We start from the raw sequence: 46213 nt of genomic DNA on the forward strand, positions 1-46213 counted from the left end.
CGCGCATTGAGCAGCTCGACCGCTTCGCTGGCATTGGCGGCAATGCCGAGCCCGAGCCAGTAGCGCAGCTGCGGATCGATTGTCGCCTGCGTCGCCGGTGTCAACCCGGCGTTCCAGTTGATCTGCGGGCGCAGGAACGGCTTGGTGTAATAGCCGAACAGCAAAGCGCGGTCCTCGTCGGCGGTAATGTTGGCGCCCGAGGTGTGCCAGACGCGGCCGTCCATCGCGACGATCGACCCGGCCTTGGCCTCGAACGGCTGCAGGCGCTGCAAAGCGTCGGCGGGCACATCGGCCTGAGTCTGCCAGTGCTGGCTGCCCGGTATGAACAGCGTTGCGCCGTTTTCGAAGCGCACGTCCGACAGGCACCAGATGATGTTGATCGACCACGGCGCCGTCCACGGCGCGGGCACCACCAGCGCCAGGTCCGAATGCAGCGACATCGACTTGGCGCCGGGCCGCGCGATGTTGGCGGTGAAGTTCGAAATCAGGAAATCGTCACCCAGCAGCGCCGTCACCAGATCGACCGCCACCGGATTGCAGATCAGCTCGCGGAAAATCGCGTCGCGTTCGAGCAGGAAGAACACGCGGATATTGTGCGCGTTGGGGTCAAGCTCGGGCATGTAAATCGGCAGCCCCTGCCGGGCGTTTTCGGCCGCCGCCACATGCAGCCGGTCGAGCGCCTCGCGGGTCCGCGCGGCATCGATGACATCGGGAACGACGCACCAGCCAACCGTCTTGAGCGCTTCGCGCGCGGCGGCGAGGTCGGCGCGCGCGGCGGGGGCCAAAGGCACGGCTGTCTGGGCGGTTGCCATCGGATTTCCCCTCGGTGACTTTCGCCTTCTGCTCGAGGCGTGCAGCGATGCTCAGGCCGTTCGCGCGTCGAGTCAACGATATTTGGGAATGGTTTCCAACTTTGTGTTAGCCACGATTCGGTGGCCGCCCCGCGCGCACACGACAACAGGATGGAGACTTTCGCATGAACGCCGCGCTGACCATGACCAAGATCGTCGTCGCCGATGTCGATGCCGAAGCCGCTTTCTACATGGCGGTATGCGGTTTCACGATCGCGCAGCGCATCGAGGACGAGCGCTTCTGCGAAATCATCCTGCAGTCGCCCGAAGCCGGTTCGGCGGCACTTATCGTCATCAACTACAAGGGCGCGCCGCCGGCGACGCCCGGCGAATGCATACTGGTCTTCGAAACCAGCGACATCGGTGCATTCGTGGCGCGTGCGGTCGCGGCCGGCGCTGCGGTCACCACGCCGACGCAGACCATCGCCGCGCTCGACCTGGCCTATGCCATGCTGTGCGACCCCGAAGGCCATGTCGTCGAAGCACTGCAGCGCGGCGGCGTCACGAAGTAGCTGACAGCGGCGCGGGCGCGCGCTAGCTCTGGGCATCATTGCCTTGGGGGTTTTGCCGATGTCTGCCAGTCGCCACCTTGTTGACCCGGAACTCTTCGGGTTGCTCGAAACCTTTCCGCAGCTGCAGCTGTCGGAGGCGATTCTACCGCTGATGCGCGCCGCGCCGCCGCGGTCGTTCAGCTTCGGCGACCAGGGCGCATCGGTGCTGTCGAGCCGGCGCAGCATCGCGGGCCCGGCGGGTGCGCCCGATGTCTCGGTGTCGGTCCACGTCCCCGCCACGGCAACCACCAACCGTGGCGCCATCCTGCATATCCACGGCGGCGGCTATATCGCCGGCAGTGCCGAAGCCAACGCACCGGCGCACCGCGTGCTCGCTGAAGCGCTCGATGTCGTTGTGGTGTCGGTCGACTACCGGCTGGCGCCCGAAACGCGCTTCCCCGGCGCCGTCGAGGATTGCTACGTGGCGCTCGGCTGGCTGGTGGCCAACGCCGGCGAATTCGGGGTCGATGCCGCCCGCATCGGCATCATGGGCGAAAGCGCCGGCGGCGGGCTGGCGGCCGGGCTGGCGCTGCTGGTGCGCGACCGCGGTGAGTTTGCGCTGGCGTTCCAGCACCTGATCTATCCGATGATCGACGACCGCACCTGCACGCATCCTGACCCGCACCCCTATGCGGGCGAATTCATCTGGACGCACCAGAGCAATATCTTCGGCTGGACGGCGCTGCTCGGGGCGGCGCCGGGCGGCGACGATGTGTCACCCTATGCGGCCGCCGCCCGCGCCACCGACCTGACGCGCCTGCCGCCGACGTATATTGCCACCGGCGCGCTCGACCTGTTCCTCGAAGAAAACCTCGACTATGCGCGCCGCCTGACCCGCGCCGGCGTGCCGGTCGAACTCCACGTCTATCCGGGCGCCTTCCACGCGTTCCAGTTCGCCACCGATTCGGCGCTGAGCAAAACGGCATGGCTCGACAGCCAGCGCGCGCTCGAACGCGCGCTCAAGCCATAACGCCGCAGCACACCGGTTCCACGCAAATTCAATTACATTGATGATGTAATCGAGTAGGAATGTGAGACGGCAATACCAGCCGGCAGTCGCATGGGAGCCATACGCGTGACGGAATCAACAAGTGCGGGCGTTTGGCCGGTGTTGCGCATCGGCGACGTGGCCCCCGATTTCGAAGCGCGCACAACGATGGGCCCGGTCAGCCTTTCGAGCTTCCGCGGCCGTTGGCTGCTGCTGTTTTCGCACCCCGCCGACTTCACGCCGGTGTGCACCAGCGAGTTCGTCGCGCTGGCGCGCGCCGCCGATCGCTTCGCCGCCTTGAACTGCGCGCTGCTCGCGGTGTCGGTCGACAGCCTGTACGCGCATCTGGCCTGGGTGCGCGCCATCCACGAAGCCTTTGGCGTCACAGTCAATTTTCCCATCGTCGAGGATACCTCGATGAACGTCGGCCGCGCCTTTGGCATGATCGCCGATGACGCCACCGACTCAGCGACAATGCGGTCGAGCTTCTTCATCGACCCCGACGGCATCATCCGCGCCAGCTGCTGCTATCCGCCGACCGTCGGCCGCTCGGTCGACGAGATGTTGCGCGTCATCGCGGCGCTGCAGCGCGTCGATGCCGACCATATCGTCACGCCCGCCGGCTGGCAGCCCGGCGATGACGTGCTGCTGCCGCCGAGTTCCAACCAGGCGGCGGTGCTGGCGATGCCCGACGATCCGGCGTGGTTCCACCGCCGCCGCCCCGACGGCGAAGCCCCGGGACACAGCTAATGGTCGCCACGTTCGAAGCCGAAGCCGAAGTGCTGCGCGTACTGGGCCACCCGACGCGGCTGGCGCTGCTGACGCTGATCGCTACCGCCGAGCAGTCGGTCGGTGCCATCGAAACGGCGTCGGGTATCAGTCAGCCGGGGCTGTCGCAGCAGCTCGCGTTGTTGCGCAAGGCCGGGCTGGTGGCAACGCGGCGCGCCGCCAAGCAGGTTTATTACCGCATCGATCCGGCGGGCTTTGCGGCCACGACCGGCCTGTTGCAGGCGTTTGCCGGGCCCGCAGCCCCGGCGGCCAAGGTGCCACGGCGACCGGTCGCGTCGGCCGCGATGTTCGCGAAGATCCTGTAGCTTCCGGCGCGGCGCCGCCTGCGACGCAAAAACCGGGTGACAAATGGCCCCCGGGGCGCAATTGGCTGTGCTGCACGGCGCTGCGGTGACAGCGGCGGCAGTTTGGGGAAGGATTTGGCATGGGCATGCTTGAAGGCAAAGTCGTCGCGGTCACCGGTGCCGGGCGCGGTGTCGGGCGCGAAATTGCCTTGCTGTGTGCGGCACACGGCGCCGCAGTCGTCGTCAACGATCCCGGCGTCGGCGGCGGCGGTGAAGGCGGCGATGCCGGCCCGGCGCAGGACACGGTCAACGACATCATCGCAGCGGGCGGTCGGGCGCACGCCAATCTCGCCAGCGTCGCCGATCCGGCCGGTGCCACCACCATCATCGAGGATGCCGTCCAGCGCTTCGGGCGCATCGACGCGGTGGTCAACAACGCCGGCATCCTGCGCGACACCATCTGGCACAAGATGAGCCACGAGGACTGGCGCGCGGTCATCGACGTGCATCTCAACGGCTGCTTCAACGTGTCGAAGGCGGCGACGCCGTACTTTCGCGAGCAGCAGTCGGGCAGCTTTATCCACTTCACCTCGACCAGCGGGCTGATCGGCAACATCGGCCAGGCCAATTATTCGGCGGCGAAACTCGGCATCGTCGGGCTGTCGCAGTCGATTGCGCTCGACATGGCACGCGCCGGGGTGCGCTCGAACTGCATCGCGCCGTTCGCGTGGAGCCGGATGACCGCGTCGATCCCGGCTGAAACGCCGGCGCAAAAGGCGCGGCTCGAAAAGTTCAAGGCGATGAGCGCCGACAAGATCGCACCGCTGGTGGTGTATCTGGCGTCGGATGCGTCGGCAGAGGTGACCAACCAGATCTTCTCGGTGCGCAAGAACGAGATCGTGCTGTTCAGCAAGCCGCGGCCGGTGCGCTCGATGACCAAGCTCGAAGGCTGGACGCCCGAATCGATTGCCGCCGAACTGATCCCGGCGTTTCAGCCGAGCTTTGCCCGCGCCGATGAAGTGTCGGCGCATGTTTTCGGCTATGACCCGATTTGAAACCGCACCACCGTCTTGCATTTTTGCGTTGAAATTTCGGGCGCAACCAGCCGAACTTAACCGCTGTCGCGCCGCATTTTGAGGGATGATTGCCATGGATAATGATGTTTTCGACCAGTTCATCGAACAGCTGCAGCGCTACGTCCGCGAACGGCTGATTCCGGCCGAAAAGGCCATCATCGAAGCCGATGCGATCCCCGACGATATCCTCGCCGAAATGCGCGACATGGGGCTGTTTGGCCTGACCATGCCCGAAGAATATGGCGGCGCCGGCATGAACATCGCGCAGTATGTCCGCACCATCCGCGAACTGAGCTACGCGATGCCGTGCTACCGCTCGATCACCTCGATCAACATCGGCATGGTGTGTTCGGCGCTCAAGCGCGGCGGCACCGACGCGCAAAAGGCCGAATGGCTGCCGCGGCTCGCCGCCGGCGAGATTGCATCGTTCGGCCTGACCGAGCCCGGCTCGGGGTCGGATTCCGCGGCGATGCAGACGTCCGCGGTCAAGTCGGGCAATGGCTGGGTCCTCAACGGTACCAAGCGCTACATCACCAATGCGCCGTTCGCCAATGTCGCGCTGATCATGGCGCGCACCAACAAGGAAGCGCTGCCCAAGAACGCGCATGTGTCGGCGTTCATCGTGCCGATGGACACGCCGGGCATCACCGTCGGCAAGTCCGACAAGAAGATGGGCCAGGCTGGCAGCCATATCGCCGACATCATCATGGAAGACGTCAAGCTGCCCGCCGACGCGCTTCTCGGTGCCGAGGGCGGCGGCTTCGTGATGGCGATGCAGAGCCTCGACAACGGCCGGCTTTCGGTCGGCGCGGCTGCCGCCGGCTACGCCCGCCGCGCGCTCGACAGCGCGCTGCGCTACGCCAATGAACGCAAAGCGTTCGGCGAACCGATCGCCAACTTCCAGCTGATCCAGCAGATGCTGGCGGAAAGCGAGATCGAGATCTACGCCGCCGAATGCATGCTCGAAGACGCCTGCCGCCGTGCTGACGCCGGCGAGAATGTGCTGCGCAAGGCCGCCGCGGCCAAGGTCTTTGCGACTGAAATGTGCGGGCGCGTCGTCGACCGCGTCGTGCAGATTTACGGCGGCGCCGGCTATCTGGCCGAATATGACGCCGAGCGCTTTTTCCGCGATGCCCGCATCTACCGCATCTACGAAGGCACGACGCAGATCCTGCAGCTGCAGATCGCCAAGCACATGCTGCGTGAGTGGGCTGCACAGGCGTGATCCGTGTATAACCTGCTCGACGGGCTGACCGTCATCGAGGCGTCGTCGTTCGTCGCGTCGCCAACGGCGGGGCTGTATTGCGCGCAGTTCGGCGCCGAGGTCATCCGTGTCGACCAGGTCGGCGGCGGCCCCGATTACCGGCGCTGGCCGGTCACCGAGGGCAATGATTCGCTCTATTGGGAGAACCTGAACCGCGCCAAGAAGTCGGTGGCGCTTGACCTGTCGAAGCCCGAAGGCCGCGAGTTGCTGCAGGCGCTGGTGCGCGCCACCGGCCAGTTCATCACCAACTTCCCGGCGGAGGGATTTCTGTCGCACGCCAAGCTGGCAGAGGGCCGCGCCGATCTGGTGACGGTGCGCGTCATGGGCTGGGCCGACGGTGCACCGGCGCTCGACTATACCGTCAACAATGCGGTGGGCTATCCGATGCTCACCGGGCCGGGGCCTGAACCCGTCAACCATGTGCTGCCGGCTTGGGACCTGCTCAGCGGCGCCTATGCGGCGTTCGCATTGCTCGCCGCCATCCGCCGCCGCGAGAAGACCGGCGAGGGCAGCGAGGTGCGGATTCCGCTGTCCGACGTCGCCATCGGCACCGTCGCCAATCTCGGTGGAATCGCCGAAGTGCTGCACAGCGGCGCCAACCGGCCACGGCTGGGGAACGCGGTCTACGGGCTTTTCGGGCGTGATTTCGTGACGCGCGACGGCGTGCGGACGATGATTGTCGTGGTGACGCACCGGCAATGGGCGAATTTGCTCGGCGCGCTCGGTCTGAACGACGCGGTTGCCGCCATCGAGGCGCAGCGCGGCGTCAGCTTTGCCAGCAACGACGGGCTGCGTTTCGACCACCGTGACGCGCTCTACCCGCTGTTCGAAGCCGCCATTGGCGCGCGCGACCATGCCGCACTTGCCGCAGCGCTCGACAGCGCGGGCATCGTCCATTCGGCGTACCGCACCATGCTCGACGCCGCGCACGACCCGCGCCTCGTCGGCAACAACCCGATGTTCACTGCGTTTGATGCCAACCCGTCGGGGTTCGCCTATCCCGCCGCTGGCGCCTTCGGCACGATACCACAGCTCGAGCGCACCCCCGTGCAAGCGGCACCGCGCAACGGCCAGCACAGCGAACAGATGCTCGCCGAAGTGCTCAAGCTTTCATCGGGCGAAATCGCCCGCCTCATCGACTCAGGAACGGTAGGAATTGCCTCATGACCCAACTTCGTCGCGCTGCCATCGTTGCGCCGATCCGCACTGCCGTCGGCAAGTTCGGCGGCGCCTTGTCGTCGCTCACCGCCGGTGAACTCGGCGGCATCGTGCTCAAGGCACTGATCGACCGCACCGGAGTCGATCCGGAGCGCGTCGACGACGTGGTGTTCGCGCAAGGCTATGGCAACGGCGAGGCGCCGTGCATCGCGCATTGGTCGTGGCTCGCGGCGGGGCTGCCGCTCGAGGTGCCGGGCTATCAGCTCGACCGGCGTTGCGGCTCGGGGCTGCAGGCCATCGTCAACGCCGCGATGATGGTCCAGACCGGCGTCAGCGACATCGTCGTGGCCGGCGGCGTCGAGAGCATGTCGAACGTCGAACATTACAGCATCGATGTCCGCAAGGGCGTGCGGATGGGCAACATGACGCTGCACGACCGGCTGACGCGCGGTCGCGTGATGAGCCAGCCGATCGAACGCTTCGGCGTCATTTCCGGCATGATCGAAACCGCCGAAAACCTCGCCAAGGACTATGGCATCAGCCGCGAAGCCTGCGACGCCTATGCCGTCCGCTCGCACCAGCGCGCCACCGCCGCCTGGGCCAACGGGCTGTTCGCCGACGAGCTGGTGCCGGTTAGCATCGCGCAGCGCAAGGGTCCGCCTACAGTCTTCGACCACGACGAAGGCTACCGTAGCGATGCGACGCTCGAATCGCTCGGCGCGCTGCGTCCGATCGAAGGCGGCGTGGTGACCGCGGGCAACGCCAGCCAGCAGAATGACGCGGGCGCAGCCTGCCTCGTCGTCGCCGAGGACAAGCTCGAAGAACTCGGTCTTGAACCCATCGCCTTCTTCCACAGCTGGGCGGCTGCCGGCTGCGAGCCGTCGCGCATGGGCATCGGCCCGGTGCCGGCGACGCAGCGGCTGTTCGCGCGCAACGGACTGACCTGGGGCGACATCGGGCTGATCGAGCTCAACGAGGCGTTCGCACCGCAGGTGCTCGCCTGCCTCAAGGGCTGGGGCTGGAGCGACGACGACAGCCGCCACGCCATCCTCAACGTCAACGGCTCGGGCATCTCGCTGGGCCATCCGATTGGCGCCACCGGCGGCCGCATCCTCGCCAATCTGACGCGCGAAATGCAGCGCCGCGACGTGCGCTACGGGCTGGAGACGATGTGCATCGGTGGCGGTCAGGGCATTGCGGCGGTGTTCGAACGCGCATGAACCTGCTGCCCTATCTGGCCGCCGCGCAGACCTACCGCGACGCGGCGAAGGCCGCGTTGACGGCGCGGCTTGCCGAGCGCGCCATCGACGCCGAACAACGCGCCGCGCACGGTTTTGCCTGGGTGGCGACAACCGTTGCAGCCCTCGAAGCCGTCGCCGGCTGGCTCGACAGCAACGCCGGCGGCATAGCGCTCGACCGGCAGGTCGCGACCCTGATTTTCGCCGAAAGCATCGGGCAACTGACCGGCGGGCTGCCGATGGGGCAGAACGAAATCTTCCGCCCCGCCGACCTCGGGCTCTCAGCCGCAGCCGCCGTTTTGGCAACTGCAGCTGACACTTTGCTTAGCGCAGACTTGGCCGTAGTGCGCGCGGCGGTTGCGGCGGCATTGGCCGACGGTCAGACCCCGAGCGAAAGCCTGCACGACGCCGAACTCGACGCCATCCGCGAACAATATCGCCGCTTCACCGACAGCGAAATCCTGCCGCACGCGCACAAATGGCATCTGGCGAACGACCTCATTCCCGATGCCACCGTTGCCGCGATGGCGGCGCTCGGCACCTTCGGCGTCTGCATCCCCGAAGAATATGGCGGGCTGGGGCTGTCGAAGCTCGTCATGTGCCTCGTCACCGAGGAACTGTCGCGCGGCTGGATCGGCGCCGGGTCGCTCGGCACGCGCTCGGAAATCGCCGGCGAGCTCATCACCACCGGCGGCACCGACGCGCAAAAGGCGTACTGGCTGCCGCGCATCGCCAGCGGCGAAGTGCTGCCGACCGCGGTGTTCACCGAACCCGACACCGGCTCCGATCTGGGTTCGCTGCAGACGCGCGCGCGCCTGGGCGATTCCGGCTGGGTCATCGACGGCGCCAAGACCTGGATCACCCACGCCAGCCGATCCGACATGATGACGATGCTGGTCCGCACCCTGCCCGATGCCAAGGGTTACGCCGGCCTGTCGATGCTGCTCGTCCCCAAACCGCGCGGCACCGCGGCCGATCCGTTCCCGGCAGACGGCATGACCGGCAGCGAAATCGAGGTGCTCGGCTACCGCGGCATGCGCGAATATGCGCTGCAGTTCGACGCAATGTCCGCCCCCGCCGACGCACTGCTCGGCGGCGAGGAGGGGCAGGGCTTCAAGCAGTTGATGCGGACCTTCGAAGGCGCCCGCATACAGACGGCCGCGCGCGCCGTCGGCGTCGCCAAGCGCGCGCTCGACCTCGGGCGCGAATACGCCGTCAACCGCAAGCAGTTCGGCAAGGCGATCATCGGTTTCCCGCGCGTCGCCGACAAGCTCGCGATGAGCCTCGCCGATTTCGTCATGACGCGCGAGCTGACCTATGCCGCCGCGCGCGCCAAGGATTCGGGCAAGCGCTGCGACATCGAAGCCGGCATGGCCAAGCTGCTCGCCGCCCGCGCCGCGTGGAGCAATGCCGATGCGGCGCTGCAGATCCACGGTGGCAACGGTTATGCGCTCGAATATGAAATCAGCCGCGTACTGTGCGACGCGCGCATCCTCAACATCTTCGAAGGCGCCGCCGAAATCCAGGCGCAGGTCATCGCGCGCGGGCTGGCGGGGGGGCGCAACTGATGGGCGACTGGGACACCTGGATTGGCCGCGAAGAGCGCCTCAGCGACCGCATCGACGCCGGGCTGGTGACGCGCTGGCTCGCGACGCTCGACCGCGACGCGCCTGCTGATGGCAGCGTGCCGCAGGGGCTGCACTGGTGCCTCGGCCTGCCCGATGCACCGACCGCACGGCTCGGCCCCGACGGCCACCCGCGCCGCGATGACAGCCCCGACAGCTTCATGCCGCCGGTGCCGCTGCCGCGCCGCATGTGGGCGTCGAGCAAAGTCGAATTTCTGGCACCGCTGCACATTGGCGAGGCGGTCACCCGCACCTCGCGCATCCTGTCGATTACCGAGAAATCGGGCGGTTCGGGCCAATTGGTGTTCGTCGATGTCGGCCATGAAACCGCCGGCGCCAGCGGCGTCGCGGTCCGTGAAACGCAAAGTATCGTCTATCGCGGTGCGGCTGCCCCGGAGGCGCCGCTGTCGCCACCCGCGCCCGGTGCCGGAAGCTTCGACCCGTCGGCATGGCACGCGCACCGCACGCTGACGCCGACCGAACCGCTGCTGTTCCGCTACTCCGCGCTGACCTTCAACAGCCACCGCATCCACTATGACCTGCCCTATGCGACCGACGAGGAACGCTACCGCGGGCTGGTCGTCCACGGCCCGCTGACCGCGACGCTATTACTCGACCTCGCGCGGCGTGGGTTGGGCGACAATGCGCTCGCCGGCTTCGCCTTCCGCGGGCTGTCACCGGCAATCTGCGGCGAAGCGCTGCATCTGGTGCTGCGCGGGCAGGGCGCCGACATCGAACTCGCGGCGTTTGCCGCCGATGGGCGCCAGATCATGGCGGGTTCGGCGCAAAGCGCTGCGTCATGAGCGAGGACCGCATGAACCGCTACTGGACGCTCGCCGGGGTGCCCTCGACACCGTGGCCGACCGAGGCGACTTATGTGGTCGCCGAAGCCGCGATGCCGGTTCCCGGCCCGAACCAGGCGCTGACGCGGACGATCTATGTGTCGCTCGACCCCTATCAATGGGGCTATCAGCGCCGCGGCGCGGTTGCCCCGGGCGACCCGTGCCATGCGCGCACCGTCAGCCAGGTGGTCGCCAGCAACATCGACGGCATCGTGCCCGGCGACTTCGTTTTCGGCACCAACGGCTGGGCCGAATATGGCCTGATGGGCGAAGGCGTCGCGCGGCCGGCCTATATGATCCCGCGCAAGCTCGACCCCGCGCAGGGCAAGATCAGCAATGCGCTCGACGTGCTCGGCATGCTCGGGCTGACCGCTTATGCCGGGCTGATGCTGCAATGCGCGCCGCGACCCGGCGAAACCGTCGTCGTATCGGCAGCCGCGGGCGGCGTCGGGCAGATTGTCGGGCAGCTGGCGAAACTCGCCGGGTGCCGCGTCGTCGGCATTGCCGGGCGTGACGCCAAATGCCGCTACGTTGTCGATGAACTCGGCTTTGACGCATGCGTGTCGCACCTGTCGCCCAGCTTCGCCGCGGACCTCAAATCGGCGTGCCCCGCCGGCATCGATGTCTATTTCGAAAACGTCGGCGGCGCGGTGTTCGCGGCGGTGCTGGCACTGTTCAACGCCGACGCGCGCATGACGATCTGCGGCATCATCGCGCATTACGGAGATGCGACCCCCGCCGACGCCATCGCCGCCGAACGGCGCGCTGCCGAAGCCCGCGGTGTCACCGTCCACAATCTGTTCGTCGGCGATTTTGTCGAAAGCTGGCACGACCGCTTCCTCGCCGATGTCGCGCCGCAGGTCGCCGCCGGCCGGATACGCTACCGCGAAGACATCCGCGACGGCTTCATGGCAATCCCGTCGAGCTTTGCCGAAATGCTCAAGGGCGATGCGTTCGGCAAGACGATGGTCCGCATTTCACCCGATCCGACGCTGCCAGTGTCATCAAGCTGACGCACTGCAATCGGCAATTGGCGGTTTAACCGAATCCTGTTTAGGGACGACCAAAATCACGTTACTTGGGCAGCAAATCACTATGTCGGAAAATCGCGTCCTGCCGCTCGCCGGTGTCCACAACTTCCGCGACTATGGCGGCTACGGTGTCGCCGGCGGTGGCCGCTTGCGGAAGGGCGTACTGTTCCGGTCGGGTCAGCATCTTGAAGCGACGCCGGACGACCTCGCCGCGGTCGACGCGCTGGGGATCGCCAACATCATCGACTTGCGCGGTGACAACGAACGCCTGCTCTACCCGTGCCGTCGCGGGCCGGGCTTTGCCGCAGCGGTGCTCTTCGCCCCCGGCGAAACCACCGGCGCCGGTTCCGCCCCGCATGTCGAGGCGGCGGCTTCGCAAGTTGAAGCGCCCGCCGCGTCACTCGCCAGCGGTGCCGCTGCGGAGGCGCGACTGCGCATGACCAACAGCTATGCCGTGATGCCGTTCCGTCCGGTGCTCGCCGGCAGCTTCAGCCATTATTTCGCGGCACTCGGTCGCGGCGAGGGCGCCAGCCTGGTGCACTGCCTGGCCGGCAAGGACCGCACCGGTCTCGCGGTGGCGCTGCTGCAGGCGCTGATGGGCGTGCATGCCGATGACATCATGGCAGATTATCTGCTCACCAACACTGCCGGCGACGTCGAACGCCGCATCGAAGCCGGTGGTCGCCTGGTGCGCGCGCATGCGTCGGTGCCGCTTGATGATGACGCGGTGCGCGTCGTGATGTCGGTCGAGCCCGCCTATCTCGACACCGCGTTTGCCGCGATTCGCGAACGCCACGGCAGCGTCGAGGCCTATGCCGAAGCCGCCTGCGGCGTCACGCCGGCGTTGCGCGAAGCGATTGCCGCGCAGCTGATCGAGGGCTGACGCGCAGCCGCGCCGACGGCGGTCGGCGTGATTTTCGGGGGGCTTTGGGGGTCTTCGCGAATGGTGCTGCCGCGGAGGATTGAACTCCGGACCTCAGCCTTACCAAGGATGCGCTCTACCACTGAGCTACGGCAGCACATTCGCGAGGCGCGGCTATGGAGGAGGGGTCACCGCCTTGTCAAGCCGCGTCGGGTCGTGGCAAGGCATTTTGCATGGCAAAACCGAGCAAACCCGCAACCGAGGCCGAGCGTCGCAATGCGCGGCTCGCTGAAGCGTTGCGCGCCAATCTGGCGCGGCGCAAGGCGCGCGCCCGTGCCGAAGGTGCCGCAGGCGACGAAGAGAATGAAGTTAACAATTAGTTAGCTGTAAACTTCGCGCAGAACCCTCAGGACCCGTAAAGACTGAACAAATTCGCCGCGTAGGTCGTTGCAATCAGGCGGGTGTGGCCAGCGCCTTTTTGATGGCATCCTGCAGTGCCGGCGACATTGGCGTCACCTTGTGGTTGAACGACTGCAGAAGCTGGCCATCACGGCCCACCAGGAATTTGTGGAAATTCCATTCGGGTTCGACCGACGGGCCCATCGTCTTGACCGCCCATTGGTAGAACGGCGCGGCATTCTTGCCGGTGACGACGCTGCGTTCGGTCATCGGGAAGCGGATGCCGAACTTCGATTCGCAGAATTCCTTGATCTTGGCGTTGCTGTCCGATTCCTGGTTGAAGTCGTTTGACGGGATGCCGATGACGACCAGCCCCTGCGCCGAGTAGGTCTCGTACAGCTTTTGCAGGCCTTCATATTGCGGGGTGAAGCCGCAGAAGCTCGCGGTATTGACCACCAGCAGCACCTTGCCCTTGAACTGCGCGAACGGCATCGGCTTGCCGTCGATGGTTTCCATGTTGAAGCCATAGGCATTGCCGGGCAGCGCCGCAGGGGCGGCGGCGACCGCGACAATTGCGGCGGCGGTCAGGGTCAGCAGCTTGTACATGCGGGTTCTCCAATAGCGTTGGCCAAAGCTGGCGCAATTGCCGCGGCAACGCAATGCGCGCCAGCGCCGCAGCCGGTCACAAAGGTGCCGTCATCGCGTTGAGCCACTTGGCCTGCACATCATCGAGCAGTGGGCCGACTTCGGCATTCACGCGCGCGTGATAGGCATCGACCCAGGCGCGTTCGTCGGCGGTCAGCAGCGCGACATCGATGAGGTTGCGGTCGATCGGCGCCAGCGTCAGCGTCTCGAACCCGTACATCGGCTTTTCGGCGCCGGGCACATCACGTTCGACGACCAGCACGAGGTTTTCGATGCGGATGCCGTATTCGCCGGTTTTGTAATAGCCCGGCTCGTCGGACAGGATCATGCCGGGCATCAGCGGTTCCTCGCCGCCGGTGCCGATGACGGTGGCGATGCGCTGCGGGCCTTCGTGGACCGACAGATAGCTGCCGACGCCGTGGCCGGTGCCGTGCGCGTAATCCAATCCGACTTCCCACAGCGGCAGCCGCGCCAGCACATCCAATTGCCCGCCGCGCGTGCCCTTGGGAAACACCGCGCGCGCCACCGCGATATGGCCCTTGAGCACGCGGGTGAAGCGGTCGCGCATTTCCGCCGTCGGCGTACCGACCGCCATCGTCCGCGTCACGTCGGTGGTGCCGTCTTTGTACTGGCCGCCCGAATCGAGCAGGAACAGACTGTTCATCGTGATCGGCAGATTCGTCGCTTCGGACACGCGGTAATGGACAATGGCGCCGTTGGGGCCGGCGCCCGAAATCGTGTCGAAACTCAGGTCTTCGAGCTGGTTGGTGGCGTCGCGGAACTGGCGCAGCTTGGCGGCCGCTTGCAATTCGTCGAGCTTGCCCTTGGGCGCCTCGCCATCGAACCAATGCAGGAAGCGCGTCAGCGCCGCGCCGTCGCGCAGGTGCGCCGCCTTGGTGCCGGCGATTTCGGTCGGGTTCTTGACCGCCTTGGGCAGCACGCACGGATCGCGGGTCTCGTGGATGCGCGCGCCGCCCGCTGCCAGCCGCTCGAAGATCGCCGCGACCGCGCTCGCCGGATCGGCGACCACGGTCTTGCTGCCGAGCGCCTCCAACGCATCGCCGAACGCGCTGCGGTCATGCGTGCGGACATCGCTGCCTAGATGCGCACGCACCGCGTCGGTCAGCTTGCCGGGCTCGACAAACAGGTCGGCGCTGGCATCGGCATGGACGATGGCGAACGCCAGCGCCACCGGCGTGCGCGCCACGTCGCGGCCGCGGATATTGAGCAGCCAGGCGATCGAATCGAGCGCGGTGATGACGACGGCATCGCTGTTCTGCGTCTTGAGCCACGCCGCGACCGCGGCACGCTTGTCGGCCGACGATTGCCCGGCGAGTGCAGCATCATGGACCTCGAGCGCCGCGCCCGACGGCGCCGGCCGTGTCGCCCAGACGCTGTCGATCGGGTTCTGCGGCTGTGCGACCAGCTCGGCACCGCGCGCCGCGAGTGCCTTGGCGGTCGCCGTCACCCAGCCCTTGGTGTGCAGCCACGGGTCATAGCCGATGCGGTCGCCGGCCTTGGCATTGACCGCGAGCCAATCGGTCGTCGGCGTTTCGGGGATGCTGATGTAATCGTACAGCGCGCCGTCGACCTGCGCGCGGACCTGCAGCGTGTAGCGGCCGTCGGTGAACATCGCCGCCTTGTCCGCCAGCACCACCGCCGCGCCCGCCGAGCCTTCAAAGCCGGTCAGCCACGCCAGCCGTTGCGCATATCCGCCGACATATTCGCTCATATGCTCGTCGGTGAGCGGAATGACGAAACCGGTGAGTTCGGTCGCGGCGAGCGTATCGCGCAGCGCAGCAAGACGGGCGGCATGGGTCGACATGGGGCAGGCTTCCGGGCAGGTTGAGAACCGTTCTTACGCCTTGCAGCGCCACCATGAAAGGACTTGCGATGCGCGATTCGACGAAGGCCGGCCCGATTGCCACCAAGGCGCGCCCGCGTGCCGTGAAGGCGGTGGCACGCTTCAAGCCCGGCGACCTGATCACCGCCGAAGCGCTCAACGGCATCATCGACGCGGTCAACGCACTCGCTGACCGCGTCGCGGCATTGGAGAAGCGCTGCGGCTGAGAGTCGACCTGACCGCACCGCGCCGGTAAACAGGACGCATGACCCAACCGCCCGTCGCTGAACGCCGCCCGCACACCGTCACCCACCACGGCGTCAGCATAGACGACCCCTGGGCATGGCTGCGTGACCCCGGCTATCCGACCGTGACCGATGCGTCGGTGCTCGCCTATCTCAACGCCGAAAACGACTGGTTCAACGCTTGGGCGAAACCCCGCCAGGCGCAGATCGATGCACTGACCGCCGAACTGCGCGGCCGTATCGTCGAGGATGACGCCAGCGTCCCGGCGCGCGACGGTGGCTATGACTATTGGTGGCGCTTCGAAACCGGCGGCCAATACCGGCTGTGGCTGCGACGCCCAGCCGGTGGCGGTGACGAACAACTCATTCTCAGCGAACCGGCGCTCGCCGAGGGTCACGACTATTTCCGCCTCGGCGGCCTGACGGTCAGCCCCGATGGCCGGCTGCTCGCCTACGCCACCGATTGCGACGGTTCCGAACGCTTCACGCTCAAGGTCTGCGACATTGCGACCGGTGCCGACATCGCGACGGTCGCCACCACCACCATCGGCTCGCCGGTCTGGGCGGCGGACTCATCGGCGCTGGCATGGACCGAAGTCGATGAGCGCTGGCGCCCGTGGCGCGTCCGGCTGCACCGGCTCGGGCAGGGCAGCGACGATGCCGTGCTGTTCGAAGAAGCCGACATCGGCTTCCGCGTCCACGTCAGCCGCAGCCAGGACCGGAGCCATTGGCTCATTGTTGTTTCCGATCATGTGACGAGCGAAGTCCACCTCGTCCCCGCCGCCGCGCCGCTGACCCCACCAAGTCTGGTGTCGGCGCGGCAGGCGGGCCGCGAATATGATGTCGATGTGCGTGGGGAAACGCTGTTCATCCGCGCCAACGACACCCACCCCAATTTCCGCATCGTCCGCGCCGCGCTCGACACGCCGGGCGATTGGCACGAAGTCATCGCCGCCAGCGACCGCCACTATATCCGCGGGCTGACAGCCTTCACCTCGTACCTTGCGATTTCCGAACGCGTCGAAGGCCTCGACCAGATCCGTCTGCATCTGAACGACGGTCGCGACCATTACGTCGCCCTTCCCGAAGCGAGCTACACCGCATCGCTGGGCACCAACGCCGAACCCGACGCGCCGGTGCTGCGCCTCGGCTACAGCTCGATGGTCACGCCGAATACGGTGTTCGATTATGACGTGGCCGCGCAGACGCTGTGCCCACGCAAGGTGCAGCAGGTGCCGTCGGGCTATGATGCCAGCCAGTATGAAACGCTGCGGCTGACCGCCACCGCACGCGACGGCACTGTGGTGCCGGTGTCGGTGGTGATGCGCCGCGACTTCCCGCGCGACGGCTCGGGCAAGCTGCACCTGTATGGCTACGGCGCCTACGGCATCGCGATTCCGCCGAACTTTTCGACCAGCCGCCTCAGCCTGCTCGACCGCGGTATCGCCTATGCCATCGCGCATGTCCGCGGCGGCGACGACCTCGGCTACCAATGGTATCTCGACGGCAAGCTCGCCAAGCGCACCAACAGCTTCACCGATTTCGTCGATTGCGCCCATGCATTGATCGCCGCCGGGCTGACGCGCGCCGGCAACATCTCGATCAGCGGCGGCTCTGCCGGCGGCGAGCTGATGGGCGCGGTGATGAACAGCGATCCCGAGCTGTGGTGCGGCGTCGTCGCGCATGTGCCATTTGTCGATGTGCTGGCGACGATGCTCGACGCCAGCCTGCCGCTGACGCCCGGCGAATGGCCCGAATGGGGCAACCCGATCGAGGACAAGGCGGCGTTCGACCTCATCGCCAGCTACAGCCCGTATGACAATGTGGCAGCCTGTGCCTATCCGCCGCTGCTGGTGACGGCGGGGCTCAACGACCCGCGCGTCACCTATTGGGAGCCGGCGAAATGGGTGGCGAAGCTGCGCGCCACCAAGACCGACAGCAATCTGTTGCTGCTCAAGACCAACATGGATGCCGGCCACGGCGGCAAGTCGGGGCGCTTCGACAGCCTCGGCGAGATCGCCGAAGAGTATCAGTTCCTGATCGAGGCGCACGATGCCGCCGCCCGCTGACCGCCCGTCATTCTCGCAGACCGTCGTCGCACAGCCCGCCGACATCGACGAGCTCGGCCATGTCAGCAACATCGTCTACGTCCGCTGGATCCAGGACATCGCCACCGCGCACTGGCGCGCCGTCGCCCGTCCCGAAGACATCGCCGCGTTCGTCTGGGTCGTAACGCGCCACGAGATCGACTACGCCCGCGCCACTTTGGAAGGCGAAACAGTAACGCTGACGACCTGGGTCGGCACGCCGCGCGGCGCGCGCTTCGACCGCTACGTCGAAATCACCGGCGCCGACGGCAAGCTGCGCGCCAGCGCCACCACGGTCTGGGCGCTCGTCGACGCCGCCACCCGCCGCGCACTGCGCGTGCCCGCCGAAGTCGCGGCGCCGTTTCTGACGGTTTGAGTGTAGGGCCTCCGGCGGGCAGGGGCTTGCCCCTGCACCCATATGCTGCCGGTGCCTCAGCCGCGACGCCCGAATTCGATGCACCCACCCAAACCTATGGGTGCAGGGGCAAGCCCCTGCCCGCCGGAGGCCCCTGAACTACTCTATGGCTTGGCCAAAGCCATCGTCAGCGTATCGGCAATCCGGTAGCCGCCGGCGGCCAGCCGCTGCTGCGCGACCAGCATCGATTTGGCGCGATAGGCGTCCGACACTGCGGGAGCGTTGAGCGCTACCGGCGTCGCGTGCAGGAAGGCGTCGGTATAGGCAACGTCGCGGGCGAGCGCGTAGCTTTCGTCCAGCCAGGCGCTGAACTGCTGCTGCGGCGTGCCGGTCGGTGCGGCGGGAATGGCGAGCGCGCGCGGCCAGCGCGTGGCCACTGGCACGGCCCAGGCGCTGGGTGTCGCTTCGGGGCCGCCGGGCATGTCGAACATGTCGTCCCAATAGGCGTGCAGGTCGATGGGCTTGCCGCCGGGGGTGCGGCGGACGTGGGCGAGCTGGCCGGCGCGGTCGGTCATCTTGTATTGCCATGACATCCAGTGCCCGGCGTGCAGCGGCTGCTGGATATCGCCGACGATGTGCATCAGCCAGCCGAGCGCCACGGCGCGGTCGGCGGGTGCGGCTTTGGGGTCACTGAACACCGCATAGTTGAGCGCGAAGGCGTCGCCGGCGTTGCCGTTGCGCCACGGCCAGATCGCCTTGGCGGGCGACACGACGCGCAGTTCGTAATGCCAATCGGGATGGTCCCATTTGCCGTCGGTGCCTTCGCCGACGCGGATATCGTCGGGCCAGCGCGCCAGCCATTCGAACTGCGTGCGGGAGCGGGCGCTGCCGGTCAGCCCGGCGGTCGCGGCATCGAGCCGCGCCTTGTCGGGGTGCGCGGCAATGATCGCTTCGATCTGCGGCAGCAGCTCGGGATGTTCGCGTACCAGCGTGTCAAAGGCGATGGCGCCGGTGGTCATGTGGCCGGGTTGCGACCACGCCAGCGCCGGCGCGGCGATCAGCAGCAGCGCTGCGGCAAGGAACGGACGCAGGTTCATGCTGCGCAACATAACCGCGCGAAGGGCATGCGCCAGCATTAGTTGCGCACTCCGAAAAACGACAGCAGATGCACACCCAGAAACAGCATCCCGACAAGGGCGACGAACATCATCGCGTGCCACGGAAGCAGCGCCAGCGTGCCATGCGGGGCACGGCGGCGGCGGGCGTCGCCCCAGCGCGCCAGCAGCATCAGAACGATCGCGACTGCAAACAGGGTGATGGTCGTATCGCGGTCCAAGGAAAGTCTCCGTGCAGCTGCGGCGCTCTGCCGCGACGCACTCCATTGCAATATCGCGCCGCGCATAGCATCTGTAGCGCCACCTGCAAGTCATTCGCAGCAACCCTTTCGAATCGAGGCTCCGCCATGACACGTTCGTATCTGACGCTCGCGCTTGCTGCGTTGATTGCCACGCCGGTTGTTGCCGCCCCGGCCGTCGATCCGGCGCTCACCGCCGCGATCAACGGCCCGCAGCGCTCGGCCGCCAACAAGGCGCGCGATGCCTATCGCCACCCGGCGGAAACGCTGACCTTCTTCGGCCTCAAGCCCAACCAGAATGTCGTCGAAATCTCGCCGTCGGCGGGCTGGTACACTGAAATCCTCGCGCCGTATCTGAAGGCCAAGGGCTCGTACACCGCCGCCGGCAGCGACCCCGCCGCCAGCGAACGCGCTGCCAAGGGCGTCGCGGCGTTCCAGGCCAAGCTGGCCGCCGACCCCGCCGCCTATGACAAGGTCAAGGTCGGCGTGTTCGCCAAGGGCGTCTATGACAAGGCGACGCCAGCGGGCAGCGCCGACATGGTGCTGACTTTCCGCAACGTCCACAACTGGTACATCGGCGGCTTCGCGCCCGAAGCCTTCAAGGCGTTCTACGCGATGCTCAAGCCCGGCGGCACGCTCGGCGTCGTCGAACATCACCTGCCCGAATCGATGCCCGACGCGATGCAGGAAAAGTCCGGCTACATGAAGCAGTCGACGGTGGTGAAACTCGCCGAAGCCGCCGGCTTCAAGCTCGTCGGCACGTCGAACATCAACGCCAACCCCAAGGACACCCACGACTATCCCAAGGGCGTGTGGACGCTGCCCCCCAACTATGCCGAAGGCGAAACCGACAAGGCGAAATACGCTGCGATCGGCGAATCGGACCGGATGACGCTGAAGTTCGTAAAGCCGAAGTAAGGGCGGGCAGAGGGTAGGGCCTCCGGCGGGCAGGCCTGAGGCCTGCACCCATTTGTTGCCCGTGCTGTATCAGCCCACGTCGGTTATTCGTCACAGGAATTAACCGGGTGCAGGCCTCAGGCCTGCCCGCCGGAGGCTCTTTTGCCTTCTGGTCTTGCTGCCCTACTTCTTCGCCAGCGCGTCGAGCTGCGCCTGCAGTGCCGCGAGTTGTGCCTTGACCGCCGCGAGTTCGGTCGCGTCGGGCTTGGCGTCGGTCTTGCCTTCGACCTTGCCGCCGCGGGCGGCGCGGCCGGTCAGCATGTCGGCGGCGGCCTGGAACATCGCCATGTTTTGCTTGGCGAGCGTTTCGAACGGCTTGAACGCCACGCCGCCGAAGGCGCCGGCGACGGCATCGCGGAACTGCGCCTGGTTCTTGGCGAAGGCTTCCATCGACGCTTCGAGGTAGTGCGGCACCATCGATTGCATCGAATCGCCGTACATCGAAATCAGCTGGCGCAGGAACGGCACCGGCAGCATCGTCTGGCCGCGGCCTTCCTCGTCCATTATGATTTGGGTCAGCACACTGCGGGTGATGTCTTCGCCGGTCTTGGCATCGACGACCTGGAAGTCCCGGCCTTCGCGCGTCATCGTGCCGAGGTGATCGAGCGTGATGTAGCTCGAGCTTTCGGTATTGTAGAGCCGCCGGTTGGCGTACTTCTTGATGATGACGGGCGCTGCGGCAGAAGCTTCGGTCTGGGCCATGGGCAAATCCAATCGAGTGCGAAATGCTGCAATAGCACAGCCGCTTGTTGCACTGCAACGCAGCCTTCACCGATGTTGCACGCCTGTGCGCTTTCAAAGCCGCGCGAAGGCGTTTAGCGTGTGCAGCATAGGAATCACCGGAGACTCGCCATGACCGACATCGTCATCACCGCCGCCAAGCGTACTGCCGTCGGCAGCTTCATGGGAGCGTTCGGCAGCGTGCCGGCGCATGAGCTCGGCGCGCAGGCAATCCGCGCCGCGCTGGCGCAGGCCGGCGTCGATCCCGCCGAGGTTTCGGAGGTTATACTGGGGCAGGTGCTCACCGCCGGACACGGCCAGAACCCGGCGCGCCAGGCTTCGATCGCCGCGGGCATCGCCGTCGAGACCCCGGCCTACGGCGTCAATCAGGTCTGCGGCAGCGGGCTGCGTGCGGTCGCACTGGGGGCGCAGGCGATTGCCAATGGCGACGCAAACATCATGGTCGTCGGCGGCCAGGAAAGCATGAGCCTGTCGATGCATGCGCAGGGTCTGCGCGCCGGCACCAAGATGGGCGCGCTCGAACTGATCGACACGATGATCAAGGACGGGCTGTGGGATGCCTTCAACGGCTATCACATGGGCATCACCGCCGAGAATGTTGCCGAACGCTACCAGATCGGTCGCGCCGCACAGGATGAATTCGCCGTCGGCTCGCAGCACAAGGCGAGCGCCGCGCGCGCCAGCGGCCGCTTCAAGGACGAAATCGCCCCCGTCACCGTCAAGGGCCGCAAGGGCGATACCGTCATTGACACCGACGAATATATCCGCGACGGCGCCACCATCGAAGCGATGGCGGGCCTCAAGCCGGCGTTCAAGAAGGACGGCAGCGTCACCGCCGCCAACGCCAGCGGCCTCAACGACGGCGCCGCGGTGCTGGTGCTGATGTCGGCGGCAGAGGCCGCCAAGCGCGGCGCCACCGTGCTCGGCCGCATCGCCAGCTTTGCCTCGGTCGGCGTCGATCCGTCGGTAATGGGCATCGGCCCGGTACCGTCATCGCGGCGCGCGCTCGAAAAGGCCGGCTGGTCGGTCGCCGATCTCGACTTGATCGAAGCCAATGAAGCATTCGCCGCGCAGGCGCTCGCAGTCGGGCAGGAACTCGGGCTCGATCCGGCGAAGCTCAACGTCAACGGCGGCGCCATCGCTATCGGTCACCCGATCGGCGCTTCGGGCGCACGCGTGCTGACGACGTTGCTGTACGAAATGGCCAAGCGCGACGCGCACAAGGGGCTGGCGACCTTGTGCATCGGTGGCGGCATGGGCATCGCCATGTGCATCGAACGCTAGGCGGCAGCCCGCCGCGATGCCGACGCTCGATCCGGCGCGACCAGCGGCCGCGCTCGAAGCCGGCGGTGATACCGCGCGGCTGCTGATTGCCGGGCGCCCGCCCGCCAAGCTTGCCGAGCCCGACGAAGTGCATTTCGAACGCATCGTCCGGTTGGCGTGGCCGGGGCAGGTCGGGCCGGTGACCGCCGATCCGACGCGCTTGCCGTTCGTCGAGGCGATGTTCGACCGCGTGCTGCTGACCAGTCAGCTACCGCGCGCCCGCGCCCGCACCGACCTGCGCGAGCTGTGGCGCATCATGGCGCCCGCCGCGCTGGCGCTACTCGCGATCAAGGCACGGCGCTGGTGGCAGCCGGTGGGCTGGACGCAGCCCGATCTGGCGCAGGCGCTCGACGACGCGATGTTCGTCACGCACGACTGGCGGGTTGCGACCTTGCCCAAACGCTGGCACCTCGTGCTGGTCGGCAAGGCTGACGGGCTGCGGCCGGCGGCGGTGCAGGCGACGACGGTGACAGCGCCTGTAGCCGCGACCAATCTCGGCCGCGCGGCGCATCAGGGGGAAGACGGGCAGTGAGCGTGGACTACGACAAACTGGCAAAGATGAGCAGCCTCGTGCCGTTTCCGGCCTATCTGGGGTTCGAGGTCAAGCGCAGCGACCGTGACTGCGTGGTCGTCGAAATCGTGCTGCGCCCCGAATATTGCACGATGGGCGGCACTGCGCACGGCGGCTTCCTGATGGCGCTTGCCGACTTCACCGGTGCGATCGGCGCGATGGAAGTGCTGCCTGAAGGCGCGACGAGCACCACCACCGTCGAGAGTAAAACCAACATGATCGGCGCGGCACCGGCCGGCGCACTGATGCGCGCCACCGCGACGCCGCTGCACATCGGCCGCCGTACCTCGGTATGGACGACGCGCATCGAAACCGACGCCGGCAAGCTGATCAGCGTGACGACGCAGACGCAGATGGTGATTTGACGCGGCGGCGGTTCACACCGAAATGTTGAGCGTCACCATATCGCCTTCGACCAGCTTTTGCGCCTTGCGCACCACGGCTTTGACCGGCAGCAGATAGCCCTGGACGTCCTTGCTGGGGAACACCGACGTCTGCCAGCGCGTGTCGCCGATGCTGACGTTCACATAGACCGAACCCCACGCCGCACTGCGCCCCGGCGAAGCGGCGCGAATGGCATCGGCAATGGCGCCGTCGATGGTGACAAAGTGCCAGGCGGTCGATGTCGGTGTGCCGTCCTTGGCCTTGCCGCGCCACAGCCATAACGGGCCGGTAAAGTCCCAGCTGCCACCCTCGGCTAGTGTGGCGCCAAGCTCTTCGCGCAGGAAGCGGATCAGTTCGGGATCGCTGGGCAGCTCGTTGGCGCTCATGGTGCCGCGCTTCAGCTCGGCGTCGGCAGCCGCTCGGCAAGGTCGATGCCCTGCGCGGCGAGCTCCTTGATCAGCGCCAGCGTCACGCCCTGCCGCGCATCCATGAATACCACATAGTCGGCGACATCGGTGTGGAAGACGATTTCGACTTCGCAGGCATCGAGCGTGACGCGGGTGATGTGTGCGCGCTCGAAGCGGCAATGCGGCCGGCCCTTGACCGCCGCTTCGGCCATGTCGGGCACCAGCGCGAGCTTGGCCGCGGGCGTATCGAGCGCGAGGTTGAGCGTCATCACGACGCGCCGCGCCTCGATGCGGCGCAGGTTCGAGATCTGCATGTCGAGCAGGTTCTTGTTCGACACCACGACCTGCTCGCCCGACAGCGCGCGGATGCGCGTGGTCTTGAGCCCGATCGCCTCGACCGTGCCGGTGACGGTGCCGAAGCTGATGGTGTCGCCGGCGCGGAATGGCCGGTCGAACAGGATCGACAGCGCCGCAAACAAATCGCTGAAAATGCCCTGTGCCGCCAGACCGATGGCGATACCGCCGACGCCGAGACCGGCGACCAGCGCGGTGACGTTGATGCCGAGATTGTCGAGCACCAGAATGATCGCCAGCGTCCACACCACGACGTTGACGAGGATGGTGATGATGCCCATCGCCGAGGCGAGTGCCTGCGCGTCCTCGTCATCCTCGGCGCCCTTGCGCTCGACCATCGCCAGGATCAATGCGCGCGCCCAGACGGCGGCCTGGAAGACCAGCGCGATGGTGAAGATGACGGTGATGACGCCGGCCACCGCTTCGGGCGGCGTGATGAAGCGGATGACGATGCGCGCGGCGAGTGCCGCCATGAAGAATGCCGAGGTCTGGTCGAGCAACCGCCGCGCGAAGCCGCGCCAACTGGTGACCTTCTCCTCGGTGCCGAGCAGGCGCGCCAGCAGCCAGCGCAAAACGTAAAAGATCGCGAAAAGCCCGAAGCCGGTGCCGAATGCGACGAGTGCGTTCATGCTGTCGGTGCGGAACCAGTGGTAGACGGTTTCCGACACGTCATGCAGCTGCTTGGGCAGGTCGTAAAGGTCGTCGGTCAGGCCTGAATCGGCAGGCTTGGCGGCGGGCTTGGGAACGGCAGGCACGGTCATATCCGACCTTCTAGCGCAGAAGAACGCGCGCGCCTATGCTGCAGCAAAGTGCGTCAGGGGAGGTCAAAAATGCCGCAAACCATCCGCGAATTGTCGCTGCGCAGCGACCGCCACACCAGCTTCTACCTCGAATGCGGCAACCCCGACGGGGTGCCGATGATCTTCGTCCACGGCTGGCCCGAGCTGTCGATTTCGTGGCGCCACCAGCTGCCGGTGTTCGCGGGGCTGGGCTTCCGCGCGGTGGCGCCCGACATGCGCGGCTATGGCCGTTCACGCGTGCATCCGCGCCACGAAGACTATGCGCTCGAAAACATCGTCACCGACATGATCGAACTGCTCGATGCGCTGGGTGCCGAGAAGGCGGTGTGGGTCGGGCATGACTGGGGGTCGCCGGTGGTGTGGGCGATCGCGCAGCAGCACCCCGACCGCTGCCACGGTGTCGCCAGCCTGTGCGCGCCGTATCTGCCCGAAGGCCTGTCGGTCGAATCGGCGCTGCCCTACGCCGACCGCAACCTCTATCCCGAAGACCGGTTTCCGGCGGCGCAATGGGACTATATGCTGTTCTACCGCGAGAATTTCGCCGCTGCGCACCGGGCGTTCGATGCCGATCCGCGCGCCTTTGTGCGGCTGGCGTTCCGCGCCGGTGATGCGGCGGTGGTGGGCCAGCCGGCAATGACCGCGATGGTGCGCGCGCAAGGCGGCTGGTTCGGGCCCGGCGCGCCGGCCCCGGCACTGCCGCGCGACGAAACCGTGCTGACGCAGGCCGACGAGGATGCCTATACCGAAGCGCTGACGCGCAACGGCTTTTTCGGCCCCGACAGCTGGTACATGAATGCGCCGGCCAACGCGGCGTATGCCGAACGTGCACGCGCCAATTGGCAGCTGAAGTTGCCGGTGCTGTTCGCCCACGCACGCTACGACAATGTCTGCGAGACTTTGGTGTCGCGGCTCGCCGAGCCGATGCGCGCGCATTGCACCAACCTGACCGAAACGATCGTCGATTCGGGGCACTGGATGGCGCAGGAGCAGCCGGTGGCGTTGAACGCCGCGCTGGCGAAATGGTGCGCTGCGCAGTTCGGCGGGTTGTTCTGAATGGACTACCAACTCCCTCGCCTCGGCGGGGAGAGGGAAGGGGACACCGAAATCGCGATTTCACTTGACTTAACGAACCGAATCGGTTAGTAGGTTCATCAAGGCGACGGGAAATGGGTGTTTCCCGTCCAACCTGTCCGGGCTCACGATCGCCACTTGCGTACCCGGACGTGTCGTTTCACCGCCGCGCTTTTCAGCCCCGCGCTCTGTCAGGTCGAGGACTTCAGCTCCAAGTGTTCCAAGGAGGGCACTTACGTCTGCACTAAATGCGTCCACAAAAACGCGTGAACTACAGCGTAATATACGCGTTCGGCCTTGGAAGCCGTCGCCCTCCGCTACCGGCTACCTCGACCAGCGACACAAAGCCTGCCTCTTCCCGGTAACCAAGCAACCCACCCAAGGAAGCCGTTACCGGGAAGAGGATTTCCCCCACCGTGGCGGCGGGGGAACAGATTGCGAGGACGATGGACCGGGGCGGGGATATCCGCTGGCCGGAAATTCGTCGTGCGTGCGAACCCACCCTCGGCCCCTCCCGTCGCGGGGAGGGGAGCAGAAAACAATCGGGTGCAGGCCTCAGGCCTGCCCGCCGGAGGCCCTTAGATGCCTTCCAGATACCCTGGCCAAGCCACCGTCACCGNATGCCTTCCAGATACCCTGGCCAAGCCACCGTCACCGGATTGCCGTTCATGGTCAGCGGCGTCCCCGCTTCGACAAACTCGAGCCGCAGATAGGCGATACCGTGGCTGTCGCGGTGGCTGCGCAGTTCACCGGCCTCGCGGTCGCCGGCGCGCACGATGCCGTCGCCGGGGTCGCCGGTGAAGGTGACCGGCAGCAGGCGTTTGCGCAGTTTGTCGCGGTGGTGCATTCGCGCGGTGTTTTCCTGGCCGACGTAGCAGCCCTTGGTGAAGCTGACGCCGTGGAGTTCGGCGGCATTGGTTTCCAGCCACATCATCTTGTCGAGCAGCAGGTCGGCACTATCGGGCACGCCGAGCGCCAGCCGGTGCGCGTCATAGTCGGCGAGCGTCGCGTTGACGGGGGCAGCTTCGGCAATCCAGCGCGCGCCCAGTGCGGCCAGCCGCGGGTCGGCGGCGGCGTCATGCGCGCCGTCCCACGCCGCGAATACCTTGAGATCGGTTGGCGTGACGCTCACGTCGCGGCGCAGCTTGTACATTGCCAGCTTGCGCGCCAGTCCCGGTGCGGCATCGGCGGCGACGTCGAGCCAGACGACATCGGCGCCGTCAAACAACAGCATGTCCGCCAGCGGCTTGCCCTGCGCGCTGAGCAGCGCTGCCCATAGTGGCGTTGCGGGGGAAAGCTGGTCGATATCGTTGGTCAGCATGTCCTGCAGAAACGCCCGCGCGTCGCCGCCGCGCAGTTCCAGCACGCTACGGTCGGTCAGTTGCGCGATGCGGGTCATATCAGAACGGGATCAGCCGCTTCTCGCGGGTGAAGTTGAGCCAGCCGGCGTTGACGCCGAGCCGCAGCCCGACGCCGAGCGAAATCGGCACCACGACGACATCGTCATGCACCAGATATTGCGCGCTCAGCCCGCCGACAGCCACCGCGCGGCCCGAGGCGGCGCCGAAGCGCCGGAACATGTCGTTGGTGTCGTGGAGGTGGTAGATCAGCATGAACACCTGTGCGCCGTCGGCACCGACATCGAGCCCGAACGACGGCCCGGTCCAGTGGACGGGCTGCTGGCCCTCGACTTTGTGGAACAGCGTGCCGTGTCCGTAGCTGGCGCCGAAGATGAACGCGCCACCGGCCTGGCGGCCGTCGATATACGCCGAAGGCTCGCCCATCTCGTCGAAGACCTTGGCGAGGATCTTGTTCATTTCGGGCGAGGCGCGCCCGAACGCGACTTCGCCGGCCTTGGCGATTTCCGCCTTGGTATAGGTTGTCGAGGTGGCGGCGAGATCGACCGTCTGCACCGGGGTCACCGCGGTCGCAGCCGCCGGCGCCGGGGCGGGCGCTGTCGCCGCGGTAGGCTCGGCGGCATGAGCCATGCCCGCACCAAACACGTTCAAAGCAAGCAAAAATGCACTCAACGCAACACGCATCGGCAGGTCCCCACGAAAGCAGGCCATCTGAAAATTAGACCACCCAGTGTAGCGCCGGCCTTCCCTTGCCCGCAACGCCCATGCTAACGGCAACGCGGATTTGGCTGACAAAGGGTTGCAAATGCGCGTCGCAATGATCGGGTCGGGTTACGTCGGACTGGTGTCGGGTGCCTGCTTCGCGGATTTCGGCCATGACGTGGTCTGCGTCGACAAGGACCTGTCGAAGATCGAACGGCTCAACCAGGGCATCATGCCGATCTTCGAACCCGGCCTCGCCGAGCTGGTAACCGGCAACGCCAAGGCGGGCCGGCTGCGCTTCACCTCGAACCTCGCCGAAGCCGTGGCTGACGCCGAAGTCGTGTTCATCGCGGTGGGTACGCCGTCGCGCCGCGGCGATGGCCACGCCGATTTGAGCTACGTCTTCGCCGCCGCTGCCGAAATCGCCCAGCATCTCAAGGGCTATACCGTCATCGTCACCAAATCGACGGTGCCGGTCGGCACCGGTGACGAGGTCGAGCGCATTGTCCGCGAAGCCAACCCCAAGGCGCAGTTCGCCGTGGTGTCGAACCCCGAATTCCTCCGCGAAGGCGCCGCCATCGAGGATTTCAAGCGCCCCGACCGCATCGTCATCGGCAGCGAGGACGAGGCCGCACGCGGCGTGATGTCCGAGCTGTATCGCCCGCTGTTCCTCAACCAGTCGCCGCTGCTGTTCACCGCGCGCCGCACCGCCGAGCTGATCAAATACGCCGCCAACGCCTTCCTCGCGACCAAGATCACCTTCATCAACGAAATCGCCGACCTGTGCGAAGCCGTCGGCGCCAACGTCCAGGACGTGTCGCGCGGTATCGGGCTCGACAACCGCATCGGCTCGAAGTTCCTGCACGCCGGCCCCGGCTACGGCGGCTCGTGCTTCCCCAAGGACACGCTGGCGCTGATCAAGACCGCGCAGGACTTCGGCGCGCCGATTCGCATTGTCGAGGCCGTCGCCGCGGTCAATGACCAGCGCAAGCGCGCGATGGCGAAGAAGGTCATCGCCGCCGCCGGTGGCTCGGTGCGCGGCAAGACTGTCGGCATCCTCGGCCTGACCTTCAAGCCCAACACCGACGACATGCGCGATTCGCCGTCGCTCGCCGTCATCCTGGCGCTGCAGGACGCCGGCGCGACGATCCGCGCCTATGACCCCGAAGGCGTCGAGCAGGCGAAGACCATGATCACCGGCATCGAGTACGCTGCGAACCCGTATGATGCGATCACCGGCGCCGATGTCGCGGTGCTGATCACCGAATGGGATGCGTTCCGCGCGCTCGACCTCGACCGCGTCCGCGACCTGATGGCGAGCCCGGTGATGGTCGACCTGCGCAACGTCTATAATCCCGCCGACATGGCCAAGCACGGCATCGCCTACAGCAGCATCGGGCGTTAAGCCTGCGCGCCCGATTGGGCGTTGCAGCGCTGCCGGTGCTTCGCTATACGCGGCGCTCGCGCGGAGTCGTGGGTGAGCGGCTGAAACCAGTAGTTTGCTAAACTGCCGATCTGGGTAACTGGATCCGAGGGTTCGAATCCCTCCGACTCCGCCACTTTTCTTCGTCGCCTAGCGCGGCACTTCCACCAGCAGTTCGAGATAGCGGTCATGGCGCGCCGGGTCCTTGACCGGCGCGGTGGTGACCAGCTTCAGGTCGGGCCAGCGGTCGGCGACGGCGTTGAGTGCCAGCTCGCCTTCGAAACGCACCAGTGTCGAGCCGATGCAGAAATGCCGCCCCATGCCGAACGACAGGAACGGCGCTGGCGATGCGCGGAAGATGTCGAAGCGGTCGGGGTCGGTGAAGGCTTCGGGATCGCGGTTGCCCGCGCCCAGCCCGACGCGCACCGTATCGCCGGCGCGCAGCTGCTTGCCGCGCAGCACCATGTCCTGCGTCACGCGGCGGTTGGTCGAGGTCGATTGCAGCGGGTGGTGGAAGCGCAGTATCTCGTCGATCGCCGGCCCGACGAGGCTGCGGTCGGCGACCAGCGCCCGCCATTGCTCGGGGTGCGCCAGCAGCAGATAGATGCCGCTCGAAATAAAGCGCTCGGTGGTGGTGCCGGCGGCGACGTATATGGTGCTGACCGCCGATGCCAGTTCGGCTTCGTTGAGCTTTCCATGTTCGTCCTCGGCGGCGATCAGGTCGCTGATCAAGTCGGCGCGCGGGTTGGCGCGGCGCTCGGCAATCAGCGTGCGGATATAGCGACCGATCCAGCGCGCTGCCTCGAGCCCCGCCGCCCAGCTTTCCTCGGAGCGCTTGGGCGCCATCAGCGCGTCGCTTGCCGCAAAGGCGTCGCGAAACTGCGCGCGGTCTTCAGGCGCAATGCCGATGATCTCGCTGGCGACGATGATCGGCACGTGGAACGCGAAATCGGTGACAAGGTCGAAGCGGCCCTTCGCGGCGGCGGCGTCGAGCAATTCGTCGATCAGCGCCACGACGCGTGCGCGCCGGTCCTCGATGCTGCGCCGGGCGAATGCCGAAACCACCAGGCTGCGGATGCGCGTGTGGTCGGGCGCGTCCATCTGGTTGAACGATTGCGACAGGTTGCGGCTCAGCCCGGCCTCGGTCTTCGACTGCGCGCCGCCGTCCTTGCGCGCCAACGGGTTGTCGCCGCCCCAACCTGCCGCGGCGCTTGAAAAGCGCGCTGCGTCCTTGAGCACCATCGCGCAGTCGTCATAGCGCGTCAGAAACCAGAAGCCGTGGCGTGACCAATGTACCGGGTCCTCGGCGCGCAGCCGCGCCAGCACCGCCACCGGATCATTGGCGAAGTCATAGTCGTACAGATCGATATCCAGCGCCGTTGCCAAGTGCATCCTCCCCGATGCGCGCCTGTTTGCCGCGCGCCGCCAATGTGGCGCGCACAGGCGTGATGTCAACGCATCGGCGGCTTGAATGGGGTGACAGCGGCAACGTCGCACAATAAGGAACGTCGCACAGCCAAGCGGCAGTCCGGGAGATACAGGTCATGCGCGACATTCATCACTTCATCGGCGGCGCCAGCGCGCCGGGGGCTTCGGGTAAGTGGAGCGACGTGTTCGATCCCAACACCGGGCTGGTGCAGGCGCGCGTCCAGCTCGCCACCGTCGCCGAAGTCGATGCCGCGGTTGCCAACGCCGCCGCCGCGCAGCCGGCCTGGGCCGCGACCAACCCGCAGCGTCGCGCCCGCGTCATGTTCGACTTCAAGCGGTTGATCGAGCGCGACATGAACAACCTCGCCGAGCTGTTGTCGTCGGAACACGGCAAGGTCATCGCCGATTCGAAGGGCGACATCCAGCGCGGGCTGGAAGTCATCGAATTCGCCTGCGGCATCCCGCACCTGCTCAAGGGCGACTATACCGGCGGCGCCGGCCCGGGCATCGACGTCTATTCGATGCGCCAGCCGCTCGGCGTCGTCGCTGGCATCACGCCGTTCAACTTCCCGGCGATGATCCCGATGTGGATGTTCGGCATGGCGATCGCGTGCGGCAACGCCTTTATCCTCAAACCCAGCGAGCGTGACCCGTCGGTGCCGGTCAAGCTCGGCGAGTTGATGATGGAAGCCGGGCTGCCGGCGGGCATCCTCAACGTCGTCCACGGCGACAAGGTCGCGGTCGACGCCATCCTCGATAACCCGACCGTCAATGCCGTCAGCTTCGTCGGCTCGTCGGACATCGCGCACTATGTCTACAAGCGCGGTGTTGCCGCGGGCAAACGCGTCCAGGCGATGGGCGGCGCCAAGAACCACGGCGTCGTGCTGCCCGATGCCGATCTCGATCAGGTCGTCGCCGATCTGGCCGGCGCCGCCTTCGGCTCGGCGGGCGAACGCTGCATGGCGCTGCCGGTGGTCGTGCCCGTCGGTGACAAGACCGCGCTGGCGCTGCGCGAAAAGCTGCTGCCGGCCATCGCCGAGCTGCGCATCGGCGTCTCGACCGACGCTGACGCGCACTATGGCCCTGTGGTCAGCGCCGCGCACAAGGCGCGCATCGAGGACTATATCACCATGGGCGTCAACGAAGGCGCCGAGCTTGTCGTCGACGGCCGCGGCTTCAGCCTGCAGGGTCATGAGAAGGGCTTCTTCGTCGGCCCGACGCTGTTCGACCATGTCAAGCCGAGCATGCAGTCGTACCAGGAGGAAATCTTCGGCCCGGTGCTGCAGATGGTCCGCGCCGACAGCTTCGCCCAAGCGCTGGCACTGCCGAGCGAGCATCAATACGGCAACGGCGTCGCCATCTTCACGCGCAACGGCGAGGCCGCACGCGAGTTCGCAGCGCAAGTCGAGGTCGGCATGGTCGGCATCAACGTGCCGATCCCGGTGCCGGTCGCCTATCACAGCTTTGGCGGCTGGAAGCGTTCGGCATTCGGCGACACCAACCAGTACGGCACCGACGGCGTGCGCTTCTACACCAAGGTCAAGACGGTCACCCAGCGCTGGCCGGCCGCCGGCACGCTCGCCGATAGCAGCTTCATCATCCCGACGATGAAGTAGGAGGAATACCCGATGTCGTATGAAACTTTGCTCGTCGAAACCCATGACCGCGTCACGCTGATCCGGCTCAACCGGCCGCAGGCATTGAATGCGCTCAACAGCCAGGTGATGAACGACCTGATTGCGGCACTCGGCGCGTTCGACGCAGATGACAGCCAGGGCTGCGCGGTCATCACCGGCAGCGAAAAGGCGTTCGCAGCAGGCGCCGACATCAAGGAAATGGCCGAGTTGACGTTTGCCGACACCTTCGGCGGCAATCTGTTTGCCGGCTATGACCGCGTCATTGCGACGCGCAAACCGGTGATTGCCGCGGTCAGTGGCTTCGCACTCGGCGGCGGCTGCGAGCTGGCAATGATGTGCGACTTCATCATCGCCGCCGACAGCGCCAAGTTCGGCCAGCCTGAAATCAAGCTCGGCGTCACGCCGGGCATGGGCGGCAGCCAGCGCATGGCGCGCGCCATCGGCAAGGCCAAGACGATGGAAATGTGCCTGACCGGCCGGATGATGGGCGCCGCCGAGGCCGAAGCTGCCGGGCTGGTGGCGCGCGTCGTGCCCGCCGCTGACCTGATTGCCGAAGCGCTCAAGTCGGCCGAAGCGGTCGCGTCGATGTCGCCACTCGCCACGCGCGCGGTCAAGGAAATGGTCAATGTCGCGTTCGAAACGCCGTTGGCGCAAGGCGTGCTGTTCGAACGCCGGCTGTTCGACGGCCTGTTCGGCTCCGAAGACCAGAAAGAAGGCATGGCGGCGTTCATCGCCAAGCGTGCCGCCGACTGGAAGGGGCGTTAAGCCATGAAGATCGGCTTCATCGGGCTCGGCAACATGGGCGGCGGCATGGCCGCCAACCTCGTCAAGGCCGGGCACAGCGTCAACGCGTTCGACCTGTCGCCAGAGGCCAATGCGCGGGCGCGTGACGCCGGTTGCAGCATTGCCGCCGACGCTGCCGTCGCAGTTGCCGGCGCTGACGCGGTGGTGACGATGCTGCCCGCCGGCACGCACGTCCGCAGCGTCTATGCGCAATCTGTGTTCGGCATGGCCGCCAAGGGCACGTTGCTGCTCGATTGCTCGACGATCGACGTCGCCAGCGCCAAGGCCGTGGCCGCCGACGCCGAAACCGCAGGGCTGGTGATGGTCGATGCGCCGGTGTCGGGCGGCATCGCGGCCGCGAACGCCGGCACGCTGACCTTCATGGTCGGCGGCAGCACCGAGGCGTTTGCACGTGCCGAAGTCGTGCTCGCCGCAATGGGCAAGGCGATCATCCATGCCGGCGGTGCCGGTGCGGGGCAGGCGGCGAAGATCTGCAACAACATGCTGCTCGGCGCCTCGATGGTGGCGACGGCGGAAGCTTTCGTGTTGGCGCAGAAGCTCGGGCTCGACGCGCAGACGTTCTTCGACATCAGCTCGAAAGCCAGCGGCCAATGCTGGTCGATGACGAGTTATTGCCCGGTGCCTGGGCCGGTGCCGACCGCGCCCTCGAATCGCGACTATGAAGGCGGCTTTGCCGCGGCGCTGATGCTCAAGGACCTGAAGCTTGCCGTCGAAGCCGCGCAGTCGGTCGGTGCCTCGGTGCCGATGGGCGCACAGGCCGAAGCGCTCTACCAGATGTTCACCGGCCTCGGCGGCGCACCGAAGGACTTCTCGGCGGTGATCAAGCTGCTGGACGGCAGCTGGCGCGGCTGAAATGACGGCCGACGCGCCGCACCTCAAGCTCAAGGCGCAGCTGCTGTGCGGCGATACGATCGCCATGGGACCGGGCAAGGCCGACTTGCTTGAGGCGGTGCGCGCCACCGGATCGATTTCGGCAGCCGGCCGCGCACTCGGCTTCAGCTACCGGCGCACCTGGCTGCTCGTCGACACGATGAACCGCGCCTGGCGCGAACCGCTGGTTGCCACCGCGCACGGCGGCGTCAAGGGCGGCGGCGCCGTGCTGACCCCGCTGGGCGAAAGCGTGCTCGGCCAATACCGCGCGCTTGAAGCGGCCATCGCCAAGGCGGCCGCCAAGCCGGCGGCGGCGCTGCTGGCCGGCATGCTGCCGGCACCGCGCGCTTAGCAACAGTCGAAATCCACGACGGTTACCCCAACGCGCTAGCGTCGTTTGACAATCGACGTATATACTCGAACATAGCGGATCGACGCGAATAGGGGTGTAAGATGGAATTTCGGATCGCAGGACGCTGGCTTTTGATGGGCGCATTGTCGGCGTTCGCGGCGGCGCCTGCCATCGCACAGCCCGCCAAAGGCCCGTTGGTGCTTGCCGCCGCCAGCTTGCAGGAATCGTTGACCGCTGCCGCAGATGCCTGGGCGGCCAAGGGCAACCCCCGCCCCGTGCTGTCGTTCGCCGCGAGTTCGGTGCTAGCGCGGCAGATCGACGCCGGTGCGCCCGCCGACTTGTTCATCTCCGCCGATGAGCAGTGGATGGACTATCTGGCGGGCAGGCAACTCATCGCCCCGGGCACGCGCACTAACTTTCTGACCAACACGCTGGTGTTGGTGGCGCCTACGTCGCAGCCGTTCAAACTGGCGATCACGCCGGGTTTTGCGCTCGCGGCGGCGCTCGGCAGCGGCCGGCTGGCGATGGCCGACCCTGACGCGGTCCCCGCGGGCAAGTACGGCAAGGCAGCACTGACCAGCCTCGGCGTCTGGAGCAGTGTCGAAAGCAAGGTCGTGCGCGCCGAGAATGTCCGCGCCGCACTGTTGCTGGTGGCGCGCGACGAGGCAGCGGCGGGCATTGTCTACGCCACCGATGCCCGCGCCACCACGGATGTCGTGGTGGTCGGCAGCTTTCCCGCCACCAGCCACGCGCCGATCGTCTATCCGCTCGCGCAGTTGGCGTCGTCACGCCATCGCGATGCTGCAGCGTTTCGCACCTTTCTGCTGTCGCCCGCGGGCCAGCAAGTCTTTGCGCGCTACGGTTTCGGCACGCAGTAATGCTGAGCGCGCCTGAAACCGAGGCGCTGCTGTTGTCGCTCAAAGTGTCGCTTTGGGCCGTGGCCGGCGCTTTGCCGCTGGCGTTCGCGCTGGCGTGGCTGCTGGCGCGCGGGCGCTTTGCCGGCAAGGCGTTGCTCGAAGGCCTGGTGACCTTGCCGCTGGTGTTGCCGCCGGTGGTGACCGGCTATCTGCTACTGCTGGCGTTCGGACGCCACGGCCCGGTCGGCGTCTGGCTCCAAAACTGGTTCGGGGTCAGCGTCATGTTCCGCTGGACCGGTGCCGCGATTGCCGCCGCAATCATGGCGCTGCCGCTGATGGTCGGCGCCATCCGCCTGTCGATCGAGGCCGTCGACCGGCGGCTTGAAGTCGCGGCGCGCACGCTTGGCGCGACGCGCTGGGGCGCCTTTGCCAGCGTCACGCTGCCGCTGGCGTTGCCTGGCATCATCGCCGCCGCGGTGCTCGGTTTCGCGCGCGCGTTGGGTGAATTCGGTGCGACGATCACCTTCGTGTCCAACATCCCCGGCGAAACGCAAACGCTGCCGATCGCCATCTACAGCGTCCTCCAGCAACCCGGTGGCGAGGCCGCCGCGGCGCGTCTGTCGGTGATCGCCGTGGTGCTATCGCTGGGCGCATTGCTGGTGTCGCAGTGGCTGACGCGGCGTACGCATGCCGCCCGAAGCCGGCATGATATGCAGCCATGAGCTTTGACATCGACATCAGCGCGCGGCTCGGCAGCTTCGACCTCGCCGCCATATTCGCCACCGGCCCCGGCCTGACCGCCTTGTTCGGCGCGTCGGGCATCGGCAAGACCAGCATCCTCGACATGGTAGCCGGCATTGCGCGACCTGACCGTGGCCGCATCGTCGTGGGCGAACGCGTGCTGTTCGACAGTGCCGCCGGCATCGACGTGCCGCCCGAGGCCCGTCACGCCGGCTACGTGTTTCAGGACGGCCGGCTGTTCATCCACCGCCGTGTCCGCGCCAATCTGCTCTACGGCTGGAAGCGCGCCGCAACCGTCGATCGCTGGATCGGCTTTGACGAGGTCGTGGCACTGCTCGGCATCGGGCATTTGCTTGACCGCTGGCCGGCGACCCTGTCGGGCGGTGAAGCGCAGCGCGTGGCGATTGGCCGGGCGCTGTTGTCTGGGGCCCGCTTCCTGCTGATGGACGAACCGCTGGCGTCGCTCGACGGCCCGCGCAAGCGCGAGATCATCGAGGTCATCGTGCGGCTGCGCGACGAGCTCAAACTGCCCATCCTGTATGTCAGCCATGACGAGGCCGAAGTCGCCGCGCTCGCCGCGCAGCGCATTGACCTCGATGCTGTCGCGCCGCGCCGCGAAGCCGCCGATGACGCAAGCTGGGTGGCAGTTGATGACTATTTCAACGCCCAGCTACTACCACCCGATTCTACACTCGAAGCCGCGCTTGCCGCCAATGCTGCTGCTGGGCTGCCAGCGCATGATGTGGCGCCGAACCAAGGCAAGCTGTTGGCGCTGCTGGTGCAGATGTCGGGGGCCAAGCGCATCCTTGAAATCGGCACGCTCGGCGGGGTCAGCACGATTTGGTTGGCACGCGCAGCAGGCGCGGACGGGCAGGTGGTGACGCTTGAAGCTGACGCGCACCATGCTGAGGTGGCGCGCGCCAATATCGCACGCGCCAGGTTGGCGGATCGTGTCGACCAGCGCGTTGGCCCAGCGCTGGATACGCTGCCAACGCTAGCCAGTGATGCGCCATTCGATCTGGTGTTCATCGATGCCGACAAGCCGAACAACCCAGCCTATCTGCGCTGGGCGTTGCAGCTGTCGCGCCCCGGCACCGTCATCATTGCCGACAATGTCGTGCGGGGTGGCGCGGTCATCGATGCTGTCAGTCCCGACGCGCGCGTCCACGGCGTGCGTGACATGCTGGCGATGATGGCGGCCGAGCCGCGGCTTGACGCGACGGCGCTGCAAACGGTGGGCAGCAAGGGCTGGGACGGCTTTGCAATTGCGATTGTGAAGGCGGTGCCGTCGGCATAGTCTGCGCGGCGGAGGTTCCGCACGTGGCGACGTCCCGGGGTTCGAAAGGTCAAGGCGAAACGGCCCCCGCTGCGGTGCGGGTGCCGCACACGCGGCGGTTGACGATCATCGCCAAGGATCCCGGCGTGCGGCTGGCTGATGGTGCGATGCTGTTCGCGCGCATCGAAATTCCCGCCGAGGAACTCGCGCCCGGCCCGACCGGCTACCGCGTCAAGGTCGTCGATTTCGATGCCACCTCCGGCCGCCTCTACAAGCCGCTACAGCACTATCAGGCGCCCGATGGCACTCTGGTCGATCCATTCCGCGCCGGGGACGGCGATGATGTCGGCGGACTTGCCGAGGCGCATCAGGCGCGGCTACTCGCCGACCCCAATTTTCACGCGCAGAACACCTATGCCATCGTCATGCGCATCCTCGCGCGCTTCGAATTCGCGCTCGGTCGCCGGGTCGAATGGGGGTTCAACGGCCACCAGCTGCATATCGCGCCGCATGCGTTCCTCGACGCCAATGCCTTTTATTCGAACGAGGATAGCGGCCTGCTGTTCGGTTATTTCAAGGGCAAGTCTGGCGCGATGGTGTTCACGTCGCTGAGCCACGACATCGTCGCGCATGAAACGACGCATGCGCTGCTCGACGGCCTGCGCGACCGCTTCACCGAGCCGTCATCGCCCGACCAGGCGGCGTTCCACGAAGCCTTCGCCGATATCGTCGCACTGCTGTCGGTGTTTGCGCTGCCCGAAGTCGTTGCGGCAATTCTCGGCGCGCCGCCACGCGGCAAGGACGACGGCGGCAAGATCCGCGGCATCGACCCCGCAAAGCTGACACTGGCCGCGTTGCAGAACTCGATCCTGGCCGGCATTGCCGCGCAGCTCGGGCTCGAACTCGATGGCTTGCGCGGCAACGCACTGCGCCAGTCGGTGCTGCTCGAACCCGATGCCGGCCTGCTCGCCCGCGACGAATTCGCCGAGCCGCACCGCCGCGGCGAGGTGCTGGTGGCGGCGATGATGCGCACCGCGCTGACGCTGTGGCGCAGCCGCGTCGAAACCTTGGGGACGTTCGAATTCGAGGGCAAGGGGGGCTATTACAATCTCGACCGCGTCATCGAAGAAGGCGCCAAGGTCGCCGACCATCTGCTAACGATGGCGATCCGTGCCGTCGACTATTGCCCGCCGACCGATATCGATTTCGGCGTCTATCTCGCGGCATTCCTGACCGCCGACGCCGAACTGATGCCCGACGACAATCGCTTCCGCTACCGCGAAACACTGCGCGCGACCTTCGCCAGCTACGGCATCACCACGCCCGGTGGCGGCCGCTGCGCTGATGACGGGAGCTGGCGCGCGTTCGATGCGGCGCTGCCGGTCAACTATGCGCGCAGCCATTTCGAATCGATGCTGCGCGACAAGGACGAGGTTTTCCGCTTCATCTGGGACAACCGTCGCGTGCTCGGCATCGGCACGCGCGCAACCATCAAGGTCGGTGCGGTGCGGCCTAGCATCCGTCAAAGCCCCGACGGCTTCTTCGTCCGCGAGACCGTGTGCACCTATGTCCAGATCGCCAACATCTTCGGGTCGGAGGTTAAATCGGTGCTCGGTGTCGACCGCCCGCCCGAACTTGAAACCACGCGCTCGATCACCGCATTCGGCGGCGGCACGATCATTTTCGATCAGTACGGCCGCATCAAATATCACATTGCGCACCAGCTCAACGATGGCCCGCGGCAAGCCAAGCGCCTCGCCAGCCTTGGTGAAATCGAAACCGCTGAGACCGCATTCGACCGCCGCAACCGCTTCGCGCTGCTCCACGCGGCGCGGGCCGGCGACTGACCATGGCCGCGCGGCGCCCCACCGAGGTGGTGATCTTCACCTATCAGGTCGGCTTTGGCGACTGTTTCCTGCTGCGCTTCGTCTATGCGTCGATGGCGCGCCACGTGCTGATCGACTTCGGTACCACCGGCCTGCCCGAAGCGGCCGAGTCCGACCAGATGCTGCGCATCGCCAACGACATCGCGGTCAAATGCGGCGGCGTGCTCGACATGGTCGTCGCGACGCATCGTCATGCCGACCACATCAGCGGCTTCGCCACCAAGGACGGGACGGCATCGGGCGACATCATCGCCGCACTCGCCAAGGCTGCCGTGGTGCTGCAGCCATGGACCGAGGCGCCCGATCTCGCTGTAGATGCCGAAGGGCCGCTGCCCGATGACCATCAGGGCTTTGCAGCACGCCGCGCTTCGCTCGCCGCGATGCAGGTATTTGCCGCGGAACTGGTCGCCGCGCTCGCCGCCAAGCCCCCGCGAGGCCTGTCGAAGGCGGCGCTCGATCAGCTCGCCTTCATTGGCCGCGACAACATCGCCAACCTCTCGGCGGTCGAGAATCTGATGGCGATGGGCAGGCAGCGCATCTACGCTTTTCACGGACTGGCGGTGGATTTGCGCAAGGTGCTGCCCGGTATCAAACTGCGTGTGCTTGGTCCGCCGACACTCAAGCAGACCGCGACCATCCGCAAGCAACGCTCCAGCGACGCCGATGAATTCTGGCAGATAGCACCACAGCGGCTGGCGACCGAGGCGGCACTCGGCGCCGGGCACGACGAGTTATTCCCCGGCCATCCCTATGACCGCACCACCCGCCTGCCGATGGAAGCGCGCTGGTTCGCCCGCCGTGTCGAGGCTGCAGCGGGCGACCAGAAGCTCGCGCTGGTGCGCGTGCTCGACAAGGCGATGAACAACACCAGCCTTATCTTATTGTTCGATGTGCGCGGCAAGAAGCTGCTCTTCCCCGGCGACGCACAGATCGAAAACTGGGCGTTCGCCCTGGCGCAACCCGAAATCACGGCGCTGCTCGCCGGCGTCGACCTCTACAAGGTCGGACACCACGGCAGCCGCAACGCCACGCCGAAAACGCTGTGGAACGGCTTCGCCAACCGCGGAGGTCGCACCAAAAAGGGGCGGATGACCACGTTGTTGTCGACGATGCCCGGCAAGCACGGCAGCGCCGACGAAGGCGCGCGCAGTGAGGTGCCGCGCACGACGTTGCTCAAGGCGCTGCTTGATGACACCGACTTGCATGCGACACACCTGCTCGACGCCGGCAAACTGTGCGACGAAGTACGGATCAGGCTGGTCTAAGCGCGCCAGCCAACCAGCGCGTTGCGATCGATGTCCGCTATACTGGTGACGCCGGTCAGCGCCATCGCCGCACGCATCTCCGCCTCGACCACTTTGAGCATATGCGCGACGCCGGCCTCGCCACCCGCCGCGAGCGCATAGGCCCAGGCGCGGCCGAGCAGCACGCCCTTGGCACCCAGCGCCAGCATGCGCACGACATCGAGCCCCGAGCGTATGCCGCCATCAGCGAGCACGGTCAGCCGGTCACCGACGGCATCGGCGATCGCCGGCAGCGCGCGTGCGGTCGACAGCACCCCGTCCAACTGCCGCCCGCCATGGTTCGACACCACGATGCCGTCGGCGCCCAGATCGGCGGCCTGCACCGCGTCGGGCACTTCGAGCAACCCCTTGATGATCAGTGGCCCGCGCCATTCTGCACGGATGAAATCGAGATCGGCCCAGGTGACGCGCGGGTCGAAGTTCTGCGCCATCCACGCGAAGAAGTCCTCAAGCCCGGTCTTGGCGCCCAGCACCGGCGCGACATTGCCAAGGTTATGCGGACGGCCGTGCAGACCGACATCCCATGCCCAGCGCGGCCGCGTCACGGCCTGCGTGGCACGGCGCAGCGCGCCGCCCAGCCCCGGCGCGCCCGCCAGCCCCGAACGATAGTCTCGGTAGCGCGCGCCCGGCACCGGCAAGTCGACGGTGAACACCAGCGCCGAACAACTCGCCTCGCGCGCCTGCACCAGCAGGTCGCGCATGAAGCTGCGGTCGCGAATCATGTAAAGCTGGAACCAGATTGGCTGCGCCACCGCCGCGGCGACTTCGGCGAGCGGACAAACCGACACCGTCGACAGGGTGAACGGAATGCCGGCGGCATGTGCGGCACGCGCGGCCTGCACCTCGCCGCGCCGGGCATTCATCCCAGCAAGCCCGACCGGCGCCAGCGCGATCGGCATGGCCTGATGCTGCCCGAACAATGTGGTCGACAGGTCGATTGCCGAGACGTCACGCAGCACGCGCTGGCGCAACGACACGGCTTCGAGGTCGGCGACGTTGCGGCGCAGCGTTACCTCGCCGTACGAGCCGCCGTCGATATAATCGAACAGGAAGCGCGGTAGCTTGCGGCGCGCAGCAACGCGATAGTCCGAAATCGATGGCGGTTTCATGCCGCAGTCTCCGTGCAACCCGCATTGCAGCGCGCGGCTGCCCCGTTGTCAGCGGACACTGACCGCGCCGGTTGCAAAGCGCAAGCATGCAACAACTGCGCTGCGCCGCGCGCGGCTTCGCCGTCCGCATCAAACATCTCATCCGAGCAATTGGTGCGCCAAGCACGACGGAGGTGAGACCTGTTATAACTGGGAAATCTCAGTCCCGCTCGGGCAGGCTGCCCCAACCCGAACGGTCGGTTAACGCATGGCCGGCAGTTAGACCGTCATACTGCTGTCTGGAATACGCTACTAATTTGCCGCGAGCTGCCAGGAAGCAACGCGCTCCATTCGCGACATTCGACGGCAGCCAAGTCGTTCCCGGAAGCGGTCAGTCAGCTTTCCGCGCAAATCCGAACCAAAATCCACATGGCTGTGGCACGCACTTAGTCAGTCATGCACGGTCGCCGTTGCGGGACAGGATTGCTGACGGGCATCTCGCAGGCCGTCCTATGGCTTGATAGCTTTCCGGGCTAACAATCTTGCCATGCTTGTCCGCATAAGAAAAATTGGACGCTGATTTTCATCATTTAAGAATACTCACGTAATTAGCTCCATTTTGGTTGAGTCTCCGCGGCGAAATGCGGCCGGTCGTTGAAACGGGGCTTGCGACCACAATTGGTTCAATATAGCCCTCATCGAGGGAGCGCATTTCTTATCCGATCGCTGGCGCTGTCTTCTTTGATTCATTGTTCAAAATATTACGTGTATTCGGTTCGCTTTCATAAAATTTGTGTGGAGTAACGTTAAATGATTCAATTGGCTCGACCTGCAACGAAGTTTCCGCTGTTCAAAGCAACAATACTGATTGGCAGCATGCTATCGTCGGTTGCGCCGGTGTACGCGGCCTGCACGCCTGCGGGCAGTGTAGTCGTTTGCGATACCTTGCCGCCCAATCCTGCAATCGACGGCGTCAGTGGAACGAATATTCACGTGCTATCCGGTGCGGTCGTCCGGCTGCTCGATCCATTTGCAGGCGCCGTTGTGCGCAGTGACACTGCGACCCTGACCGGTGGCGGTACGTTAACCAGCGACGCGGGCAGCACGATTTTCGACACGGCGATCGGCGGCAACGCTTTGCTCGACCGCGGGGGTTCGTCATCGTACGTTGCAGGAACAATCACCGCCACACACAATGATTCGCGTGCGGTTTTTCTGGGCGCCGGCAGTTACCTTGAAGTCCTGAGCGGTGGCCTGTTGTCGACGACTGGTAACGGCTACTCTCTGCCCCTGGGGAACGACAGCGCCGTCATTGGCGCGAGCGGCAGTTCGCGCATTGTCATCAATGGCACGGTGTCGAGCAGCGGCAACTTCGCCCCGGCGATTCGCCCCTCGGTGCGCAATCCGATTAGTGGCTCGCAGCAGTTTCACGCCGCGGACGTCACTGTCAACGCGGGCGGCCTCGTATCAACGAGTGGCACCAGCTCGGTGGCAATCCTGCTCGGCGACGGCTCGCAGCTGACGGTCGGCGGCACTGTCAGCGCGACGGGCGCAACGAGCGACGCAGTTCAGGTGCTAGCGACATCACAGACGCCGATGAGCATTTCCGTGCTCGCTGGCGGCACAATCAGTTCATCTGACGGCATGGCGATCAATGCATCAAATGCAGGCCCGCTCAACCTGAGATTGGGCGGCACGGTCAGCGGCAGCGCGGCCGGCAATATCGCGGTGCAATTGGGGAGCACCGGCCCGAACACGGTTACCCAGACCTCCGGCTCGAACGTTGTCGGTGCGATTGTCGGCGGCAGCAATGTCGACAGTGCAATCCTTGCCGGCGCAGGCATTCAGGTCGCGGCGCATTATGACAACTTTGAAGACTTGCATGCTGTTTCGGGCTATTGGGTCACGACAAATGCGAGCCTGTCGGCCGGAGCTTTCAATACGGTTTCCATCGATAGTGGCGCGACCATTGAAGTAGAAGATCCCAATGGCCAGGCAACATTGTCGACTCCGGTCATTACCAACAATGGCACGCTGTTTCTGCGATTATCCGCTGCCGCTGGTGTCAACAGCACTATGGCCAATACCACGATCGCCGGGACTGGCGGCGTTTACTTGACCGGCGGCGCAACAGTGGCGCTGAGCGCCGCAAACACCTATTCCGGCGGCACTCAGGTTGGGTTTGGCGCAGCCCTGCTCGACAGCAACACTTCGTTTGGCACGGGTCAGTTCACGCTTGACCCATTCGCAGGCTTGCTGGCCAGTGTCGACAACCTCGTCTTGGCCAATGATATTTACGCGGCACAGTTCGCGTTTGTTGATACGCAGGACTTCCGCCTCGATTTGAACGGTGCCATTTCCGGCGTATATCTCGACAAGCGCGGCATCGGCACATTGGCGCTTAACGGCAACAACAGTTTCCAGACCATCGAAGTCATCAGCGGCACGCTGGAAATCAGCAATGCCAGCGGCGCAGGTTCGTCAAATTTGCTGTTGGACAGTTCCACCACGCTGCGTGTTACCGCAGACAATATTGTAATCGACCATGTACCCGGCGGTGGCGTTTTCCTGATGGCCGCGAACGTCATCGATACCAACGGTTTCAATCTGACGATTGCCAGCAACATCACGTTTGGCGCCGACTTGAACAAGACCGGGTTCGGGCGTCTAGTACTGGGTGGCGACAATTCGTTTGACAGGCTCAGCGTCTCCGGCGGCGACGTCCAGGTCCTCCAGGACACTTCGCTCGGCTATGGCACCGCGCAGTTCGCTGCGGATACCGGACTTGTGGGTGGCTATGCGGATCTGGTGATCGCCAACGATCTGCAGGGCAACGACAGCTTCATCGAACTTAAATCAGGCAAGCTGACGCTGGCCGGGCAGATTTCAGGCTTCTCCGACATCTATGACACGGGCGTACCCGGCAACGCGCTCGTCCTGACTGGAGCAAATCCGCTTCTACAAACCGTCCGGGACAATGGTGCAACGATCGAAGTTCAGAACAATGAATCGTTGGGCGGCGTTGGGAGTCAACTCTTCTTCAAGGGTGTCCAAGGCGGCGGAACGTTGAGAGTGGGCGTAGACAATCTTGTCATTCCTACCGCCGTTGATGGATTTGTCTTTGGTGGTACCATCGACACGCAAGCGTTCAGCACCACAATTACCGGCGCGGTGACGGGGTCGCTGACAAAGACCGGCACGGGCACGCTCGCGCTGGCGGCGCCGACCGGTGCAAATGTCAATTTCGATGTCCTCGCAGGCACATTGTTAGTCAACGGCAATGTAGACGGTGGTGTCATCTATGTTGAGAACGGCGCAACGCTGGGCGGCACTGGAACCTATACGGGCGGTGTCGAGGTTTTGGACGGCGGTACGCTGGCACCCGGGCAATCGCCGGGGACGATAACGCTTGGCGCACTGACGCTGAACAGCGGTTCGGTCCTGAACTTCCAGCTCGGTGAAGCCAATGTCGCCGGCGGACCGAACAACGATCTCATCATCGTCACCGGCAATCTCAACCTCGATGGTTCGCTGATTGTTGCGGATTCAGGCTCGGGCCCCGGGTTCGGCGCCGGCGTCTATAATCTGATTCAGTATGGCGGGTTGCTCAGCGGCCCGGGACTAGCGGCAATCACCTTGCCGTCGGGGTTCAGCGGCACTGTGCAGACTTCGATCGCCAGCGAGGTCAATCTGATCGTCGCGCAGGCGGGCGTCCTGACGCAATATTGGGACGGTGCGAATACCATCGGCAACGGCGTGATTGATGGCGGCACCGGTACCTGGAGCGTCGCAGGAACCAACTGGACAACTGCAACGCCCAGCACCGTCAACTCGGCGTGGCAGGGCGACATTGCAGTGTTCGCAGGCACGGCCGGCACGGCCACGCTTGATGCACCGGCAGCGTTCAAGGGTCTGCAGTTCGCGACCACCGGCTACACGATCGCGGCGACGGGTACCGGCGGGCTGACCAACGCGAGCGGTGCGTTCGTCTATGCCAACACCGGCATCGCGGCGACTATCAACGCGGTAATCAGCGGCGCCGGCGCGCTCGACAAGCAGGGCGTGGGCACCGTGACCCTCAATGCTGCCAACACCTACACGGGCGGCACGACGATCACCGACGGTACGCTGGGTGTCGGCAACAACGCCGCACTGAGCACCGGCACGCTGACGATGAGCAACTCGGCAATCCTGCAGGCCGCAACCTCGGGCCTGGTGCTGACGAACAACATCATCATCTCGCCCGCCACCGGCGCTCGCGTTGACTCGGGTTCGGGCACGTTCACGCTCAACGGCAACATCTCGGGTGCGACCGGCTCGCTGAGCCAGATTGGCACCGGCAACCTGGTCCTCGGTGGCAACAACAGCTTCGGTGCTGGCCTTGGCATCAAT

At 65.9% G+C, this 46213-nt stretch carries 43 protein-coding genes, 2 tRNA genes and 2 pseudogenes (1 of these 47 cut by a window edge); 34 read left to right on the top strand and 13 right to left on the bottom strand.

The annotated features are described in order from the left end of the window. Nucleotides 1–812 carry the 5' portion of a phytanoyl-CoA dioxygenase family protein gene (locus tag EUV02_RS14365; protein WP_135246959.1) on the bottom strand. 34 nt of this gene lie to the left of the window's left edge, so the window shows 812 of its 846 coding nt (coding positions 1–812); it begins with the start codon at nucleotides 810–812; its stop codon lies off the left edge, out of view. A 164-nt stretch (nucleotides 813–976) separates the two neighbouring features. On the opposite strand from EUV02_RS14365, the gene EUV02_RS14370 reads away from it, so the two are divergent. The 12 genes from EUV02_RS14370 (at nucleotide 977) to EUV02_RS14425 (ending at nucleotide 12580) form a co-directional block, all read left to right on the top strand. Continuing rightward, nucleotides 977–1363 carry a VOC family protein gene (locus EUV02_RS14370; protein WP_135246960.1) on the top strand — a complete coding sequence of 129 codons (387 nt, stop codon included), beginning with the start codon at nucleotides 977–979 and terminating at the stop codon, nucleotides 1361–1363. 58 nt (nucleotides 1364–1421) lie between these two features. Continuing rightward, nucleotides 1422–2372 carry an alpha/beta hydrolase gene (locus EUV02_RS14375; RefSeq protein WP_135246961.1) on the top strand — a complete coding sequence of 317 codons (951 nt, stop codon included), beginning with the start codon at nucleotides 1422–1424 and terminating at the stop codon, nucleotides 2370–2372. A gap of 105 nt (nucleotides 2373–2477) precedes the next feature. Continuing rightward, the gene (locus EUV02_RS14380; protein ID WP_279379528.1) at nucleotides 2478–3140 is read left to right on the top strand and encodes a peroxiredoxin; all 663 of its coding nucleotides are present in this window, start codon (nucleotides 2478–2480) and stop codon (nucleotides 3138–3140) included. After that, nucleotides 3140–3484 (top strand): ArsR/SmtB family transcription factor, encoded by a 345-nt coding sequence (locus EUV02_RS14385; RefSeq protein WP_135246963.1) that lies wholly within the window; start codon nucleotides 3140–3142, stop codon nucleotides 3482–3484. Before EUV02_RS14380 ends, EUV02_RS14385 begins: the two co-directional genes overlap by 1 nt. Nucleotides 3485–3609: 125 nt before the next feature. After that, nucleotides 3610–4518, top strand: coding sequence for an SDR family NAD(P)-dependent oxidoreductase (locus tag EUV02_RS14390; protein ID WP_135247041.1), 909 nt, complete (start codon nucleotides 3610–3612; stop codon nucleotides 4516–4518). A 94-nt stretch (nucleotides 4519–4612) separates the two neighbouring features. Next, complete coding sequence (locus EUV02_RS14395) at nucleotides 4613–5764, top strand: acyl-CoA dehydrogenase family protein (protein ID WP_135246964.1); 1152 nt, start codon at nucleotides 4613–4615, stop codon at nucleotides 5762–5764. 3 nt (nucleotides 5765–5767) lie between these two features. Further along, nucleotides 5768–6970, top strand: coding sequence for a CoA transferase (locus tag EUV02_RS14400; RefSeq protein ID WP_135246965.1), 1203 nt, complete (start codon nucleotides 5768–5770; stop codon nucleotides 6968–6970). Beyond that, nucleotides 6967–8181, top strand: coding sequence for an acetyl-CoA C-acetyltransferase (locus EUV02_RS14405; protein ID WP_135246966.1), 1215 nt, complete (start codon nucleotides 6967–6969; stop codon nucleotides 8179–8181). Before EUV02_RS14400 ends, EUV02_RS14405 begins: the two co-directional genes overlap by 4 nt. Further along, complete coding sequence (locus EUV02_RS14410; protein ID WP_135246967.1) at nucleotides 8178–9767, top strand: acyl-CoA dehydrogenase family protein; 1590 nt, start codon at nucleotides 8178–8180, stop codon at nucleotides 9765–9767. Before EUV02_RS14405 ends, EUV02_RS14410 begins: the two co-directional genes overlap by 4 nt. Beyond that, nucleotides 9767–10627 carry an HTD2 family dehydratase gene (locus EUV02_RS14415; RefSeq protein WP_135246968.1) on the top strand — a complete coding sequence of 287 codons (861 nt, stop codon included), beginning with the start codon at nucleotides 9767–9769 and terminating at the stop codon, nucleotides 10625–10627. Before EUV02_RS14410 ends, EUV02_RS14415 begins: the two co-directional genes overlap by 1 nt. Beyond that, nucleotides 10624–11679, top strand: a complete 1056-nt coding sequence (locus EUV02_RS14420) for an MDR family NADP-dependent oxidoreductase (RefSeq protein WP_207790200.1) — start codon at nucleotides 10624–10626, stop codon at nucleotides 11677–11679. Before EUV02_RS14415 ends, EUV02_RS14420 begins: the two co-directional genes overlap by 4 nt. A gap of 82 nt (nucleotides 11680–11761) precedes the next feature. Next, nucleotides 11762–12580, top strand: a complete 819-nt coding sequence (locus EUV02_RS14425; protein WP_135246969.1) for a tyrosine-protein phosphatase — start codon at nucleotides 11762–11764, stop codon at nucleotides 12578–12580. Nucleotides 12581–12641: 61 nt separating this feature from the next. Here EUV02_RS14425 and EUV02_RS14430 read toward each other — a convergent pair. Then, nucleotides 12642–12716: transfer RNA gene (locus EUV02_RS14430), tRNA-Thr, on the bottom strand. A gap of 76 nt (nucleotides 12717–12792) precedes the next feature. Here EUV02_RS14430 and EUV02_RS15700 point away from each other — a divergent pair. Then, the gene (locus EUV02_RS15700; protein WP_166430640.1) at nucleotides 12793–12939 is read left to right on the top strand and encodes a hypothetical protein; all 147 of its coding nucleotides are present in this window, start codon (nucleotides 12793–12795) and stop codon (nucleotides 12937–12939) included. 73 nt (nucleotides 12940–13012) lie between these two features. Here EUV02_RS15700 and EUV02_RS14435 read toward each other — a convergent pair whose 3' ends face one another. Continuing rightward, on the bottom strand, nucleotides 13013–13564 hold the full coding sequence (locus tag EUV02_RS14435) for a glutathione peroxidase (RefSeq protein WP_135246970.1): 552 nt from the start codon (nucleotides 13562–13564) through the stop codon (nucleotides 13013–13015). 76 nt (nucleotides 13565–13640) lie between these two features. Next, the gene (locus EUV02_RS14440) at nucleotides 13641–15428 is read right to left on the bottom strand and encodes an aminopeptidase P family protein (protein ID WP_135246971.1); all 1788 of its coding nucleotides are present in this window, start codon (nucleotides 15426–15428) and stop codon (nucleotides 13641–13643) included. A 53-nt stretch (nucleotides 15429–15481) separates the two neighbouring features. On the opposite strand from EUV02_RS14440, the gene EUV02_RS15705 reads away from it, so the two are divergent. From EUV02_RS15705 to EUV02_RS14450, 3 genes are read left to right on the top strand one after another with little or no spacing between them, the layout of a single operon-like run. Then, nucleotides 15482–15673 (top strand): hypothetical protein, encoded by a 192-nt coding sequence (locus EUV02_RS15705; protein ID WP_166430641.1) that lies wholly within the window; start codon nucleotides 15482–15484, stop codon nucleotides 15671–15673. A 38-nt stretch (nucleotides 15674–15711) separates the two neighbouring features. After that, entirely contained in the window at nucleotides 15712–17760 is a 2049-nt protein-coding gene (locus tag EUV02_RS14445) for a S9 family peptidase (protein ID WP_135246972.1), read from the top strand. Next, on the top strand, nucleotides 17744–18154 hold the full coding sequence (locus EUV02_RS14450; RefSeq protein ID WP_135246973.1) for an acyl-CoA thioesterase: 411 nt from the start codon (nucleotides 17744–17746) through the stop codon (nucleotides 18152–18154). The genes EUV02_RS14445 and EUV02_RS14450 overlap by 17 nt, the downstream gene beginning before the upstream one ends. 143 nt (nucleotides 18155–18297) lie before the next feature. Here EUV02_RS14450 and EUV02_RS14455 read toward each other — a convergent pair whose 3' ends face one another. Both EUV02_RS14455 and EUV02_RS15710 read right to left on the bottom strand, forming a co-directional pair. Further along, nucleotides 18298–19230, bottom strand: a complete 933-nt coding sequence (locus tag EUV02_RS14455; RefSeq protein ID WP_166430642.1) for a S1/P1 nuclease — start codon at nucleotides 19228–19230, stop codon at nucleotides 18298–18300. 38 nt (nucleotides 19231–19268) lie between these two features. Continuing rightward, nucleotides 19269–19469 carry a hypothetical protein gene (locus EUV02_RS15710; protein WP_166430643.1) on the bottom strand — a complete coding sequence of 67 codons (201 nt, stop codon included), beginning with the start codon at nucleotides 19467–19469 and terminating at the stop codon, nucleotides 19269–19271. A gap of 126 nt (nucleotides 19470–19595) precedes the next feature. Here EUV02_RS15710 and EUV02_RS14460 point away from each other — a divergent pair, with 126 nt between their 5' ends. Beyond that, a complete protein-coding gene (locus EUV02_RS14460) occupies nucleotides 19596–20405 on the top strand; it encodes a class I SAM-dependent methyltransferase (RefSeq protein WP_135246975.1) in 810 nt (269 codons plus the stop codon). Between the two features lie 162 nt (nucleotides 20406–20567). Here the strand turns inward: EUV02_RS14460 and phaR are convergent, their stop codons facing one another. Further along, on the bottom strand, nucleotides 20568–21146 hold the full coding sequence (phaR, locus tag EUV02_RS14465; protein WP_135246976.1) for a polyhydroxyalkanoate synthesis repressor PhaR: 579 nt from the start codon (nucleotides 21144–21146) through the stop codon (nucleotides 20568–20570). 150 nt (nucleotides 21147–21296) lie between these two features. Between phaR and EUV02_RS14470 the strand changes: the two genes are divergently transcribed. From EUV02_RS14470 to EUV02_RS14480, 3 genes are read left to right on the top strand one after another with little or no spacing between them, the layout of a single operon-like run. Next, nucleotides 21297–22469, top strand: coding sequence for an acetyl-CoA C-acetyltransferase (locus EUV02_RS14470; RefSeq protein ID WP_135246977.1), 1173 nt, complete (start codon nucleotides 21297–21299; stop codon nucleotides 22467–22469). Between the two features lie 16 nt (nucleotides 22470–22485). Next, nucleotides 22486–23040 (top strand): hypothetical protein, encoded by a 555-nt coding sequence (locus EUV02_RS14475; protein WP_135246978.1) that lies wholly within the window; start codon nucleotides 22486–22488, stop codon nucleotides 23038–23040. A 2-nt stretch (nucleotides 23041–23042) separates the two neighbouring features. After that, entirely contained in the window at nucleotides 23043–23444 is a 402-nt protein-coding gene (locus tag EUV02_RS14480; RefSeq protein ID WP_243445923.1) for a PaaI family thioesterase, read from the top strand. 12 nt (nucleotides 23445–23456) lie between these two features. On the opposite strand, the gene EUV02_RS14485 is transcribed toward EUV02_RS14480, so the two are convergent. Next, nucleotides 23457–23849, bottom strand: a complete 393-nt coding sequence (locus tag EUV02_RS14485) for a DUF1905 domain-containing protein (RefSeq protein WP_135246979.1) — start codon at nucleotides 23847–23849, stop codon at nucleotides 23457–23459. Nucleotides 23850–23860: 11 nt separating this feature from the next. Beyond that, the gene (locus tag EUV02_RS14490; protein ID WP_135246980.1) at nucleotides 23861–24985 is read right to left on the bottom strand and encodes a mechanosensitive ion channel family protein; all 1125 of its coding nucleotides are present in this window, start codon (nucleotides 24983–24985) and stop codon (nucleotides 23861–23863) included. A 69-nt stretch (nucleotides 24986–25054) separates the two neighbouring features. Here EUV02_RS14490 and EUV02_RS14495 point away from each other — a divergent pair, with 69 nt between their 5' ends. After that, nucleotides 25055–26077, top strand: a complete 1023-nt coding sequence (locus EUV02_RS14495; protein WP_135246981.1) for an alpha/beta fold hydrolase — start codon at nucleotides 25055–25057, stop codon at nucleotides 26075–26077. Nucleotides 26078–26708: 631 nt separating this feature from the next. On the opposite strand, the gene ygfZ is transcribed toward EUV02_RS14495, so the two are convergent. Both ygfZ and EUV02_RS14505 read right to left on the bottom strand, forming a co-directional pair. Beyond that, nucleotides 26709–27494, bottom strand: a complete 786-nt coding sequence (gene ygfZ / locus EUV02_RS14500; protein WP_135246982.1) for a CAF17-like 4Fe-4S cluster assembly/insertion protein YgfZ — start codon at nucleotides 27492–27494, stop codon at nucleotides 26709–26711. A gap of 1 nt (nucleotide 27495) precedes the next feature. Beyond that, nucleotides 27496–28083, bottom strand: coding sequence for an EipA family protein (locus EUV02_RS14505; RefSeq protein WP_135246983.1), 588 nt, complete (start codon nucleotides 28081–28083; stop codon nucleotides 27496–27498). A gap of 175 nt (nucleotides 28084–28258) precedes the next feature. Between EUV02_RS14505 and EUV02_RS14510 the strand changes: the two genes are divergently transcribed. Together EUV02_RS14510 and EUV02_RS14515 are read left to right on the top strand one after the other, a co-directional pair. Continuing rightward, complete coding sequence (locus EUV02_RS14510; RefSeq protein WP_135246984.1) at nucleotides 28259–29560, top strand: UDP-glucose dehydrogenase family protein; 1302 nt, start codon at nucleotides 28259–28261, stop codon at nucleotides 29558–29560. Nucleotides 29561–29622: 62 nt separating this feature from the next. Next, nucleotides 29623–29714, top strand: a tRNA-Ser gene (locus tag EUV02_RS14515). A gap of 14 nt (nucleotides 29715–29728) precedes the next feature. On the opposite strand, the gene EUV02_RS14520 is transcribed toward EUV02_RS14515, so the two are convergent. Next, nucleotides 29729–30964, bottom strand: a complete 1236-nt coding sequence (locus EUV02_RS14520; protein ID WP_166430644.1) for a cytochrome P450 — start codon at nucleotides 30962–30964, stop codon at nucleotides 29729–29731. Between the two features lie 158 nt (nucleotides 30965–31122). Between EUV02_RS14520 and EUV02_RS14525 the strand changes: the two genes are divergently transcribed. From EUV02_RS14525 to EUV02_RS14570, 10 genes and pseudogenes are all read left to right on the top strand, one after another. Continuing rightward, nucleotides 31123–32622 carry a CoA-acylating methylmalonate-semialdehyde dehydrogenase gene (locus EUV02_RS14525; RefSeq protein ID WP_135246986.1) on the top strand — a complete coding sequence of 500 codons (1500 nt, stop codon included), beginning with the start codon at nucleotides 31123–31125 and terminating at the stop codon, nucleotides 32620–32622. A gap of 12 nt (nucleotides 32623–32634) precedes the next feature. After that, nucleotides 32635–33408, top strand: a complete 774-nt coding sequence (locus EUV02_RS14530) for an enoyl-CoA hydratase (protein WP_135246987.1) — start codon at nucleotides 32635–32637, stop codon at nucleotides 33406–33408. Nucleotides 33409–33411: 3 nt separating this feature from the next. Next, nucleotides 33412–34299, top strand: coding sequence for a 3-hydroxyisobutyrate dehydrogenase (gene mmsB / locus EUV02_RS14535; protein WP_135246988.1), 888 nt, complete (start codon nucleotides 33412–33414; stop codon nucleotides 34297–34299). Between the two features lies 1 nt (nucleotide 34300). Beyond that, nucleotides 34301–34669: a winged helix-turn-helix domain-containing protein gene (locus EUV02_RS14540; protein WP_135246989.1), complete on the top strand. Its 369-nt coding sequence runs from the start codon at nucleotides 34301–34303 to the stop codon at nucleotides 34667–34669. Between the two features lie 134 nt (nucleotides 34670–34803). Beyond that, on the top strand, nucleotides 34804–35547 hold the full coding sequence (gene modA, locus EUV02_RS14545; RefSeq protein ID WP_424022199.1) for a molybdate ABC transporter substrate-binding protein: 744 nt from the start codon (nucleotides 34804–34806) through the stop codon (nucleotides 35545–35547). Further along, nucleotides 35547–36248: a molybdate ABC transporter permease subunit gene (modB, locus tag EUV02_RS14550; protein WP_135246991.1), complete on the top strand. Its 702-nt coding sequence runs from the start codon at nucleotides 35547–35549 to the stop codon at nucleotides 36246–36248. The genes modA and modB overlap by 1 nt, the downstream gene beginning before the upstream one ends. Continuing rightward, nucleotides 36245–36862, top strand: a pseudogene (locus EUV02_RS14555) (molybdenum ABC transporter ATP-binding protein); the annotation flags it as partial. The gene modB and the pseudogene EUV02_RS14555, both read left to right, overlap by 4 nt. A 144-nt stretch (nucleotides 36863–37006) precedes the next feature. Next, nucleotides 37007–37564: pseudogene (locus EUV02_RS14560) on the top strand (O-methyltransferase); the annotation flags it as partial. Nucleotides 37565–37587: 23 nt separating this feature from the next. Next, entirely contained in the window at nucleotides 37588–39390 is a 1803-nt protein-coding gene (locus EUV02_RS14565) for a gluzincin family metallopeptidase (RefSeq protein ID WP_207790201.1), read from the top strand. A 2-nt stretch (nucleotides 39391–39392) separates the two neighbouring features. Beyond that, nucleotides 39393–40694: a ComEC/Rec2 family competence protein gene (locus EUV02_RS14570; RefSeq protein ID WP_135246992.1), complete on the top strand. Its 1302-nt coding sequence runs from the start codon at nucleotides 39393–39395 to the stop codon at nucleotides 40692–40694. Here EUV02_RS14570 and lldD read toward each other — a convergent pair. Further along, nucleotides 40691–41842: an FMN-dependent L-lactate dehydrogenase LldD gene (lldD, locus tag EUV02_RS14575; RefSeq protein ID WP_135246993.1), complete on the bottom strand. Its 1152-nt coding sequence runs from the start codon at nucleotides 41840–41842 to the stop codon at nucleotides 40691–40693. The genes EUV02_RS14570 and lldD overlap by 4 nt on opposite strands. A gap of 789 nt (nucleotides 41843–42631) precedes the next feature. On the opposite strand from lldD, the gene EUV02_RS14580 reads away from it, so the two are divergent. Further along, a partial coding sequence (locus tag EUV02_RS14580) for a beta strand repeat-containing protein (RefSeq protein WP_207790202.1) occupies nucleotides 42632–46213 on the top strand: 3582 nt, incomplete at its 3' end.

The organism is Glacieibacterium arshaanense (assembly GCF_004681125.1).
Classification (GTDB): domain Bacteria; phylum Pseudomonadota; class Alphaproteobacteria; order Sphingomonadales; family Sphingomonadaceae; genus Polymorphobacter_A; species Polymorphobacter_A arshaanense.

Excerpts from the sequence above, each read along its gene's own strand:
- EUV02_RS14390 (WP_135247041.1), top strand. The coding sequence starts at position 3,610 with ATGCTTGAAGGCAAAGTCGTCGCGGTCACCGGTGCCGGGCGCGGTGTC.
- EUV02_RS14425 (WP_135246969.1), top strand. The coding sequence starts at position 11,762 with ATGTCGGAAAATCGCGTCCTGCCGCTCGCCGGTGTCCACAACTTCCGC.
- EUV02_RS14440 (WP_135246971.1), bottom strand. The coding sequence starts at position 15,428 with ATGTCGACCCATGCCGCCCGTCTTGCTGCGCTGCGCGATACGCTCGCC.
- EUV02_RS15705 (WP_166430641.1), top strand. The coding sequence starts at position 15,482 with ATGAAAGGACTTGCGATGCGCGATTCGACGAAGGCCGGCCCGATTGCC.
- EUV02_RS14445 (WP_135246972.1), top strand. The coding sequence starts at position 15,712 with ATGACCCAACCGCCCGTCGCTGAACGCCGCCCGCACACCGTCACCCAC.
- EUV02_RS14435 (WP_135246970.1), bottom strand. The coding sequence starts at position 13,564 with ATGTACAAGCTGCTGACCCTGACCGCCGCCGCAATTGTCGCGGTCGCC.
- EUV02_RS14395 (WP_135246964.1), top strand. The coding sequence starts at position 4,613 with ATGGATAATGATGTTTTCGACCAGTTCATCGAACAGCTGCAGCGCTAC.
- EUV02_RS14540 (WP_135246989.1), top strand. The coding sequence starts at position 34,301 with ATGACGGCCGACGCGCCGCACCTCAAGCTCAAGGCGCAGCTGCTGTGC.
- EUV02_RS14410 (WP_135246967.1), top strand. The coding sequence starts at position 8,178 with ATGAACCTGCTGCCCTATCTGGCCGCCGCGCAGACCTACCGCGACGCG.
- modA (WP_424022199.1), top strand. The coding sequence starts at position 34,804 with ATGGGCGCATTGTCGGCGTTCGCGGCGGCGCCTGCCATCGCACAGCCC.
- mmsB (WP_135246988.1), top strand. The coding sequence starts at position 33,412 with ATGAAGATCGGCTTCATCGGGCTCGGCAACATGGGCGGCGGCATGGCC.
- EUV02_RS14370 (WP_135246960.1), top strand. The coding sequence starts at position 977 with ATGAACGCCGCGCTGACCATGACCAAGATCGTCGTCGCCGATGTCGAT.
- EUV02_RS14460 (WP_135246975.1), top strand. The coding sequence starts at position 19,596 with ATGACACGTTCGTATCTGACGCTCGCGCTTGCTGCGTTGATTGCCACG.
- EUV02_RS14450 (WP_135246973.1), top strand. The coding sequence starts at position 17,744 with ATGCCGCCGCCCGCTGACCGCCCGTCATTCTCGCAGACCGTCGTCGCA.
- EUV02_RS14490 (WP_135246980.1), bottom strand. The coding sequence starts at position 24,985 with ATGACCGTGCCTGCCGTTCCCAAGCCCGCCGCCAAGCCTGCCGATTCA.
- EUV02_RS14495 (WP_135246981.1), top strand. The coding sequence starts at position 25,055 with ATGCCGCAAACCATCCGCGAATTGTCGCTGCGCAGCGACCGCCACACC.
- phaR (WP_135246976.1), bottom strand. The coding sequence starts at position 21,146 with ATGGCCCAGACCGAAGCTTCTGCCGCAGCGCCCGTCATCATCAAGAAG.
- EUV02_RS15700 (WP_166430640.1), top strand. The coding sequence starts at position 12,793 with ATGGCAAAACCGAGCAAACCCGCAACCGAGGCCGAGCGTCGCAATGCG.
- lldD (WP_135246993.1), bottom strand. The coding sequence starts at position 41,842 with ATGAAACCGCCATCGATTTCGGACTATCGCGTTGCTGCGCGCCGCAAG.
- modB (WP_135246991.1), top strand. The coding sequence starts at position 35,547 with ATGCTGAGCGCGCCTGAAACCGAGGCGCTGCTGTTGTCGCTCAAAGTG.
- EUV02_RS14470 (WP_135246977.1), top strand. The coding sequence starts at position 21,297 with ATGACCGACATCGTCATCACCGCCGCCAAGCGTACTGCCGTCGGCAGC.
- EUV02_RS14385 (WP_135246963.1), top strand. The coding sequence starts at position 3,140 with ATGGTCGCCACGTTCGAAGCCGAAGCCGAAGTGCTGCGCGTACTGGGC.
- EUV02_RS14405 (WP_135246966.1), top strand. The coding sequence starts at position 6,967 with ATGACCCAACTTCGTCGCGCTGCCATCGTTGCGCCGATCCGCACTGCC.
- EUV02_RS14530 (WP_135246987.1), top strand. The coding sequence starts at position 32,635 with ATGTCGTATGAAACTTTGCTCGTCGAAACCCATGACCGCGTCACGCTG.
- EUV02_RS14505 (WP_135246983.1), bottom strand. The coding sequence starts at position 28,083 with ATGGCTCATGCCGCCGAGCCTACCGCGGCGACAGCGCCCGCCCCGGCG.
- EUV02_RS14375 (WP_135246961.1), top strand. The coding sequence starts at position 1,422 with ATGTCTGCCAGTCGCCACCTTGTTGACCCGGAACTCTTCGGGTTGCTC.
- EUV02_RS14525 (WP_135246986.1), top strand. The coding sequence starts at position 31,123 with ATGCGCGACATTCATCACTTCATCGGCGGCGCCAGCGCGCCGGGGGCT.
- EUV02_RS14510 (WP_135246984.1), top strand. The coding sequence starts at position 28,259 with ATGCGCGTCGCAATGATCGGGTCGGGTTACGTCGGACTGGTGTCGGGT.
- EUV02_RS14455 (WP_166430642.1), bottom strand. The coding sequence starts at position 19,230 with ATGAACCTGCGTCCGTTCCTTGCCGCAGCGCTGCTGCTGATCGCCGCG.
- EUV02_RS14570 (WP_135246992.1), top strand. The coding sequence starts at position 39,393 with ATGGCCGCGCGGCGCCCCACCGAGGTGGTGATCTTCACCTATCAGGTC.
- EUV02_RS14420 (WP_207790200.1), top strand. The coding sequence starts at position 10,624 with ATGAGCGAGGACCGCATGAACCGCTACTGGACGCTCGCCGGGGTGCCC.
- EUV02_RS14475 (WP_135246978.1), top strand. The coding sequence starts at position 22,486 with ATGCCGACGCTCGATCCGGCGCGACCAGCGGCCGCGCTCGAAGCCGGC.
- EUV02_RS14415 (WP_135246968.1), top strand. The coding sequence starts at position 9,767 with ATGGGCGACTGGGACACCTGGATTGGCCGCGAAGAGCGCCTCAGCGAC.
- EUV02_RS14485 (WP_135246979.1), bottom strand. The coding sequence starts at position 23,849 with ATGAGCGCCAACGAGCTGCCCAGCGATCCCGAACTGATCCGCTTCCTG.